This window comes from Mycobacterium interjectum (assembly GCF_900078675.2).
Classification (GTDB): Bacteria; Actinomycetota; Actinomycetes; order Mycobacteriales; family Mycobacteriaceae; genus Mycobacterium; species Mycobacterium interjectum.
Map to the genome: position 1 here is coordinate 3,737,926 of NZ_LT546237.1, position 53,049 is coordinate 3,790,974.

The 53,049-nt window shown below is 68.2% G+C and carries 50 protein-coding genes and 5 pseudogenes; 31 read left to right on the forward strand and 24 right to left on the reverse strand.

Features of this window, described 5'->3' with window-relative positions:
• The 4 genes from BN4348_RS52365 to BN4348_RS52380 all read right to left on the reverse strand — a co-directional run.
• Positions 1-267: PPE domain-containing protein (locus BN4348_RS52365; RefSeq protein ID WP_142308822.1), on the reverse strand; the 267-nt coding region annotated here is incomplete at its 3' end.
• Between the two features lie 139 nt (positions 268-406).
• Positions 407-1,462, reverse strand: a complete 1,056-nt coding sequence (dmpG, locus tag BN4348_RS52370; RefSeq protein WP_066916372.1) for a 4-hydroxy-2-oxovalerate aldolase — start codon at positions 1,460-1,462, stop codon at positions 407-409.
• A complete protein-coding gene (locus tag BN4348_RS52375) occupies positions 1,459-2,379 on the reverse strand; it encodes an acetaldehyde dehydrogenase (acetylating) (RefSeq protein WP_066916374.1) in 921 nt (306 codons plus the stop codon). Before BN4348_RS52375 ends, dmpG begins: the two co-directional genes overlap by 4 nt.
• Before the next feature lie 41 nt (positions 2,380-2,420).
• Positions 2,421-3,206 (reverse strand): 2-keto-4-pentenoate hydratase, encoded by a 786-nt coding sequence (locus tag BN4348_RS52380; protein ID WP_066916376.1) that lies wholly within the window; start codon positions 3,204-3,206, stop codon positions 2,421-2,423.
• A gap of 72 nt (positions 3,207-3,278) precedes the next feature.
• Between BN4348_RS52380 and kstD the strand changes: the two genes are divergently transcribed.
• On the forward strand, positions 3,279-4,961 hold the full coding sequence (gene kstD, locus BN4348_RS52385) for a 3-oxosteroid 1-dehydrogenase (RefSeq protein WP_066916462.1): 1,683 nt from the start codon (positions 3,279-3,281) through the stop codon (positions 4,959-4,961).
• Between the two features lies 1 nt (position 4,962).
• Positions 4,963-5,835: a MaoC/PaaZ C-terminal domain-containing protein gene (locus BN4348_RS52390; protein ID WP_066916378.1), complete on the forward strand. Its 873-nt coding sequence runs from the start codon at positions 4,963-4,965 to the stop codon at positions 5,833-5,835.
• A 57-nt stretch (positions 5,836-5,892) separates the two neighbouring features.
• On the opposite strand, the gene BN4348_RS52395 is transcribed toward BN4348_RS52390, so the two are convergent.
• From BN4348_RS52395 to BN4348_RS52420, 6 genes are read right to left on the reverse strand one after another with little or no spacing between them, the layout of a single operon-like run.
• A complete protein-coding gene (locus tag BN4348_RS52395) occupies positions 5,893-7,086 on the reverse strand; it encodes a lipid-transfer protein (protein WP_066916380.1) in 1,194 nt (397 codons plus the stop codon).
• The gene (locus BN4348_RS52400) at positions 7,086-7,487 is read right to left on the reverse strand and encodes a MaoC family dehydratase (protein WP_066916382.1); all 402 of its coding nucleotides are present in this window, start codon (positions 7,485-7,487) and stop codon (positions 7,086-7,088) included. Before BN4348_RS52400 ends, BN4348_RS52395 begins: the two co-directional genes overlap by 1 nt.
• Positions 7,484-8,431: a bifunctional MaoC family dehydratase N-terminal/OB-fold nucleic acid binding domain-containing protein gene (locus tag BN4348_RS52405; protein ID WP_066916384.1), complete on the reverse strand. Its 948-nt coding sequence runs from the start codon at positions 8,429-8,431 to the stop codon at positions 7,484-7,486. Before BN4348_RS52405 ends, BN4348_RS52400 begins: the two co-directional genes overlap by 4 nt.
• Positions 8,428-9,591, reverse strand: a complete 1,164-nt coding sequence (gene fadE29 / locus BN4348_RS52410) for an acyl-CoA dehydrogenase FadE29 (RefSeq protein ID WP_066916386.1) — start codon at positions 9,589-9,591, stop codon at positions 8,428-8,430. Before fadE29 ends, BN4348_RS52405 begins: the two co-directional genes overlap by 4 nt.
• Positions 9,582-10,595, reverse strand: a complete 1,014-nt coding sequence (locus tag BN4348_RS52415) for an acyl-CoA dehydrogenase family protein (RefSeq protein WP_066916388.1) — start codon at positions 10,593-10,595, stop codon at positions 9,582-9,584. The genes fadE29 and BN4348_RS52415 overlap by 10 nt, the downstream gene beginning before the upstream one ends.
• On the reverse strand, positions 10,595-11,848 hold the full coding sequence (locus tag BN4348_RS52420) for a cytochrome P450 (protein ID WP_066916390.1): 1,254 nt from the start codon (positions 11,846-11,848) through the stop codon (positions 10,595-10,597). Before BN4348_RS52420 ends, BN4348_RS52415 begins: the two co-directional genes overlap by 1 nt.
• Positions 11,849-12,031: 183 nt before the next feature.
• On the opposite strand from BN4348_RS52420, the gene BN4348_RS52425 reads away from it, so the two are divergent.
• The 3 genes from BN4348_RS52425 to BN4348_RS52435 are packed head-to-tail and all read left to right on the forward strand — an operon-like array spanning position 12,032 to position 14,100.
• Complete coding sequence (locus BN4348_RS52425; protein WP_066916392.1) at positions 12,032-13,195, forward strand: steroid 3-ketoacyl-CoA thiolase; 1,164 nt, start codon at positions 12,032-12,034, stop codon at positions 13,193-13,195.
• A 19-nt stretch (positions 13,196-13,214) separates the two neighbouring features.
• Positions 13,215-13,634 (forward strand): nuclear transport factor 2 family protein, encoded by a 420-nt coding sequence (locus tag BN4348_RS52430; protein ID WP_066916464.1) that lies wholly within the window; start codon positions 13,215-13,217, stop codon positions 13,632-13,634.
• A 10-nt stretch (positions 13,635-13,644) separates the two neighbouring features.
• A complete protein-coding gene (locus BN4348_RS52435; protein ID WP_066916394.1) occupies positions 13,645-14,100 on the forward strand; it encodes a nitroreductase family deazaflavin-dependent oxidoreductase in 456 nt (151 codons plus the stop codon).
• A 77-nt stretch (positions 14,101-14,177) separates the two neighbouring features.
• On the opposite strand, the gene BN4348_RS52440 is transcribed toward BN4348_RS52435, so the two are convergent.
• Both BN4348_RS52440 and BN4348_RS52445 read right to left on the reverse strand, forming a co-directional pair.
• The gene (locus BN4348_RS52440) at positions 14,178-15,083 is read right to left on the reverse strand and encodes an SDR family oxidoreductase (protein WP_066916396.1); all 906 of its coding nucleotides are present in this window, start codon (positions 15,081-15,083) and stop codon (positions 14,178-14,180) included.
• A gap of 14 nt (positions 15,084-15,097) precedes the next feature.
• The gene (locus BN4348_RS52445) at positions 15,098-15,856 is read right to left on the reverse strand and encodes an SDR family oxidoreductase (protein WP_066916466.1); all 759 of its coding nucleotides are present in this window, start codon (positions 15,854-15,856) and stop codon (positions 15,098-15,100) included.
• 84 nt (positions 15,857-15,940) lie between these two features.
• Here BN4348_RS52445 and echA20 point away from each other — a divergent pair, with 84 nt between their 5' ends.
• From echA20 to BN4348_RS52490, 9 genes are read left to right on the forward strand one after another with little or no spacing between them, the layout of a single operon-like run.
• A complete protein-coding gene (gene echA20, locus BN4348_RS52450; RefSeq protein WP_066916398.1) occupies positions 15,941-16,699 on the forward strand; it encodes a (7aS)-7a-methyl-1,5-dioxo-2,3,5,6,7,7a-hexahydro-1H-indene-carboxyl-CoA hydrolase in 759 nt (252 codons plus the stop codon).
• Positions 16,696-17,580: a cholesterol ring-cleaving hydrolase subunit IpdA gene (gene ipdA, locus BN4348_RS52455; RefSeq protein ID WP_066916400.1), complete on the forward strand. Its 885-nt coding sequence runs from the start codon at positions 16,696-16,698 to the stop codon at positions 17,578-17,580. The genes echA20 and ipdA overlap by 4 nt, the downstream gene beginning before the upstream one ends.
• Positions 17,577-18,323 carry a cholesterol ring-cleaving hydrolase subunit IpdB gene (gene ipdB, locus BN4348_RS52460; RefSeq protein ID WP_066916402.1) on the forward strand — a complete coding sequence of 249 codons (747 nt, stop codon included), beginning with the start codon at positions 17,577-17,579 and terminating at the stop codon, positions 18,321-18,323. The genes ipdA and ipdB overlap by 4 nt, the downstream gene beginning before the upstream one ends.
• Complete coding sequence (gene ipdC / locus BN4348_RS52465; protein WP_066916404.1) at positions 18,320-19,393, forward strand: (3aS,4S,5R,7aS)-5-hydroxy-7a-methyl-1-oxo-octahydro-1H-indene-4-carboxyl-CoA dehydrogenase; 1,074 nt, start codon at positions 18,320-18,322, stop codon at positions 19,391-19,393. Before ipdB ends, ipdC begins: the two co-directional genes overlap by 4 nt.
• A 53-nt stretch (positions 19,394-19,446) precedes the next feature.
• Entirely contained in the window at positions 19,447-19,869 is a 423-nt protein-coding gene (locus tag BN4348_RS52470) for a nitroreductase/quinone reductase family protein (protein WP_084454505.1), read from the forward strand.
• 42 nt (positions 19,870-19,911) lie between these two features.
• Positions 19,912-20,559 carry a SatD family protein gene (locus BN4348_RS52475; RefSeq protein WP_066916406.1) on the forward strand — a complete coding sequence of 216 codons (648 nt, stop codon included), beginning with the start codon at positions 19,912-19,914 and terminating at the stop codon, positions 20,557-20,559.
• Positions 20,556-21,296: a hypothetical protein gene (locus BN4348_RS52480; RefSeq protein WP_066916408.1), complete on the forward strand. Its 741-nt coding sequence runs from the start codon at positions 20,556-20,558 to the stop codon at positions 21,294-21,296. The genes BN4348_RS52475 and BN4348_RS52480 overlap by 4 nt, the downstream gene beginning before the upstream one ends.
• 19 nt (positions 21,297-21,315) lie before the next feature.
• Positions 21,316-21,792, forward strand: coding sequence for a helix-turn-helix domain-containing protein (locus BN4348_RS52485; RefSeq protein WP_372514004.1), 477 nt, complete (start codon positions 21,316-21,318; stop codon positions 21,790-21,792).
• The gene (locus BN4348_RS52490; protein ID WP_066916412.1) at positions 21,785-22,216 is read left to right on the forward strand and encodes a VOC family protein; all 432 of its coding nucleotides are present in this window, start codon (positions 21,785-21,787) and stop codon (positions 22,214-22,216) included. Before BN4348_RS52485 ends, BN4348_RS52490 begins: the two co-directional genes overlap by 8 nt.
• A gap of 86 nt (positions 22,217-22,302) precedes the next feature.
• On the opposite strand, the gene fadA6 is transcribed toward BN4348_RS52490, so the two are convergent.
• Together fadA6 and kstR2 are read right to left on the reverse strand one after the other, a co-directional pair.
• On the reverse strand, positions 22,303-23,463 hold the full coding sequence (gene fadA6, locus BN4348_RS52495; protein WP_066916414.1) for a steroid 3-ketoacyl-CoA thiolase FadA6: 1,161 nt from the start codon (positions 23,461-23,463) through the stop codon (positions 22,303-22,305).
• Positions 23,464-23,466: 3 nt separating this feature from the next.
• Positions 23,467-24,069, reverse strand: coding sequence for a TetR family transcriptional regulator KstR2 (gene kstR2, locus BN4348_RS52500; protein WP_066916416.1), 603 nt, complete (start codon positions 24,067-24,069; stop codon positions 23,467-23,469).
• 544 nt (positions 24,070-24,613) lie between these two features.
• Here kstR2 and BN4348_RS52505 point away from each other — a divergent pair.
• Positions 24,614-26,452: a PPE family protein gene (locus BN4348_RS52505; protein WP_276002619.1), complete on the forward strand. Its 1,839-nt coding sequence runs from the start codon at positions 24,614-24,616 to the stop codon at positions 26,450-26,452.
• Between the two features lie 211 nt (positions 26,453-26,663).
• On the opposite strand, the gene ipdF is transcribed toward BN4348_RS52505, so the two are convergent.
• Positions 26,664-27,452, reverse strand: coding sequence for a (5R,7aS)-5-hydroxy-7a-methyl-1-oxo-2,3,5,6,7,7a-hexahydro-1H-indene-carboxyl-CoA reductase (ipdF, locus tag BN4348_RS52510; protein WP_066916420.1), 789 nt, complete (start codon positions 27,450-27,452; stop codon positions 26,664-26,666).
• Positions 27,449-28,597 (reverse strand): acyl-CoA dehydrogenase IpdE1, encoded by a 1,149-nt coding sequence (gene ipdE1 / locus BN4348_RS52515; protein WP_066916422.1) that lies wholly within the window; start codon positions 28,595-28,597, stop codon positions 27,449-27,451. The genes ipdF and ipdE1 overlap by 4 nt, the downstream gene beginning before the upstream one ends.
• Positions 28,598-28,647: 50 nt before the next feature.
• Between ipdE1 and fadD3 the strand changes: the two genes are divergently transcribed.
• The 5 genes from fadD3 to BN4348_RS52540 are packed head-to-tail and all read left to right on the forward strand — an operon-like array spanning position 28,648 to position 34,367.
• Positions 28,648-30,183 carry a 3-((3aS,4S,7aS)-7a-methyl-1,5-dioxo-octahydro-1H-inden-4-yl)propanoate--CoA ligase FadD3 gene (gene fadD3, locus BN4348_RS52520; RefSeq protein WP_066916424.1) on the forward strand — a complete coding sequence of 512 codons (1,536 nt, stop codon included), beginning with the start codon at positions 28,648-28,650 and terminating at the stop codon, positions 30,181-30,183.
• Positions 30,183-31,316: an acyl-CoA dehydrogenase family protein gene (locus BN4348_RS52525; RefSeq protein WP_066916426.1), complete on the forward strand. Its 1,134-nt coding sequence runs from the start codon at positions 30,183-30,185 to the stop codon at positions 31,314-31,316. Before fadD3 ends, BN4348_RS52525 begins: the two co-directional genes overlap by 1 nt.
• Entirely contained in the window at positions 31,316-32,251 is a 936-nt protein-coding gene (locus BN4348_RS52530; protein ID WP_066916428.1) for an acyl-CoA dehydrogenase family protein, read from the forward strand. Before BN4348_RS52525 ends, BN4348_RS52530 begins: the two co-directional genes overlap by 1 nt.
• The gene (ipdE2, locus tag BN4348_RS52535) at positions 32,248-33,201 is read left to right on the forward strand and encodes an acyl-CoA dehydrogenase IpdE2 (protein ID WP_096866204.1); all 954 of its coding nucleotides are present in this window, start codon (positions 32,248-32,250) and stop codon (positions 33,199-33,201) included. The genes BN4348_RS52530 and ipdE2 overlap by 4 nt, the downstream gene beginning before the upstream one ends.
• Complete coding sequence (locus BN4348_RS52540) at positions 33,198-34,367, forward strand: pyridoxal phosphate-dependent aminotransferase (protein WP_066916432.1); 1,170 nt, start codon at positions 33,198-33,200, stop codon at positions 34,365-34,367. The genes ipdE2 and BN4348_RS52540 overlap by 4 nt, the downstream gene beginning before the upstream one ends.
• On the opposite strand, the gene BN4348_RS52545 is transcribed toward BN4348_RS52540, so the two are convergent.
• Together BN4348_RS52545 and BN4348_RS52550 are read right to left on the reverse strand one after the other, a co-directional pair.
• The gene (locus BN4348_RS52545; protein WP_066916434.1) at positions 34,357-36,255 is read right to left on the reverse strand and encodes an AMP-binding protein; all 1,899 of its coding nucleotides are present in this window, start codon (positions 36,253-36,255) and stop codon (positions 34,357-34,359) included. The two genes, BN4348_RS52540 and BN4348_RS52545, sit on opposite strands and share 11 nt — an antisense overlap.
• A gap of 81 nt (positions 36,256-36,336) precedes the next feature.
• A complete protein-coding gene (locus tag BN4348_RS52550) occupies positions 36,337-37,167 on the reverse strand; it encodes an arylamine N-acetyltransferase family protein (RefSeq protein WP_066916435.1) in 831 nt (276 codons plus the stop codon).
• A 179-nt stretch (positions 37,168-37,346) separates the two neighbouring features.
• On the opposite strand from BN4348_RS52550, the gene BN4348_RS52555 reads away from it, so the two are divergent.
• Both BN4348_RS52555 and BN4348_RS52560 read left to right on the forward strand, forming a co-directional pair.
• A complete protein-coding gene (locus tag BN4348_RS52555; protein WP_066916437.1) occupies positions 37,347-40,172 on the forward strand; it encodes a serine/threonine-protein kinase in 2,826 nt (941 codons plus the stop codon).
• A gap of 117 nt (positions 40,173-40,289) precedes the next feature.
• Entirely contained in the window at positions 40,290-40,700 is a 411-nt protein-coding gene (locus BN4348_RS52560; RefSeq protein WP_235852807.1) for a hypothetical protein, read from the forward strand.
• 344 nt (positions 40,701-41,044) lie between these two features.
• On the opposite strand, the gene hsaB is transcribed toward BN4348_RS52560, so the two are convergent.
• The 4 genes from hsaB to hsaA are packed head-to-tail and all read right to left on the reverse strand — an operon-like array spanning position 41,045 to position 44,583.
• Positions 41,045-41,608 (reverse strand): 3-hydroxy-9,10-secoandrosta-1,3,5(10)-triene-9,17-dione monooxygenase reductase subunit, encoded by a 564-nt coding sequence (gene hsaB / locus BN4348_RS52565; RefSeq protein WP_066916440.1) that lies wholly within the window; start codon positions 41,606-41,608, stop codon positions 41,045-41,047.
• Between the two features lie 13 nt (positions 41,609-41,621).
• Positions 41,622-42,524, reverse strand: a complete 903-nt coding sequence (hsaC, locus tag BN4348_RS52570) for an iron-dependent extradiol dioxygenase HsaC (protein WP_066916442.1) — start codon at positions 42,522-42,524, stop codon at positions 41,622-41,624.
• Positions 42,521-43,399: a 4,5:9,10-diseco-3-hydroxy-5,9,17-trioxoandrosta-1(10),2-diene-4-oate hydrolase gene (gene hsaD / locus BN4348_RS52575; RefSeq protein ID WP_066916444.1), complete on the reverse strand. Its 879-nt coding sequence runs from the start codon at positions 43,397-43,399 to the stop codon at positions 42,521-42,523. Before hsaD ends, hsaC begins: the two co-directional genes overlap by 4 nt.
• On the reverse strand, positions 43,399-44,583 hold the full coding sequence (gene hsaA, locus BN4348_RS52580; protein ID WP_066916446.1) for a 3-hydroxy-9,10-secoandrosta-1,3,5(10)-triene-9,17-dione monooxygenase oxygenase subunit: 1,185 nt from the start codon (positions 44,581-44,583) through the stop codon (positions 43,399-43,401). The genes hsaD and hsaA overlap by 1 nt, the downstream gene beginning before the upstream one ends.
• A gap of 150 nt (positions 44,584-44,733) precedes the next feature.
• Between hsaA and BN4348_RS52585 the strand changes: the two genes are divergently transcribed.
• Positions 44,734-45,816 carry a ferredoxin--NADP reductase gene (locus tag BN4348_RS52585; protein ID WP_066916448.1) on the forward strand — a complete coding sequence of 361 codons (1,083 nt, stop codon included), beginning with the start codon at positions 44,734-44,736 and terminating at the stop codon, positions 45,814-45,816.
• 28 nt (positions 45,817-45,844) lie between these two features.
• Complete coding sequence (locus BN4348_RS52590) at positions 45,845-46,378, forward strand: hypothetical protein (RefSeq protein ID WP_066916450.1); 534 nt, start codon at positions 45,845-45,847, stop codon at positions 46,376-46,378.
• An 87-nt stretch (positions 46,379-46,465) separates the two neighbouring features.
• On the opposite strand, the gene BN4348_RS52595 is transcribed toward BN4348_RS52590, so the two are convergent.
• Positions 46,466-48,328 (reverse strand): acyl-CoA dehydrogenase, encoded by a 1,863-nt coding sequence (locus BN4348_RS52595; protein WP_066916452.1) that lies wholly within the window; start codon positions 48,326-48,328, stop codon positions 46,466-46,468.
• 269 nt (positions 48,329-48,597) lie between these two features.
• Between BN4348_RS52595 and kstR the strand changes: the two genes are divergently transcribed.
• Positions 48,598-49,197 carry a cholesterol catabolism transcriptional regulator KstR gene (kstR, locus tag BN4348_RS52600; RefSeq protein ID WP_142308823.1) on the forward strand — a complete coding sequence of 200 codons (600 nt, stop codon included), beginning with the start codon at positions 48,598-48,600 and terminating at the stop codon, positions 49,195-49,197.
• Positions 49,198-49,208: 11 nt separating this feature from the next.
• Here kstR and BN4348_RS52605 read toward each other — a convergent pair whose 3' ends face one another.
• Positions 49,209-50,291 (reverse strand): LacI family DNA-binding transcriptional regulator, encoded by a 1,083-nt coding sequence (locus BN4348_RS52605; protein WP_066916456.1) that lies wholly within the window; start codon positions 50,289-50,291, stop codon positions 49,209-49,211.
• 130 nt (positions 50,292-50,421) lie between these two features.
• Between BN4348_RS52605 and BN4348_RS52610 the strand changes: the two are divergent.
• The 6 genes and pseudogenes from BN4348_RS52610 to BN4348_RS52635 form a co-directional block, all read left to right on the forward strand.
• Positions 50,422-50,604, forward strand: a pseudogene (locus BN4348_RS52610) (metal ABC transporter permease); the annotation flags it as partial.
• Between the two features lie 33 nt (positions 50,605-50,637).
• Positions 50,638-51,195, forward strand: a complete 558-nt coding sequence (locus tag BN4348_RS52615; RefSeq protein WP_066916458.1) for a sensor domain-containing protein — start codon at positions 50,638-50,640, stop codon at positions 51,193-51,195.
• 39 nt (positions 51,196-51,234) lie between these two features.
• Positions 51,235-51,537 (forward strand): annotated as a pseudogene (locus tag BN4348_RS52620) (LamB/YcsF family protein); the annotation flags it as partial.
• 5 nt (positions 51,538-51,542) lie between these two features.
• Positions 51,543-52,358 (forward strand): annotated as a pseudogene (locus BN4348_RS52625) (SLC13 family permease); the annotation flags it as partial.
• Positions 52,348-52,749, forward strand: a pseudogene (locus tag BN4348_RS52630) (MBL fold metallo-hydrolase); the annotation flags it as partial. The pseudogenes BN4348_RS52625 and BN4348_RS52630, both read left to right, overlap by 11 nt.
• A gap of 5 nt (positions 52,750-52,754) precedes the next feature.
• Positions 52,755-53,049 (forward strand): annotated as a pseudogene (locus tag BN4348_RS52635) (arsenic transporter); the annotation flags it as partial.

The following is a 53,049-nucleotide window of genomic DNA, read 5'->3' on the forward strand; positions in this document are numbered from 1 at the left end:
TTGGGCCGCCGCCCCGGCCGCCTGCGACGCCGCCGCATTGAGCCACCCGGCATATGGAGCCGCCGCGGCCGCCATCGCCTGCGCGGCGGGGCCCTGCCACGCCTGGCTGGCCAAGTTCGACGTGACCGACGCAAACGACTGGGCGGCGGACGATAGCTCGGACGCCAGCCCGTTCCACGCCGCCGCGGCCTCCAGCATCGGAGCCGAACCGGCGCCCGAGTACATCAGCAGCGAGTTGATCTCCGGTGGCAACGTCAAGAAGCTCACAACATCCCCTAGCAAAGCACGCAGTCGATAGAACAAACGCTAGGCCAAACCGGACGTCGGTTTCCGACCTTCCGCCCGATTCAAAGAATTCTAAGGCTACGGCCGTGGGTGTACACCCCCGCACCCGGTCGGAACACGGCTAATGCGTGACGACCGCGCCGCTGTCCTGCTCGCGCTTGATTTCCAGGGCGATGTCGATCAGCTGGTCTTCCTGGCCGCCGATGAGCTTGCGCTGACCGGCCCGGTGCAGCAGCGCCGCGGCGGGCACGCCGTAGCGTTCGGCCTGGCGCACGGCGTGCTTGAGGAAGCTGGAATAGACGCCCGAGTAGCCCATGATCAGCGCGTTGCGGTCGAGCAGGCATTCCGCCGGCATGGCCGGCCGCACGACGTCCTCTGCGGCGTCGGCGATGTCGAAGAAGTCGATGCCCGTCTTGACGCCGATCTTGTCGAACACCCCGATCAGCGCCTCGACGGGCGCGTTACCCGCACCCGCGCCGAAGCGGCGGCAGGAGCCGTCGATCTGCTTGGCGCCGGCCCGGACGGCCTCCACCGAGTTGGCCACCCCCAATCCCAGGTTCTCGTGGCCGTGGAAACCGACCTGGGCGTCGTCGCCCAGTTCGGCGACCAGCGCCGCCACCCGGTCGCGAACCCCTTCGAGGACCAGCGCCCCCGCGGAGTCGACCACGTAGACGCACTGGCAGCCGGCGTCGGCCATGATCCGCGCCTGCCGCGCGAGCTTCTCCGGCGCAATGGTGTGGGACATCATCAGGAACCCGACGGTCTCCAGCCCCAGCTCACGAGCCAGACCGAAGTGCTGGATCGAGACGTCGGCCTCGGTGCAGTGGGTGGCGATCCGGCAGATCGAGCCGCCGTTGTTCTGGGCCTCCTTGATGTCCTCCTTGGTGCCCACCCCGGGCAGCATCAGGAAGGCGATCTTGGCCTGCGTGGCCGTCTCGGCCGCGAGCTTGATCAGCTCCTGCTCGGGGGTCTTGGAGAAGCCGTAGTTGAAGCTCGAGCCGCCCAGCCCGTCGCCGTGGGTCACCTCGATGACCGGGACACCCGCGGCGTCCAGGGCGGCGACGATGGCGCCCACCTCGTCCTTGGTGAACTGGTGGCGCTTGTGGTGGGACCCGTCGCGCAGGGACGTGTCGGTCATCCGGACGTCCCAGATCGGATTGAAAAAGATGTCACTCATGCCTGCGCTCCTCCCGCCGATGCGGTCAAGGACTCCCGGGCGATCTCCTCGCCGACCTTGGTCGCCGCCGCGGTCATGATGTCGAGGTTGCCCGCGTACGGCGGCAGGTAATCCCCGGCGCCCTCGACCTCGACGAACGTGGTGACCAGGGCCTGGCCACCGGAGTTGAGCGACGGGTCGTCGAACTGCGGCTCGTTGAGCAGCCGGTAGCCCGGCACATAGGTCTGCACCTCGGCCACCACGTCGTGGATGGATTTGGCGATGGCATCGCGGTCGGCGTCCTCGGGAAGGGCGCAGAAGATGGTGTCGCGCATGATCATTGGCGGGTCGGCCGGGTTCAGGATGATGATCGCCTTGCCGCGCTTGGCGCCGCCGATGGTCTCGACGCCCTTGCTGGTGGTCTTGGTGAACTCGTCGATGTTCGCGCGGGTCCCGGGGCCCGCGGAAACTGAAGCCACCGAAGCGACGATTTCCGCGTACGGCACCTCGACGACGCGACTGACGGCGTAGACGATCGGGATCGTCGCCTGTCCCCCGCAGGTGATCATGTTGACGTTGGGCGCGTCCAGATGCTCGCGCAGGTTCGCCGGCGGGATCACCGCGGGCCCCACCGCGGCCGGTGTCAGGTCAATGGCCCGGATTCCCGCGGCCGCGTATTTCGGCGCCGCGTCCCTGTGCACGTAGGCGCTGGTCGCCTCGAACACCAAATCGGGTTTCTCCGGCTGGGCCAGCAGCCAGTCGACCCCTTCGTGGGTGGTCTCCAGGCCCAGCTTGCGGGCCCGGGCCAGGCCCTCGCTTTCCGGGTCGATGCCCACCATCCAGCGCGGCTCCAGCCAGTCCGATCGGAGAAGCTTGTACAGCAAGTCGGTGCTGATGTTTCCCGACCCGACAATGGCCACACTCGCCTTGGACGGCATGATGCTCCTTGTTTTTGGACTAATTCAAAACTAATCCGGCGCTATTCAAAGGACAACCGCACGGAACCCAATCCCGTGAAGTCGGCGACGAATTCGTCTCCGGCGTGTGCATCTATCGCTCGCGTGCACGATCCGGGTAACACGATGTCACCTTTTTTCAGGCGCACACCGAAACTTTCCACCTTGCGGGACAACCACGCCACCGCGGTGACCGGGTTGCCCAACACGGCGTCGCTGCGCCCCTCGGCGATCACCTCGCCGTTGCGGGTCAGCACCGCGTCGATCGCCTTGACGTCGATGTCGGCCGGTGACACCCGCGCCGCACCCAACACGAAGCCCGCCGAGGAGGCGTTGTCGGCGATGGTGTCGCACAGCGCGATCTTCCAGTCGGTGATCCTGGTGTCGATCAGCTCGATCGAAGGGACCAGGGCTTCGGTGGCGGCCAGCACGTCGTCCTCGGTGCAGCCCGCCCCCGGCAGGTCGGCGGACAGGATGAACCCCACCTCGACCTCCACCCGCGGATACAGGTAGCGGCCGGCCTTGACCGGGGTGTCCTCGAACACCTGCATCTCGTCGAGCAGGTGGCCGTAGTCCGGCTCGTCGACGCCCATCATCTGCTGCATCGCCAACGACGACAGGCCCACCTTGTGCCCCAGCACCTGGGCGCCTTCGGCCACCCGCTGGCGGATGTTGATCAGCTGAATTTCGTAGGCGTCGACGACGTCGATGTCCGGGTATCGGGCGGTCAGCGGAGCGATGGGCTCACGGCTGCGTTCGGCCTGCGCCAGGTCGGCGGCCAGCTCGTCGCGGATCGCAACACTGAGCATTTACCGAAGTCCCCTCGTTCTGGTGACCGGGCCGGTAGCGCCCAACCCGGGCAATTCTATAACGTGTTCTACATGACAGCGCAGGAGTACGACGTCGTCGTGGTGGGGAGCGGCGGGGCCGGCATGGTGGCTGCCCTTGCCGCCGCGCACCGCGGCCTCTCGACAGTAGTCATCGAGAAGGCCGCTCATTTTGGCGGCTCCACCGCGCGGTCCGGGGGCGGGGTCTGGATTCCCAACAACGAGGTGCTCGAGCGCGACGGCGTGCGAGACACCCCCGAGGCCGCCCGCACCTATTTGCACGGCATCATCGGCGACATCGTGGCTCCGGAGCGCATCGACGCCTACCTCGACCGCGGCCCCGAGATGCTGTCCTTCGTGTTGAAGCACACCCCGTTGAAGATGTGCTGGGTGCCGCGCTACTCCGACTACTACCCGGAGGCGCCGGGGGGCCGTCCGGGCGGCCGGTCGATCGAGCCCAAGCCGTTCAACGCCCGCAAGCTGGGCGCCGACGAAGCCGGCCTCGAACCGGCCTATGGCAAGGTTCCGCTCAACGTGGTTGTGATGCAGCAGGATTACGTGCGTCTCAACCAGCTCAAGCGACACCCGCGAGGCGTGGCGCGCAGCCTGAAGGTCGGGGTGCGCACGATGTGGGCCAAGGCGACCGGTAAGAACCTGGTCGGCATGGGACGCGCCCTGATCGGGCCGTTGCGGATCGGGTTGCAGCGCGCCGGGGTTCCGGTGCTGCTCAACACCGCGCTCACCGACCTCTACGTCGAGGACGGCGCGGTGCGCGGGGTCTATGTCAGCGACACCGGCGCGTCGGAATCCGTTGAGCCGCGCCTGATCCGGGCCCGCCGCGGCGTGATCCTCGCGTCCGGCGGGTTCGAGCACAACGAGCAGATGCGGGTGAAGTACCAGCGCGCCCCCATCACCACCGAGTGGACGGTCGGCGCCAAGGCCAACACCGGCGACGGAATTCTGGCCGGCGAAAAGCTCGGAGCCGCATTGGAGTTGATGGAAGACGCGTGGTGGGGCCCGACGGTGCCGCTGGTGGGCGCGCCGTGGTTCGCCCTGTCGGAGCGCAATTCGCCGGGCTCGATCATCGTCAACATGTCGGGCAAGCGGTTCATGAACGAGTCGATGCCCTACGTCGAGGCCTGCCACCACATGTACGGCGGCGAATTCGGTCAGGGGCCGGGGCCGGGGGAGAACATCCCGGCATGGCTGGTGTTCGACCAGCAATACCGCGACCGCTACATCTTCGCGGGACTGCAACCGGGGCAACGCATTCCGCGGAAGTGGCTGGATTCGGGCGTGATCGTGCAGGCTGACACACTTTCGCAGCTGGCCGAGAAGGCCGGCCTGCCGGTGTCGGACTTCACCTCGACCGTGCAGCGCTTCAACGGCTTCGCGCGCTCGGGCGTCGACGAGGACTACCACCGCGGGGAAAGCGCCTACGACCGCTACTACGGCGACCCCACCAACAAGCCGAACCCCAACCTCGGCGAGATCAGCCACCCGCCCTACTACGCCGCCAAGATGGTGCCGGGCGACCTGGGCACCAAGGGCGGCATCCGCACCGACGTGCACGGCCGGGCGCTGCGCGACGACGGCAGCATCATCGAGGGCCTGTACGCCGCGGGCAATGTCAGCGCCCCGGTGATGGGCCACACCTACCCCGGCCCGGGCGGCACCATCGGGCCCGCGATGACTTTCGGTTATCTGGCGGCGCTGCACATCGCGGGGAGTAACTGACATGCCGATCGATGTAGACGTCGCGCTGAGCGCCGAGCTCGACCCCATCGAATTCTCTTGGAGCAGCAGCGATATCCAGCTCTACCACCTGGGATTGGGAGCCGGCTCCGACCCCATGGATCCGCGCGAGCTGCGCTATCTGGTGGACGACACCCCGCAGGTGCTGCCGACGTTCGGCAACGTCGCGGCCTCCTTCCACATGACCAAGCCGCCGACGGTGCAGTTTCCCGGCATCGACATCGAGCTGGGCAGGGTGCTGCACGCCAGCGAACGGATCGAGGTGCCCGGCCCGCTGCCGCCGTCGGGGTCCGCCACGGCCGTCACCCGGTTCACCGACATCTGGGACAAGGGCAAGGCCGCGGTGATCTGGAGCGAGACGACCGTCAGCGCCCCGGACGGCGCCCTGCTGTGGACCCAGCGGCGGTCGATCTTCGCCCGCGGCGAGGGCGGCTTCGGCGGCGAGCGCGGACCGTCCTCGTCGGATGCGGCGCCGGACCGCGCGCCCGACCTCGAGGTCGACGTGCCGATCCTGCCGCAGCAGGCGCTGCTGTACCGGCTCNAGATGTGTAGAGGCGACAGCCGCAACCCGCTGCACTCCGACCCCGAATTCGCCGCCGCCGCAGGCTTTCCCCGGCCGATCCTGCACGGCCTGTGCACCTACGGCATGACCTGCAAGGCGATCACCGACGCGCTGCTGGACGGCGACGCGGGCGCGGTCGCGGCCTACGGCGCGCGCTTCGCCGGCGTGGCCTATCCCGGCGAGACGCTCAAGGTCGGCATCTGGAAGGAGAGTGGTCGGTTTCTGGCCAGCGTGCTCGCGCCGTCGCGCGAGAACACCGTCGTGCTGAGCGGCGTCGAACTGGTCCCGGCTTAGCGTTGTTTTCGCCCCGAGCGTGACGCTGCCGTCACGCTGGCGACAAAAGCCGAGGCGCTATCCCAAGATCAAGCCCGACGTGGGCACGCCCGTGCCCGCCGTGACCAACACGTGCTCGACGTCGGGCACCGGGTTCACCGAGGTGCCGCGCAATTGCCGCACGCCCTCCGCGATGCCGTTCATGCCGTGGATGTAGGCCTCGCCGAGTTGACCGCCGTGGGTGTTGATCGGCAGCCGGCCGCCCACCTCGATGGCGCCGCCGGCGATGAAGTCCTTCGCCTCGCCCTTGCCGCAGAAGCCCAACTCCTCCAACTGAATCAGGGTGAACGGCGTGAAGTGGTCATACAGAATCGCGGTCTGAATGTCCGACGGCGAAAGCCCGGACTGACCCCAGAGCTGCCGACCCACGACGCCCATCTCGGGCAGGCCGAGCTCGGGCCGGTAGTAGCTGACCATCGTGTACTGGTCGGGGCTGGAGCCCTGCGAGGCCGCCTCGATGATCGCGGGCCGCTGCTTGAGGTCGCGTGCGCGCTCGACGGACGTCACCACGATCGCGACCGCACCATCGGTTTCCTGGCAGCAGTCCAGCAGCCGCAGCGGCTCGGCGATCCACCGCGAATTCTGGTGGTCCTCAATGGTGATCGGCTTCTCATAGAAGTACGCCTTGGGGTTCTTGGCGGCGTGCTTGCGGTCGGCCACCGAGATCACGCCGAAGTCGCGGCTGGTCGCACCGGACAGGTGCATGTAGCGCTGGGCGATCATCGCGACCTGCGCGGCGGGCGTGGAGAGCCCGTGTGGATACGAGAAGGCGTTGTCGGCCGTCGTCGAATCCGCCCGTGCCCCACCGTCTCCCGCCAACCGGCTCTGCACCTGGCCGAACCGCATGCCGGACCGTTCGTTGAACGCCCGGTATGCGACCACGACATCGGCCACCCCGGTCGCGACGGCCATCGCCGCCTGCTGCACGGTCGCGCACGCGGCCCCGCCGCCGTAACCGATCTGGGAGAAGAACTTCAGGTCCCCGATGCCGACCGCGCGCGCCACCGCGGTCTCGTTGTTGCTGTCCATCGTGAACGTGGTCAGCCCGTCGACGTCGGCCGGGCTCAGGCCCGCGTCGTCCAACGCATCCAGGACGGCCTCGGCCGCCAACCGCAGCTCGCTTCGGCCGGAGTCCTTCGAAAAGTCGGTGGCCCCGATGCCGACGATCGCCGCCTTACCGGACAGGGGGTACCACCCGCTTGCGGGGGACATCACGCGTCTCCCATCGTCAGCGTCGCCGTCGCGATGACGTGATCGCCAAGGCTGTTGCTGCCCACCACCTTTACGGTGATCAGGCCATCTTCCACGGCGGTAACCTCACCGGAGAACGTCACCGTGTCGTACGCGTACCACGGCACCCCCAGCCGCAGCCCGATCGACTTGATCAGCGCCGACGGCCCGGCCCAGTCGGTGACATAGCGCTGCACCAGCCCGGTGTCGGTGAGGATGTTGACGAAGATGTCCTTCGACCCCTTGGCCTGCGCGAGGTCACGGTCGTGGTGCACGTCCTGGAAGTCCCGGGTGGCCAGGGCCGTCGAGATGATGAACGTCGGGTCGCCGTGCAGTTTCAGCTCGGGCAGCTTGGTGCCGACTTCGATCACCGGCGCGCTCATGCGTCAGGCTCCCAGGCGTAGAGGGTCCATTCCGGTCCGCCGTCACCGGCCGGGAAGTCGATATATGTTGCGCGCACCGGCATTCCGATCTTCACCTCGGCGGGGTCAACCCCTCGCAGCTCGCCCAGCATGCGCACGCCCTCGTCGAGCTTCACCAAAGCGATGACGAAGGGCAGCGTGCGACCGGGCACCTTCGGAGCGTGGTGCACCACAAAGCTGAACACGGTTCCGCGACCGCCGGCCACCACGTAGTCGATCGGCGCCGTCTTGTCCTGCCACACCGCCGGCACGGGCGGGTGCTGCAGGCTGCCGTCCGGACGACGCTGGATCCGCAGCTCGTGCGCCTTGACGCCGTCCCAGAAGAACGCGGTGTCCCGCGACGACGAGGGACGCATCATGGCGTCGGGGTCCAGGTCGTCCGGCACGGCCGGGCCGGCGGATTCGCGGGGCTTGAACTTGAGGATGCGCCAGTTCATTTCGGCGACGTCCTCGTCGCCCACCCGCCAGATGATGTGCTGGTTGACGAAGTACCCCTCGCCCAGCGCGGTCTGCTTGGGCCCGACCACGTCACCCATCTCGGAGGTGATGCTGACCTGCTCGCCGGGTCGCAGGTAGCGGTGGTAGGTCTGCTCGCAGTTGGTGGCGACCACGCCGATGTAGCCGGCGTCGTCGAACAGCTTCATCATGGGGCCCATCGGGTCGTCCGTCGGACGCTCCCCGCCGAGGCCGAACATCGTCCACACCTGAATCATGGCCGGCGGCGCGACGATCCCAGGGTGACCGACCGCGCGGGCGGCCGCCTCGTCCACATAGATCGGGTTGCGGTCGCCGATGGCCTCGACCCAGTTGTTGATCATCGGCTGGTTCACCGGATCGCGGCCGGCGCGCGGCTTGGGATCGCCGGCCGCCTTGATCTCCGCGACGGCTTCGGCGATGTCCGTCATCTGGGCACCCTCGGCACCTTGAGGCCGGCGGCCGCGATCATTTCACGCATGACTTCGTTCACGCCTCCACCGAAGGTGATGACCAGGTTCCGCTTGGTTTGCGAGTCCAGCCAGTCGAGCAGCTCCGCGGTGTCCGGGTCGGCGGGGTTGCCGTACTTGCCGACGATCTCTTCCGCGAGCCGGCCGATGTACTGAATGCGCTCGGTGCCAAAGACTTTGGTCGACGCGGCGTCGGCCACGTTGATGTCCTCGCCCGCCGCGGCCACCTGCCAGTTCAGCAGCTCGTTGATCCGCCACATCGCGTGGATCTCGCCGAGGGCCCGCTTGACGTCGTGGTGGTCGATCGGCGTGACGCCGTCGCTGCCCGGCTTGGACGCCCAGGCGTGCACCCGGTCGTAGATGCCGGCGACGCGGCCCGCCGGGCCGAGCATCACCCGCTCGTTGTTGAGCTGGGTGGTGATCAGCCGCCATCCGCCGTTCTCCTCGCCGACCAGCATGTCGGCGGGCACCCGCACGTCGTTGTAGTAGGTCGCGTTGGTGTGGTGGGCGCCGTCGGACAGGATGATCGGCGTCCAGGAGTAGCCCGGGTCCTTGGTGTCGACGATCAGGATCGAAATGCCCTTGTGCTTGACGGCTTCCGGGTCGGTGCGGCAGGCCAGCCAGATGTAGTCCGCGTCGTGCGCGCCGGTGGTGAAGATCTTCTGCCCGTTGACGATGTACTCGTCGCCCTGGCGCACGGCGGTGGTCCGCAGGGAAGCCAGGTCGGTCCCGGCCTCGGGCTCGGTGTAGCCGATCGCGAAGTGCACCTCGCCGGCCAGGATCGCCGGCAGGAACTTCTTCTTCTGCGCCTCGCTGCCGAACTGCTGCAGCACCGGGCCGACCGTCTGCAACGTCACCGCGGGCAGCGGCACGTCGGCCCGATGCGCCTCGTTGACGAAGATCGACTGCTCGATGGGCCCGAAGCCCAGGCCGCCGAATTCTTTTGGCCACCCGACCCCGAGCTTGCGGTCCTGGCCCATTCGGCGGATCACCGCGCGGTAGGCCTCGTTGTGGCGATCCTGCTCCATCGCCTTCATCTCGTCGGACGAGATCAGGTTCGAAAAGTATTCTCGCAGTTCGGCTTGCAGCTGACGCTGCTCCGGAGTCAGTTCTATGAACATTGCGCTCCCACCAGATCGAGGCGATGAGATGGCCCGCCGAGTATTCGGGACAGGTCCTTGATCGTGGAGTAATACCGATGCATGGGATAGGTGATGTCCATGCCCATGCCGCCATGCAGGTGGTGGCAGAGCTGCATCACCGGCGGTGCCTGCGAAGTAATCCAGTAGCCGAGAACGTCCACGTCGTCGTCGGCGTCCCGTCCCTCCGCTAGTCGCCAAACGACCGACTTGGCCGCCAGATCGATGGTGCGCGAGGCGATGTAGACCTCGGAGAGCTGAGCCGCCACGGTCTGGAAGGTCGACAGCGGCTTGCCGAACTGCTTGCGGTTGGCCACGTAGTCGGCGGTCAACCGCAGCGCGCCGGCTACCAGCCCGTCGGCGTAGGCGCCCATCGCGGCCAGCGCCAGCTGGTTGACCCGGTGCGCCGAAGCGCCCGTCAACACGTCCGAATCACCAACCCCCACACCGTCAAACGTGACCGTGTACTCGTCGGAGCCGTTGGACGTCGGGGTGCGCACCAGCCGCACTCCGTCGGCCTTGGGCGACACCACCACCACGGCGCTGTCGGCCGTCACGATCATCCAATCCGCTTGCCCGGCATAGCCGACGCCGACCTTGGTGCCCGACAGGCGGCCGCCCGCGAACGCGACCCCGGGCCGGTCGGGCAAGGCGGCGCCGGGCTCGTTGAGCGCCGCCGTCAGCACGCCGCCCTTGGCGACCCCGGCCAGGAAGCGGTCCTGTTGCTCCTCGGCGGCCAGGTCCAGCAACGGCACCACGGCGAAACCCAGCGTGGCCAGCGCCGGCGTGATCGCGCCGTGGCGACCGGCTTCCGTCAGGACCGTGGCGACCTCGGGCAGGCCGACGCCGTCGCCGCCGAGGCGTTCCGGCACCGGCAGCGCCGTCACGCCGCCGCCGACCAGGGCGTCCCAACCCAAGTCGCGGTCCAGCACCGACGTCGCCACGTCGGCGACCGCCTGCTGTTCGGGGGTGAGGTCGAAGTCCATCAGTGATCCACCGGGCACTTACCGGTGTAGTCGACCTGCCAGCGCTTGATGCCGTTGAGCCATCCCGAGCGCAGCCGCTCCGGCTCCGAGATCGGCTTGAGGTCGGGCATGTGATCGGCCACGGCGTTGAAGATCAGATTGATCGTCATCTTGGCCAGGTTGGCGCCGATGCAGTAGTGCGCGCCCGTGCCGCCGAAACCGACATGCGGGTTGGGGTTTCGCAAGATGTTGAAGGTGTAGGGGTCGTCGAAGATCTCTTCGTCGAAATTGGCCGAGCGGTAGAACATCACCACTCGCTGGCCCTTCTTGATCTGCACGCCGGACAGCTCGTAGTCCTGAAGCGCCGTGCGCTGGAAACTGGTGACCGGGGTGGCCCAGCGGACGATCTCGTCGGCGGCGGTCTCGGGGCGCTCCCTCTTGAACAGCTCCCACTGATCGGGGTAGTCCGCGAACGCCATCATCCCCTGGGTGATGGAGTTCCGGGTGGTCTCGTTGCCGGCCACCGCGAGCATCATCACGAAGAAGCCGAATTCGTCGTCCGAGAGCTTTTCCCCGTCGATGTCGGCGTTGATCAGCGTGGTGACGATGTCCTCGCCGGGTTTCTCGGCCTTGATGGCGGCCATCTGCATCGCGTAGTTGAGCACCTCGAACGACGACGTCTTGGGGTCGACGTCGGCATACTCGGGGTCGTCGTTTCCGGTCATCTCGTTGGACCAGCGGAAGAGCTTTTCGCGGTCCTCCTGCGGCACCCCGAGCAAGCCGGCGATCGCCTGCAGCGGGAGCTCGCAGGACACCTGCTCGACGAAGTCCCCGGAACCGGCGGACGCCGCGTCCCGCGCGATCTTCTGGGCGCGTTCCCTGAGTTCGTCCTCCAGGCGTCCCACGGCCCGCGGGGTGAAGCCGCGGGAGATGATCTTGCGCAGCCGCGTGTGGTGCGGCGCGTCCATGTTGAGCATGACGAACCGCTGCAGCTCGATGTCCTCGCGCGCGATGTCGTCGTTGAACCGCGGGATCACGCAGTTCTCGTAGCTGGAGAAGACATCGCTGCGCCGGGAGATCTCCTTGACGTCGTTGAGCTTCGTGATCGCCCAGAAGCCGCCGTCGTTGAAGCCGCCGCCGTGGCCCGGGGCCTGCTCGTTCCACCAGATCGGCGCCGTCGCGCGCACCTCGGCAAACTCCTCGACGGGGATCCGCTCCGCGTAGATGTCGGGGTCGGTGAAATCGAACCCGGGCGGAAGGTTGGGGCTGGGCACGCTACTTCTCCTTTAACTGCTGGTCCCTATGCTGGTCTGGCGACTGGCCAGTGACTGGCGATCCCAGGACACTAGCTTCCCTAGTGGAGCTCTGTTGCCAGTAAAACATGCCTCCACCGTAGAAAAAAGGCGCCAACGCATCGTCGCTTGTCATAGTAATGAAACGTGTTCTAGCCTGGCCCCATGGGTAACCCGGTAATCGTCGAAGCCACCCGCAGCCCGATCGGCAAGCGCAATGGATGGCTCTCAGGACTGCACGCCACCGAGCTGCTGGGCGCGGTGCAAAAGGCGCTGGTGGAAAAGGCCGGCATCGACGCCAACGATGTAGAACAGGTCATCGGCGGCTGCGTGACGCAGTTCGGCGAACAGTCCAACAACATCACCCGGGTGAGCTGGCTCGTCGCCGGCCTGCCGGAGCACGTCGGCGCCACGACCGTCGACTGCCAGTGCGGCAGCAGCCAGCAGGCCAACGGCCTGGTCGCCGGCCTGATCGCGGCGGGTGCCATCGACATCGGCATCGCGTGCGGAATCGAGGCCATGAGCCGCGTCGGACTCGGCGCCAACGCCGGCCCCGACCGCAGCATCCTGCGGCCCGCGTCGTGGGACATCGACCTGCCCGACCAGTTCACCGCGGCCGAGCGGATCGCCAAGCGCCGCGGCATCACCCGCGAGGACATCGACGCGTGGGGCTTCCAGTCGCAGCTGCGCGCCAAGCGGGCCTGGGAGGAGGGGCGTTTCGACCGGGAAATCTCGCCGATCGAGGCGCCGGTGCTCGACGAGCAGAAGCAGCCCACCAGCGAGCGCCACATGGTGGGCCGCGACCAGGGCTTGCGCGACACCACGATGGAGGGGCTGAGCCAGCTCAAGCCGGTGATCGAGGGCGGCATTCACACGGCGGGCACGTCGTCGCAGATCTCGGACGGCGCCGCGGCCGTGTTGTGGATGGACGAAGACAAGGCCAAGGCGCTCGGGCTGCGGCCGCGGGCCCGGATCGTCAGCCAGGCGCTCATCGGCGCGGAGCCCTACTACCACCTCGACGGCCCGGTGCAGTCGACGGCGAAGGTGCTGGAGAAGGCCGGGATGAAGATGGGCGACATCGACATCACCGAGATCAACGAGGCCTTCGCGTCGGTGGTGCTGTCCTGGGCGCGCGTCCACGAACCCGACATGGCCAAGGTCAACGTCAACGGCGGCGCGATCGCGCTCGGCCACCCGGTGGGCAGCACCGGCAGCCGGCTGATCACCACCGCGCTGCACGAGCTGGAGCGCACCGACCAGAGCACGGCGCTGATCACCATGTGCGCGGGCGGCGCCCTGTCCACCGGCACCATCATCGAGCGCATCTGAGGCTGAATTGCCCGACTCCTTGAAGGGACCTCGGCCCGCATCGTCGTCGGGCGGGGGCGTCTCCGAGGCCGACCGCATCGCGGCGGCGCAGGCGTACATCGACGCGCTGGTCACCCACGACGCCGATGCTGTCCCGTTCGCGCCGGACTGTGTCCGCATCGAGGTGGGCCTCAAATCCGGGTTCTCCGGGAATCACCTGCGGCGCAGCCTAAATCGCGGACCGCAATACCGCATCATCGCGGCCACGACACCGCCGGAGTACACCGTATCCGGCGACGAAGTGCGCGCGGAGTACGACGTGCTGACCAAGGTCGCGTTCGGCGGGCGGCGGGTCGCGTCCCGGGTCGACGAGATCTTCGTGATCCCGCAAGACGACGGGCTGATCCATCACATCAGGGCCAGGCTGCGTCCGTTCATTCAACGGGGAGCACAGCCGTAGGATCGGAGTCATGCCGAAATCACCCCCGCGGTTTCACGACTCGCCATATGCCGACTTCCTGATCAAGTGGATGTCGCGCCTCAACACGTTCATGTACCGCCGCAACGGCGGCGAGGGCCTCGGTGGCACGTTCCAGAAGATCCCGGTCGCGCTGCTGACCACCACCGGCCGCAAGACCGGCGAGCCCCGCGTCAGCCCGCTGTACTTCCTGCGCGACGGCGACCGGGTGGTCGTCGCGGCCTCCAAGGGCGGCGCCGCGAAAAACCCGATGTGGTACCTGAACCTGAAGGCCAATCCCAAGGTGCAGGTGCAGATCAAAAAGGAAGTGCTCGACCTGACCGCGCGCGACGCGACCGATGAGGAGCGCGCCCGGTATTGGCCGCAGTTGGTGGACATGTACCCGTCCTACGACGACTACCAGTCCTGGACCGACCGCACCATCCCGATCGTCATCTGCGACCCCTGAGCTCTTCCGCCGAACGTGCACTGACGGCGAAGAATCCGCGAAAAGCTCGCCGTGAGTGCACGTTCGATGCAGTCTTGCTAGGCCCCGTAGACCGGGACCGGCGGCCGCGCCTTGGCTAGCAGGTCGGCGACGACGGGCCCCAGCTCGGCGGGATCCCACCGGGCACCCTTGTCGATCTGCGGGCCGTGCGCCCAGCCCTCGGCGACGCGGATCTTGCCGCCCTCGACCTCGAACACCTTGCCGGTGACGTCGCGGGCCTCGGCGCTGCCCAGCCAGACCACCAGCGGCGAGACGTTCTCCGGCGCCATCGCGTCGAAATCCTGGTCCTGCGTTGCCATCATCTCGGCGAAGACGGTCTCGGTCATGCGGGTGCGGGCCGACGGCGCAATGGCGTTGACGGTCACGCCGTAGCGCCCCATTTCCGCCGCGCCGACCAGTGTCATCGCCGCGATGCCCGCCTTGGCCGCGCTGTAGTTGCCTTGCCCGACGCTGCCCTGCAGGCCGGCGCCCGAACTGGTGTTGATGATCCGCGCGTCGACCGTTTTGCCCTCTTTGGACAGCCCACGCCAATACGACGCGGCGTGGCGCATCATGGCGAAGTGACCCTTCAGGTGCACGGCGATGACGGCGTCGAACTCCTCCTCGCTGGTGTTGGCCATCATCCGGTCGCGCACGATGCCGGCGTTGTTGACCACGACGTCGAGGCCGCCGAATGTGTCGGCGGCGGTCTGGATCAGGCCGGCCGCCTGGTCCCAGTCGGCGATGTTGGATCCGTCGGCGACGGCTTCCCCACCGGCCGAGGTGATTTCGTCGACCACGCCCTGCGCCGCGCTGCCGCCGCTTGCCGGGGAACCGTCCAGGCCCACCCCGATGTCGTTGACCACCACGCGCGCGCCTTCGCCCGCGAAGGCCAGCGCATGCGCGCGGCCGATACCGCCGCCCGCCCCGGTGACGATGACGACACGGCCGTCAACCAATCCCATAAATCCAATCTCCTCTACTTGATCGCGCTCGCGTTCGTTGCTGCCAGATAGTGCGGCGGCTCGCCACCGCCGTGCACCTCCAGCGCGGCACCGCTGATGTAGGACGCCGCATCCGAGGCCAAAAACGCTGTGGCCCAGCCGACGTCCTCCGGCTTGGCCAGCCGCCCCAGTGGCACGTTCTTCGAGATCGCGGCGATCGACTCGGCGTCACCGTAAAACAGTTCCGACTGTTCGGTCTCCACCATCCCGACCACGCAGGCGTTCACCCGCACCCTCGGTCCCCATTCCACCGCCAGCGTCTGCGTCAGGCTTTCCAGGCCGGCCTTGGCCGCCCCGTACGCCCCGGTACCCGGGGACGGCCGTCGGCCGCTGAGGCTGCAGATGTTGATGATCGACCCGCCGTGCGGTTGGTTCTGCATCTTCTCGTTGGCGTGCTGCGAAACCCACAGCGCCCCAATCAGGTTGAGCTCGATGATCTTGCGGTTGAACTTCGCGCTGGAGTCCGCGGTCAGCACGTACGGCGAACCGCCGGCGTTGTTGACGACGACGTCGAGCCGGCCATGCCGGTCAGCGATCGCGTCGATCATCGCCCTGACGGCGTCATCGTCGCGCACGTCGCACGGATGGAACTCATAGGGAAAGCCCTCGACGGGCCGTCGCGCGCAGGTGATCACGGTCGCGCCCTGCTTGGCGAAGACCGAGCTGATGCCGGCACCTACGCCGCGTACGCCGCCGGTAACAAGGACCACCCGCCCGACCAGCCCCAGGTTGATACCGTCGGCTGCTTCGGCGGGAGTCACTGTGCTAGCGTACCAAGCAAGTGCTTGCTTAGGTAGTCAGCCCACCCAGGAAGTGCAATGACGATCAATTCCACCATCACCGAACCGGGCATCGTCGCGGTCACCGTCGACTACCCGCCCGTCAACGCCATCCCGTCGCGCGGCTGGTTCGAACTCGCCGACGCGATCACGGCGGCCGGCGCCAATCCGGAGACCCACGCGGTGATCCTGCGGGCCGAGGGCCGCGGCTTCAACGCCGGTGTGGACATCAAGGAGATGCAGCGCACCGAGGGCTTCACCGCCCTGATCGACGCCAACCGCGGCTGCTTCGCCGCGTTCCGCGCGGTCTACGAATGCGCCGTGCCGGTGATCGCGGCGGTCAAGGGGTTCTGCGTCGGCGGCGGCATCGGCCTGGTGGGCAACTCCGACGTCATCGTGGCCTCCGACGACGCCACCTTCGGCCTGCCCGAGGTCGAACGCGGCGCGCTCGGCGCGGCGACCCACCTGTCGCGCCTGGTGCCCCAGCACATGATGCGGCGGCTGTTCTTCACCGCCGCCACCGTGGACGCGGCCACCCTGCACCACTTCGGCTCGGTGCACGAGGTGGTGCCTCGGGATCAGTTGGACGAGGCCGCGTTGCGGGTGGCCCGCGACATCGCCGCCAAGGACACGCGCGTCATCCGCGCCGCCAAGGAGGCGCTCAACCTCATCGACGTGCAACGGGTCAACTCGAGTTACCGCATGGAGCAAGGCTTTACGTTCGAGCTCAACCTCGCCGGGGTCTCCGACGAGCACCGCGACGCCTTTGCCGGCACCACGAAGGGCGAAAAGTCGTGAGCGACAAGCGCACCACCCTCGACGAGGCCGTCGCGCAACTGCGCAGCGGCATGACGATCGGCATCGGTGGCTGGGGATCGCGGCGCAAGCCCATGGCGTTCGTGCGCGCCATGCTGCGCACCGACGTCAGGGACTTGACCGTGGTCACCTACGGCGGGCCCGACCTGGGATTGCTCTGCTCGGCGGGCAAGGTCAAGCGGGTCTACTACGGATTCGTGTCGCTGGACTCCGCCCCCTTCTACGATCCGTGGTTCGCGAAGGCGCGCACCGGCGGAGCCATCGAGGCACGGGAGATGGACGAGGGCATGCTGCGCTGCGGGTTGCAGGCGGCGGCGCAGCGGCTGCCGTTCCTGCCGATCCGCGCCGGGCTGGGCAGTTCGGTCCCGGACTTCTGGGAGGGCGAACTGCGGACGGTGGCCAGCCCCTATCCGGCGCCCGGCGGCGGGCACGAGACGCTGCTCGCCATGCCGGCCCTGGGCCTGGACGCCGCCTTCGTGCACCTCAATCTCGGTGACAGCCAAGGCAATGCCGCCTACACCGGCATCGACCCCTACTTCGACGACCTGTTCTTGATGGCCGCAAAGCGGCGCTACCTGTCGGTGGAACGCATCGTCTCCACCGAGGAGCTCATCAAGGCGGTGCCCCCGCAGGCCCTGCTGGTGAACCGAATGATGGCCGATGCGGTGGTGGAAGCCCCGGGCGGTGCCCACTTCACCACCGCCGCACCGGATTACGGCCGCGACGAGAAGTTCCAGCGGCACTACGCCGAGGCGGCCTCCACCGACGTGGGCTGGCGGCAGTTCGTCGCGACCTACCTGTCCGGCGGCGAGGACGACTACCAGGCCGCGGTTCGCGCATTCGCAGAGGAGGCCTCCAAGTGAGCAGCACCCGAGCCGAGATCTGCGCGGTCGCCTGCGCCGAGTTGTTCAGGGACGCCGGCGAAATCATGATCAGCCCGATGACGAACATGGCCGCCGTCGGCGCGCGGCTGGCGCGCTTGACCTTCTCGCCGGACATCCTGCTGACCGACGGCGAGGCGCAGCTGCTGGCGGACACCCCCGCCTTGGGCAAGACCGGGGCGATCGAAGGCTGGATGCCGTTCGGGCGGGTGTTCGAGACCCTGGCCTGGGGGCGCCGCCACGTGGTGATGGGCGCCAATCAGGTTGACCGCTTTGGCAATCAGAACATCTCGGCGTTCGGCCCGCTGCAGCACCCGACCAGGCAGATGTTCGGGCTGCGCGGCGCGCCCGGCAACGCGATCAACCACTCGACCAGTTACTGGGTCGGCAACCACTCCAAGCGGGTGTTCTGCGAGACCGTCGACGTGGTGTGCGGCATCGGCTGGGACAAGATCGACGCCGACAACCCGGCGTTCCGATTCGCCAACCCGTATCGGGTGGTGTCCAACCTGGGAGTGTTCGACTTCAACGGCCCCGACCACACCATGCGCGCGGTCTCGCTGCACCCCGGCGTGAGCCCCGACGATGTCCGCGAGAACACGTCTTTCGGGGTGGACGGCCTCGACGAGGCCGAGGAGACCAGGCTTCCGACCGACGACGAGCTGCGCCTGATCCGCGAGGTGATCGACCCGAAGGCATTGCGCGACAGAGAGATACGTTCATGAGGCTGCGCACGCCGCTGACCGAGCTGGTCGGTGTCGAGCACCCGGTGGTGCAAACCGGGATGGGCTGGGTGGCCGGCGCACGGCTGGTGTCGGGCACCGCGAACGCGGGCGGCCTTGGCATCCTGGCCTCGGCGACGATGACGCTGGACGAGTTGGCGACGGCCATCGGCAAGGTCAAGGCCGCAACCGACAAGCCGTTCGGGGTGAACATCCGCGCCGACGCCGCAGACGCCGGCGACCGCGTCGAGCTGATGATCCGCGAGGGCGTGAAGGTGGCCTCCTTCGCCTTGGCGCCCAAGCAGGAGCTGATCGCCCGGCTGAAAGAGGCCGGGGCGGTGGTCATCCCGTCGATCGGCGCGGCCAAACACGCGCGCAAGGTCGCGGGCTGGGGCGCCGACGCGATGATCGTGCAGGGCGGCGAGGGCGGCGGGCACACCGGACCCGTCGCGACCACGCTGCTGCTGCCGTCGGTGCTGGACGCCGTGCAGGGCACCGGGATCCCGGTGATCGCGGCGGGCGGATTCTTCGACGGCCGCGGGCTCGCCGCCGCGTTGTCCTACGGCGCCGCCGGCGTGGCGATGGGCACCCGCTTTCTGCTCACCTCGGATTCCACCGTGCCCGAGGCGGTCAAGCGGCGCTACCTCGAGGCGGCGCTGGACGGCACCGTGGTCACCACCCGCGTTGACGGCATGCCGCACCGGGTACTGCGCACCGGGCTGGTCGAAAAGCTGGAAAGCGGCTCGCCGGTAAGGGGTTTCGCCGCGGCGGTGGGCAATGCGGCGAAGTTCAAGAAGATGTCGCAGATGACCTGGGCGTCGATGATCCGCGACGGTCTCGCGATGCGCCACGGCAAGGAGCTGACCTGGTCGCAGGTGGTGATGGCGGCCAATACACCGATGCTGCTCAAGGCCGGGCTGGTCGAAGGCAACACCGAGGCCGGGGTGCTGGCCTCCGGGCAGGTGGCCGGCATCCTCGACGACCTGCCGTCGTGCGCCGAGCTGATCGAGTCGATCGTGCAGGACGCGATCACCCACTTGAGGGCCGCCGCCGCGCGGATCGACGAGCCCTGAGCCGAGGACCAACGGCCCTGGCCCGCCCGACGGCGCGGCATCATCCTGGATGGATGATGACGCTGGCCCCGGCCTCCTGGCCCACCCCGCTGCGCAACGCGATTCGCGCCTCCAATAGACACCTGCTCAACCCGGTGATGCTGCGGCTGGCCGGCCACAAGCATTGGTACGCGGCCGCGATCCGGCACACCGGACGGCGCTCGGGGAAGCAGTACGCGACACCCGTCGTCGCCGAGCGCGTGCCCGACGGCTTCATCATCCCGCTGCCCTACGGCACCCGAGTCGACTGGTTGCAAAACGTGCTCGCCACGGGGCGGGCGACGATTTGTGTTCGGGGCGAGAGCCACGACGTGGTGCAGCCGACGATCATCGATGCCGCGACGGCCCTCCCCCAGTTGCCGGACCAACGGCGCCGCACCTTCCAGCGGGTCGGCATCGAGCAGTACCTCAGGGTCGAGGACCGGCCAGCGGATTAAGCTATTCCCTAACTTCGGTATTAATAAAGCTATAATCTTCATATGTCCACGGTGAAGGCCGTCCCTCTACTGCGCGCGACGGTGATCGGCGACGTGGTGGGGTCCAGGCGGGCCGGTGACCGGCCCGCCCTGCATCGGCGCGTGGCCGACGCCCTGCACCACGTCGCGGCCGGTGCGATCGACCCGCCCGCCTTCACGGTCGGCGATGAGTTTCAGGGCAGCTACGCCACGCTCGGTGCCGCCATCGACGCGGCTTTGACCATCCGCCTGCTGCTCGCCCCGGAGATCGACGTCCGTTTCGGCATCGGCTGGGGCACGGTCACCGTCCTCGACGCCGAGGCCGGAATCCAGGACGGTCCGGGCTGGTGGACGGCGCGCGAGGCCATCCAGCAGACGGCACAGACCCAGCGGCAGCCCGGCTTCACGCTGGTGCGCACGACGTTCCGGGCGGACGCCGACACGCGCGCCGATGTCGCCGCCGTCAACGCGGCCCTGATTTGTCGGGACCATCTGCTTGGATCACTCGATGAAAGATCGTTGCGAATTGTGAGGGGCTTGATGACCGGCCGGACCAAAAAGGAACTCGCCGCGGCCGAGGGGATCAGCCCGTCCGCGGTGTCCCAACGGGCGGCCCGCGACGGTTTGGACCTGATTGTCGTTGCCTCGCAAGATCTTCGAGGCCTGCCGTGAGCGCCGTGGCGGTCCTGTTGCTCGCGGTCGGAATCGCCGACCTGTGCCGGCGGGCGGTCCGCCGGTCGTGGCCTGCGCTGGCGACCGCACCGGCCGTGGTGGTGGTGTGCGCGGCGCTGGGTGCGCTGTGGCATCGCGGCGATATCCCGCTGCTGCTGGTGGCGGCCGCCGCGGCAGTCGTCTGGGAGTGGCTATGCCTGCGCAGCGAGCGCAGTGGCGGGCAGCAGGCGGCCCCGTTGGCCGTGTTCGTCGCGGCGCTGGCGCTGCTGATCGTCCTGTCCGGCTGGTCCTCGGGGGTCGGCGGCGTCGTCGGGCGGTGGTCGGCGTGGGCGCAGCTGCCGCTGGGCCACGTGACACCAACCCGGCTGCTGATGATCCTCGGTGTGGTGCTGATGCAGTTCGCCACCGGAAATCAGTTGGTGCGCCTGGTCCTTGGCTCGGGGGGGGCGGTGCGCCCGGCCGGCCGGCCGCAGCCGTCGGACCGCCTCAAGGGTGGCCGGCTGCTGGGCCCGATGGAACGGCTGCTGATCCTCAGCCTCGGCGCCGGCGGGCAGGTGGCCGCGGCCAGTGCCGTCGTCGCCGCCAAGGGCATCATCCGTTTTCCCGAGCTGAGCGCCCAGAAGAACCGCGACGGGGATATCGGCATCGACGAGGTGACCGAGTACTTTCTGGTGGGCAGCTTCACAAGTTGGCTGCTGGCGCTCGGCGGGATCGCGCTGGTGCTGGCCGCGCGGTGACGGCGGGCAGACTATGGGGGTGGCATCCGCACCGGTGGCCCGGCACCTGCTTCGGGCCAAAGACCTTGTTGACGCGCGCTACCACGAACCGCTTTTCGTCGCCGACCTGGCGGCGGCCGCAGGCCTTTCTCCGGCGCACTTCAGCCGACGCTTCAAGCAGGCGTTCGGCGAGTCGCCGCACCAGTACCTGCTGACGCGGCGGCTGGAACGAGCCGCCGCGTTGCTACGCACCACCGACTGGACGGTGGCCGCCGTTTGCATCGCCGTGGGTTGGGAAAGCGTCGGCTCGTTCACCACGAGCTTTCGCCGCATGTTCGGCGTGACGCCACAGGGCTATCGGGCCACCTTCCCACCCGCCGAGCGTCACGTGAGAATTCCGCGCTGCGTCGCGCTTGCCTACGGGCGGCCGCAAAACCGCACGTTTCGAGAAGACGACAAACGCGCGTCGTCCGTAGCGTCGATGCAACGCGACGAAGTCAGGAGATCCGATGCTTAAGATTGCCAACGCTCAGTTCTGGGTGCACGACCAAGAGGCGGCGCTGGAGTTCTACACCAAGACGCTCGGCTGGGAGGTGCGGGCTGACGTCACGATGCAGGCGTGGAACTTCCGGTGGCTCTGCATCGGGCCCGTCGAGCAGGACGACGTCGGGCTGGTGCTGATGCCCGTTCCGGGGCCGCCGATGCTCGACGCCGCCGCCAGCGCGCAACTGGCCGAGCTGGTGGCCAAGGGCGCCGGTGGCACCCTGTTCCTGGAGACCGACGATTGCCAGGCCGCCTACGACGAATTGTCCGCTCGCGGCGTCACATTCAACGATCCCCCCACGCCGCAGGCCTACGGTATCGACACTTCCTTCCGCGACCCGTCCGGCAACAACATTCGGCTCACCGAAGTGCTCGAGTTCGATCCGGCTCGCGGCTGATCAGTCACCCGCCGCGTCGAGCGTGCGCAGTTGTACGCAATCTGCGGCGTGTCGGTGTACAAACACGCACGCTCGGCGGAGGGGGGTCAGAGCCGCTCGATGATCGTGACGTTGGCCGTGCCGCCGCCCTCGCACATCGTCTGCAGCCCGTAGCGGCCGCCGATGCGCTCCAGCTCGTTGAGCATCGTGGTGAACAGCTTGGCCCCGGTGGCGCCCAGGGGATGGCCGAGCGCGATCGCGCCGCCGTTGGGGTTGACCTTCTCCGGGTCCGCCTTGACCTCCTTGAGCCAGGCCAGCACGACCGGGGCGAACGCCTCGTTGATCTCGACGGTGTCGATGTCTTCGATTGAGAGCCCGGTCTTTTCCAGCGCGTAGCGGGTGGCCGGGATCGGCCCGGTCAGCATGAACACGGGGTCGGCGGCGCGGGCGCTGATGTGGTGGATGCGCGCCCGCGGGGTCAGCTTGTGGTCCTTGACGGCCTGCTCCGAAGCCAACAGCACCGCGCTGGCGCCGTCTGAAATTTGACTGGCCATCGCCGCCGTCAGCCGGCCACCCTCGACCAGTGTCTTGAGGCCGGCCATCTTCTCCAACGACGACTCGCGGGGGCCCTCGTCGACCCGGAACGGCCCGGATTCGGTTTCCACAGCGATGATTTCGTTGTCGAAGTGCCCGCCGCGGATCGCCGCGAACGCACGCTCATGGCTGGCGAGCGCGTACTGCTCCATCTCTTCGCGCGACAGGTTCCACTTCTCGGCGATCATCTCCGAGCCGCGGAATTGCGAGATTTCCTGGTCGCCATACCGGTGCAGCCACTGCTTGGACTCGTTGGTCGGCGAGGTGAACCCGAACTGCTCGCCGACGGTCATCGCCGACGAGATCGGGATCTGGCTCATGTTCTGCATGCCGCCGGCCACGATGAGGTCGGCCGTGCCGGACATGATCGCTTGCGCGCCAAAGGAAATGGCCTGCTGACTGGAACCGCACTGCCGATCCACGGTGACACCGGGAACCTCTTCGGGATAACCGGCGGCCAGCCACGAGAGCCTGGCGATGTTGCCCGCCTGCGCCCCGATGGCGTCGACGCAACCGGCGATCACGTCGTCCACGGCGGCGGGGTCGACGTCGACGCGGTCCAGCAGTCCGCGCCAGCCGTAGGCACCGAGGTCGACGGGATGCACCCCGGCCAGCGCGCCGTTGCGCTTGCCAACCGCGGTACGAACAGCGTCAATGACGTATGCCTCGGGCATCTTTCAGACTCCTTCTTTGGTAATGCCGCCAAGCACGATGGCGAGATATTGCCGCCCCACCTGCTGTGCGGTGAGCGGTCCGCCGGGCTGATACCAGCGCACCGACACCCAGGTGGTGTCACGGATGAAGCGGTAGACCAGGTCGACGTCGAGGTCGGGCTGGAAATAGCCCTCGTCGACGCCCTGATTGAGCACCTCGACCCACATCTTCCGCTGCTGCCGGTTCATGTCCTCGATGTAGGAGAACCGCGGTTGCGACAGCAGCCGTTTGGCCTCGTCCTGGTAGATGACGACTTGGGCGTGGCGATCCTCGATCGCCTCGAACGAGGCCATGAACAGCCCCTTGAGCCGCTCCAGCGGATTGGGCTCGCTGTCGACGATCTCCCGGTAGCGCGCGAACAGCCAATCCAGGAAGCCGCGCAGCAACTCGTCGACCATCTCCTCCTTGGAGGAGAAATGGTGATACAGGCTGCCGGAGAGGATGCCGGCACCGTCGGCGATGTCGCGTACCGTGGTGGCGCGCAAACCGCGCTCGGCGAACATGCTCGCGGCGAGCTCTAACAACTCGTCTCGGCGACTGTTTGCCTGACCGGCGACTCGGTCCACTCGATCAGGGTATCAACCAAGCGCTTGCTCGGCCAATGCGGCCGTCGCGAAGACGCGCTCACCCACCGCGGCGTCCTGGTGTGGCGACAACCTGTCCGGCGCAAAACCGCAGCGCTCCGCACCGCCGCCCTTCGGCATTGTCATCGATGGCGGCAGCGAGACGTCCGGAACAACGGCGACCCGCCAGCTTCTTGGCCCGCATTAGCGGCTCGAACTTGGGGCTCTTCAAATGCGAACGGCTGTAGCGGGCTCGTTTTGACTTAAGTCAGTTGCGGCGATTGCTCGGTGGTTTACGTCGGCGATCGAGGTTCGCCTATCCGAGAGTCGCCACCACGCAAAATGCTTGAGCCGCTTCGCAAGCGCGTACCGCTGTCGTCCACGGGGGGTGACGCTAATTTTATTAGATCCAGTTTGGTAAAAGCTAGCGCATCCAATTTAGCAAACGTTATTAGATCCAGTTTAGTAAACCGCGAGACTATTCGCCGCGATCGGCTTAGCGTTATTTCTCATACCCCCTCCTGTCGGGCTGAAAGGACGGTGTGTGATGAGCTTCATGATGTTGCCGCCGGAGATCAATTCCCTGCGGATGTTCGCTGGCGCAGGTTCGGCTCCGATGCTGCAGGCCGCCGCGGCCTGGGACGGCTTGGCTTCCGAACTCGGGTCTGCGGCGTCCTCGTTCAACTCGGTGACGTCCGGGTTGGCGGGGCAGGCCTGGCAGGGTCCAGCCGCTCAGGCGATGTCGGCCGCTGCCACCCCGTATACCGGATGGCTCAGTGCGGCGGCGGCGCAAGCGTCGGGGGCGGCCGGGCAGGCCCGGGCGATCGTGAGTGCGTTCGAGGCGGCACAGACGGCCACGATCCAGCCGGTCATGGTCGAGCTGAACCGCAACTCGTTCGTGCAGATGGTGATGTCGAACTGGTTCGGCCTCAACGCGCCGGCGATTGCCCAACTGGAGGGCGACTACGAGGCGATGTGGGCCCAGGACGTGGAGGCCATGGTGGGCTACCACGCCGGCGCCGCCGCGGCGGCGGCTCAGTTGACGCCCGCGCAGGCCCTGCAAGACCTGTTGGCGGGCCTGCCCAACTTGGGCGTCGGGAACCTCGGCAATGCCAACCTTGGCAATGGCAACAAAGGCAGCGGCAACGTCGGCAGCGGCAACCTCGGCAACTCCAACTTCGGCCTCGGGAACCTCGGCAACTCCAACTTCGGCCTCGGGAATAACGGCACCAAAAACATCGGCTTCGGAAACCTCGGCAACCCCCTCACCAGCTCTAATCCGGGCGCTAACTTTGGTCTGGGCAACTTCGGTAACGGCAACTTCGGTCTCGGAAACACGGGCAACTCAAACGTCGGCGGCGGCAACAGCGGCAACAACAACATCGGTTTCGGCCTCACCGGCAATAATCTGGTCGGTCTCGGAAATGCTTTCTACGACACCAATACTGGTCAGTTCCATTTCAACGGCCTGAACTCGGGCAGCGGCAACATCGGCTTCGGAAACTCGGGCAACGGCAACATCGGCTTCTTCAACTCCGGCGACGGCAACCTCGGTATCTTCAGTTCGGGTGCCAATATCAATCCCGCCGACCTGGGCAAGCTGCAGGGCCTCGGCATCGGGAACTCCGGGTTCGGCAACATCGGCTTGGGGAACACGGGCAGCGGAAACTTCGGCTTCGGTGACTCGGGCAACCTAAATACCGGCTGGGGAAACTCCGGCGACATGAACACTGGCGGTGGGAACTCGGGCGGCAGCATCGCCAACAGCTTGGCCAACCCGTTAGTTCCACAACCAGGCAACACGGGCTTCGGGAACTCCGGCTACGGCAACACGGGCATAGGGAATGCGGGCAACCTGAACACGGGCTTCTGGAATTCAGGCGACGTGAACACGGGCTTCGTCAATTCGGGCAACGTGAACACGGGCTTCGGGATCAGCACCGATTCCGGCCTCACTCACTCGGGCTTCAATAACGTGGGTACCAACGTCTCGGGCTTCAACAACTCGGCCACCGGCGCTGTCGGCACCGGGGCGATACCACCTCTCTCTGAGAGTTACAACGGCTCTATCTCGGGCTTCAACAACACGGCCCAGGGCGCTGTCGTGAATAATCCCGCTGGTCTCGCCATCTCCGTCGCCGGTGGCATGTCGGGCTTCAACAACGTCGCCAGCGGCGCTGTTGGCGGTCTTCTAGCTCCCACCTTTGCGTTCGGTTATAACGGTCTGATTTCAGGCTTCTTCAACAACGGCGTCACGGCTGCAATCGAAAGCCTTGGCCTGCCAGCCGGCATCATTAGCGGCCTCGGGTCGGGCTTGTTGAACAGCAACACCGGTTTTTCGGGCGTGTTTAACATCGAAAAGTTGCTTGCGGGGTTAACTGGTTAGCTCACAGATGCTGGCTTGATACCGACATCACCCGGCCGATGACGTAACTCGAGTAGGCACGAGGGAAGTGCGATGGTCACCCGCGACTTCCCAGCCTTTCGCCGACTGTTCATTTGACGCCCAGCCTCGGCACCGAGTGTGAAAGCCACGACGCGACACGCCGATAAGCCGTCGCGGCTTTCACAAACTCGTCTGCTGCGCAACAACCCGGTCACGGGTGCTGGCTGGAGACCGAGATCACCTCTCCGGTCAGGTAACTCGAGTAGTCGCTGGCCAAAAACGCGATGGTGGAAGCAATTTCCCACGGCTCGGCGGCGCGCCCGAACGCCTCGCCCGCCGACAGCCGGTCCAGCAGGTCGGCCGAGGTCGTCTTGTCGAGAAACTTGTGCCGTGCGATGCTCGGGGACACCGCGTTGATCCGTACCCCGTACTCCACGGCTTCGATTGCGCTGCAACGGGTTAACGCCATCACGCCGGCCTTGGCGGCGGCGTAATGCGACTGCGAGTGCTGCGCGCGCCAGCCCAGCACGCTGGCGTTGTTGACGATGACGCCGCCGTGCTTGGCCTCGCGGAAATAGCGCAGCGCCGCGCGGGTGGCCCGGAACACCGACGTCAGCGTCACGTCCAGCACGCGGTCCCATTCGTCGTCGCTCATGTCGACCACCGGCGTCTGACCGCCCAGCCCGGCGTTGTTCACCAGCACGTCCAACCGGCCCATGCGCGCCGTGGTCGAGTCGATCAGGGCGTCGACCTGCGCGGTGGACGTCACGTCGCACACCACCTTTTCGACCCGGCCCAATCCCAGTGCGCTCAGTTCGTCAGCGGTCTCCCCCAGCCGTCGTTCGTGGTGGTCGGACACCACGACGTCGGCCCCCTCGGCCAGGGCGCGGCGCGCGGTCGCCGAACCGATCCCGGTGCCCGCGGCCGCGGTCACGACGACCACCTTGCCTTCCAGAAGGCCGTGTCCGGCAATCTCTTTCGGCGCTTCGGACAGAGTCATCCCTTAACCTCTCGGGGCAGGCCGAGCACCCGCTCGGCGATGATGTTGCGCTGGATCTCGTTGGACCCGCCATAGATGGTGTCCGCGCGGGTGAACAGGAACAACCGCTGCCATTCGTCGAATTCGCCGTCGCTCAGCGTCATGCCGGCCTTGCCGATCACGTCCATCGCCAGCTCACCCAGGTCGCGATGCCAGTTGGCCCACAACAACTTCGACACGTTGTCCTGCCCGGGCTGCTCGACATCCATGGTGGCCAGGGCGTACGAACGCATCGCCCGCAGGCCGGTCCACGCCCGCGTCAGCCGCTCCCGGACGAACGGGTCGTCGGCGGCGCCGTTGCGCTGCGCGAGCTCGGCAAGGTTGGAAAGCTCACGGGCGTAGCGGATTTGCTGTCCCAGTGTGGAGACGCCGCGCTCGAAGGTCAGCGTCCCCATCGCGACCCGCCAGCCGTCGCCGGGCTGGCCGACCACCATCGATGCGTCGGTGCGGGCGTCGTCGAAGAACACCTCGTTGAACTCGGCCGTGCCGGTGATCTGCACGATCGGCCGGACCTGCACGCCGGGCTGGTCCAGCGGCACCAGCAGGTACGACAGGCCGGCGTGCCGCTTGGAGCCCTTCTCGGTGCGCGCCACCACGAAGCACCACTGCGACAGGTGCGCAAGCGACGTCCACACCTTCTGGCCGTTGATCACCCATTGGTCGCCGTCGAGTTCGGCGGTCGTCGCGACGTTGGCCAGGTCGCTGCCGGCGCCGGGCTCGGAATAGCCCTGGCACCACAGCTCGGTGACGTCGAGGATGCGCGGCAGGAAGCGCTGCTGCTGCTCGGGCGTCCCGAACGCGATGAGCGTCGGGCCCAGCAGCTCCTCGCCGAAGTGGTTGACCTTGTCCGGCGCGTCGGCCTTCGCATACTCCTCGTAGAAAGCCACCCGATGCGCGGTGGACAACCCGCGGCCACCGTGCTCGACGGGCCACCCGAGGCAGGTCAGTCCGGCCTTGGCGAGGTGCTGGTTCCAGGCCCGGCGTTCCTCGAACGCCTCGTGCTCGCGTCCCGGGCCGCCGAGCCCCTTGAGCGCCGCGAATTCGCCGACCAGATTGTCGGCGAGCCAACCGCGGACCTCGGCCCGGAACTCCTCGACGTCCTGCATGCCCTGTAGGCTAACCTACCAAGCACTTGCTTTGTTAAGGAGCGTCATCAATGCCGAGCGCGCCCCGCACCGTGCCCGCGGCGCTGGATCGTTTCGTCGACCAATTCCCCGACCAGGCCGCGCTGATCACCGACGAGCGATCCTTCACGGCAACCGAACTGCGCGACGCGGTACACCGGGCGGCGGCCGCACTCATCGCGCTCGGTGTCCGGGCGGGAGACCGGGTGGCCATCTGGTCGCCCAACACCTGGCACTGGGTGGTCGCCTGCCTGGCGATCCACCACGCCGGGGCCGCGATGGTGCCGCTGAACACCCGCTACACCGCAGAAGAAGCGAGCGACATCCTGGCGCGCACCGGCGCGCCGGTGCTGTTCGGGATGGGGCGATTCCTCGGCCAGGATCGCGTCGCCGACCTCGATCGCGGCGCCCTGCCCGAGCTGCGGCACGTCGTTCGAATCCCGATCGAGGCCGGCGACGGGACATGGGAAGACTTCCTCGCCTGCGGTGCGGACCTCGACACGGTCGCCGCCCGCGCCGCCGCCGTCACCCCCGACGACGTCAGCGACATCCTGTTCACCTCCGGCACCACCGGGCGCAGCAAAGGCGTGTTGTGTGCGCACCGGCAGTCGCTGTCGGCCTCGGCGTCGTGGGCGGCCAACGGCAAAATCACCAGCGACGACCGGTACCTCTGCATCAACCCGTTCTTCCACAACTTCGGCTACAAGGCGGGCATCCTGGCCTGCCTGCAGACCGGCGCGACACTGATCCCCCACCTGATTTTCGACCCGCTGCGCGCGCTGCAGGCGATCGAGCAACATCGCATCACCGTGCTGCCGGGGCCGCCCACCATCTACCAGACCCTGCTGGATCATCCGGCGCGGCGCGACTACGACCTGAGCTCGCTGCGGTTCGCGGTGACGGGCGCGGCCACCGTGCCGGTCGTGCTGGTCGAGCGCATGCAGTCCGAGCTCGACATCGACATCGTGCTGACGGCGTACGGGCTCACCGAGGCCAACGGCATGGGCACCATGTGCCGCGCCGACGACGACGCGGTCACCGTCGCCACCACCTGCGGGCGTCCCTTCGCCGACTTCGAATTGCGCATCGACTCACGCGCTCCCGGGGAAGCGGGTGAGGTGCTGCTGCGCGGGCCGAACGTGATGCTGGGCTACCTCGACGACCCGGCGGCGACCGCTGCCGCCATCGACCCCGACGGGTGGCTGCACACCGGTGACATCGGCGCCGTCGACAACGCGGGCAACCTGCGCATCACCGACCGGCTCAAGGACATGTACATCTGCGGCGGATTCAACGTCTACCCCGCCGAGGTCGAGCAGGTCCTGGCCCGGATGGAGGGCGTGGCCGACGCCGCGGTGATCGGGGTCCCCGACGAGCGCCTGGGCGAGGTCGGCCGCGCGTTCGTGGTGGCCCGGCCGGGCGCCAACCTCGACGAGGAATCCGTGATCGCTTACACCCGTGAGCATTTGGCGAACTTCAAGGCACCGCGGTCGGTGCGGTTCGTCGACACGTTGCCGCGCAACCCGGGCGGCAAGGTGGTCAAACCACAACTGCGGGAGCTGGCCTGATGGACCTGCAATTAGACGACGACACGCTGGCGTTTGCGGCCGAGGTCCGCGAATTCCTGTCGGCAAACGCCGGGGAGATCCCGACGAAGTCCTATGACAACGCCGAAGGCTTTGCCCAGCACCGACATTGGGACAAGGTCCTGTTCGACGCCGGCCTGTCGGTGATCACCTGGCCGCACAAGTACGGTGGCCGCGACGCACCGCTGCTGCACTGGGTGGTGTTCGAGGAGGAGTACTTTCGCGCCGGGGCGCCGGGCCGGGCCAGCGCCAACGGCACCTCCATGCTTGCCCCGACGCTGTTCGCGCACGGCACCTCCGAGCAGCTCGACCGGATCCTGCCGAAAATGGCCAGCGGCGAACAGATCTGGGCGCAGGCCTGGTCGGAGCCCGAATCCGGCAGCGATCTGGCGTCGCTGCGATCGACCGCGACCCGAACCGAGGGCGGCTGGCTGCTCAACGGGCAGAAGATCTGGAGCTCGCGGGCGCCGTTCGCCGAGCGGGGATTCGGGCTGTTCCGCTCCGACCCGTCGGCCGAGCGGCACAACGGCCTGACCTACCTGATGTTCGACCTCAAGGCCAACGGGGTCACCGTGCGGCCCATCGTGCAGCTCGGCGGTGACACCGGCTTCGGGGAGATCTTCCTCGACGACGTCTTCGTCCCCGACGAGGACGTGATCGGCACCCCGAACGAGGGGTGGCGGGCGGCCATGAGCACATCGAGCAACGAGCGCGGCATGTCGCTGCGCAGCCCCGCCCGCTTCCTCGCGGCGGCGGAACGATTGGTGGGCCTGTGGAAGGACCGCGGCAGCCCCCCGGAATTCGCCGACCGGGTCGCCGACGCGTGGATCAAGGCGCAGGCCTATCGGCTGCAGACGTTCGGCACGGTGACCAGGCTGGCCGCCGGCGGCGAGCTCGGGGCCGAATCGTCGGTGACCAAGGTGTTCTGGTCGGACCTCGACGTGGCGATACATCAGACGGCGCTCGACGTCCTCGACGCCGATGGCGAGCTGGCCGGCCCGTGGACCGACGGGCTGCTGTTCGCCCTGGGCGGCCCGATCTACGCCGGCACCAACGAAATCCAGCGCAACATCGTCTCGGAACGTCTGCTGGGTCTGCCCCGGGAGAAAAGGTAATGGACTTCGCACTAGACGAACAGCAGCGCGACTTCGCGGCCAGCATCGACGCGGCGCTGGGCGCGGCGGACCTGCCGGGCACCATTCGTGCCTGGTCCGCGGGGGATACCGCGCCCGGCCGCAAGGTGTGGGAACAGCTGGCGAACCTGGGGGTCACCGCGCTGGCCGTGCCGGAGAAATTCGACGGGATCGGCGCCGAGCCCGTCGACCTGGTGGTCGCCCTCGAACGCCTCGGCCGCTGGTGCGTGCCGGGCCCGGTGGCCGAATCCATTGCCGTGGCACCGATTTTGCTGGCGGACGATGAGCGCTGCGCGGGCCTGGCTTCCGGCGAGCTCATCGCCACCGTCGCGATGCCGCCGCACGCCCCGCGCGCCGTCGACGCCGAAACGGCCGGGCTGGTGCTGCTGGCCGACGAGAGCGGTGTGACAGAGGCGGCCCAGGGCGAGGAGCACGAGTCCGTCGACCCCAGCCGCCGCCTCTACGACGTCACCGCGTCGGGTGAGCCCTGGCAAGCGGACGTCAGGCGCGCCTACGAGTTCGGGGCGTTGGCCACCGCGGCGCAACTGGTCGGCGCCGCCGAGGCGCTGCTGGGCGGCGCCGTCGACTACGCCAAGCAACGCAGCCAGTTCGGCCGGGTAATCGGTTCCTATCAGGCGATCAAGCACAAGCTGGCCGACGTGCACATCGCGATCGAGCTGGCCCGCCCCCTGGTGTACGGCGCGGCGCTCTCGCTGGAATCACGCGACGTCGGCGCGGCGAAAGCCGCGGCGTCCGAGGCGGCCCTGCTGGCGGCGCGCGCCTCGCTGCAAACCCACGGCGCGATCGGGTTCACCCAGGAACACGACCTGTCGCTGTGGCTGCTGCGGGTGCAGGCATTACGCTCGGCGTGGGGCACGCCGCAGGCGCATCGGCGCCGAGTGCTGGAGGCGCTATGAGTATGACCGAAGAGCGCGAGCTGCTGCGCGAGACCGTCGCGGCCCTGGTGGCCAAGCACGCGGAGCCGGCGGCGGTGCGCGCCGCGATGGAGTCCGAGCGTGGCTACGACGAGTCGCTGTGGCGGCTGTTATGTGAGCAGGTCGGCGCGGCGGCGCTGGTGGTTCCCGAGGAGCTGGGCGGCGCGGGCGGCGAATTGGCCGACGCCGCAACGGTTCTGCAGGAGCTGGGCCGCGCCCTGGTGCCCTCCCCGCTGCTGGGTACCACGCTGGCGCAGCTGGCGTTGCTCGCCGCGGCCGAGCCGGACGGCGAAACCCTGACCGGGCTCGCCGAGGGCGGTTCGATCGGCGCGCTGGTGCTCGCCCCCGACTACGTGGTCAACGGGGACGTCGCCGACGTCGTCGTCGCCGTCGACGGCGACCGGCTGAGCAGGTGGACCCGCTTCACCGCGCAGCCCGTCGCCACCATGGACCCCACCCGTCGCCTGGCCCGGGTGCGGCCCGAAGAGACCGAGACGATCGGCGCCGACCCCGGCATCGCGGACACCGCGGCCATCCTGCTGGCGGCCGAGCAGATCGGTGCCGCCGAACGTTGCCTGGAACTGACCGTCGAATACACCAAGAGCCGCGTCCAATTCGGCCGCCCGATCGGCAGCTTTCAGGCGCTCAAGCATCGGATGGCCGATCTGTATGTCACCGTCGCCGCGGCGAAGGCCGTGGTGGCTGACGCCTGCGACGACCCCACGCCCACCAATGCCGCCACCGCGCGCCTCGCCGCCACCGAGGCGTTGAAAGACGTCGCCGCCGAGGGGATTCAGTTGCACGGCGGGATCGCGATCACGTGGGAACACGACATGCACCTGTACTTCAAACGCGCGCACGGCAGCGCCCAACTGCTCGGCTCGCCGCGTGAGCTGCTGCGCCAACTGGAATCCGAAGTGCTGCCGACGTGACCGATCGGGTCGCACTGCGCGCCGGCATCCCGCCGTTCTATGTGATGGATGTCTGGCTGGCCGCCGCGGAGCGCCAGCACAGCCATGGCGACCTGGTGAACTTGTCGGCGGGCCAGCCCAGCGTCGGCGCGCCCGAGCCGGTGCGCGCGGCGGCGGCCGCCGCGCTGCAAGCCAACCAGTTGGGTTACACCGTCGCGCTGGGCATTCCGGAGCTGCGCGCCGCGATCGCGGCCGATTACCAAACCAAACACGGCATCGACGTGGAGCCCGACGCGGTCGTCGTGACCACGGGCTCCTCGGGCGGATTCCTGCTCGCCTTCCTGGCGTGCTTCGATGTCGGCGACCGGGTGGCGCTGGCCAGTCCCGGCTACCCCTGCTACCGAAACATCTTGTCGGCGTTGGGATGTGAGGTCGTGGATATCGCGTGCGGGCCGGAAACCCGGTTCCAGCCCACGGCGCGAATGCTCGCCGAACTGGACCCACCGATTAAGGGCGTGATCGTCGCCAGCCCCGCCAATCCCACCGGGACGGTCATACCGCCGGCCGAGTTGTCCGCGATCGCGTCGTGGTGCGAGGCATCCGGTGTGCGGCTGATCAGCGATGAGGTCTACCACGGCCTGGTCTACGACGGGGCACCGGAGACCAGCTGCGCCTGGCAGACGTCGCGAGACGCGTTGGTGGTCAACAGCTTTTCGAAGTACTACGCGATGACGGGCTGGCGGCTTGGCTGGCTGCTGGTGCCGCCCGAGCTGCGCCGGGCGGTGGACTGCCTGACCGGCAACTTCACCATCTGCCCGCCGGCGCTGTCGCAGATCGCCGCGGTGGCGGCGTTCACCGCCGAGGCCACCGCCGAGGCCGACGGCAATCTGCGGCATTACGCGGTCAACCGTTCGCTGCTGCTTGACGGGCTGCGCGCGATCGGCGTCGACCGGCTGGCGCCCACCGACGGCGCGTTCTACGTGTATGCCGACGTGTCGGACTTCACCGGCGACTCGCTGGGATTCTGCTCAAAGCTGCTGGCCGACACCGGCGTTGCGATCGCACCGGGCATCGACTTCGACACCGCGCGCGGCAATTCGTTCGTCCGGCTCTCGTTCGCCGGACCCACCGGCGACATCGAGGAGGCCCTGCGACGGATCGGGCCCTGGCTGGCGGTCAGCGGTTGAAACGCCCTTCGAGGTACTCGGCGCGGCAGGCGTTGCGGGCAAGTTTGCCGCTGGTCGTGCGGGGGATGGCCCCGGCCGCCACCAGCCGCACATCGGCGACGCGAATCTGGTGATGCCGCGAAATCGCGGCGCGCACGGTATCGGCGATCGGCCCCAGCTCGCGGCCCGCCCCGGCGGCGCGCTCGGCGACCACGACCACCTGCTCGCCGGAGCCGCCGCTGGGGATGGATGAAACCGCCTCGGCGGGAACGGAAAACGCGGCGACATAGCCGGTGCGGATGGCCGTCGAGGCTTCGCTCACCGTCGTTTCGATGTCGTGCGGGTAGTGGTTGCGGCCGTCGATGATGATGAGGTCTTTGATCCGCCCCGGCAGATACAGCTCGCCGTCGACGTAGACGCCGAGATCGCCGGTGGCCAGCCAGGACCCGTTGTCCGGGGCCCCCTCGGCGTGGCTCCCGACCTCGAGCCGGGACTGCAGCTTGTTGCCGAACACCCGTCGTGTTTCGTCCTCGCGCCCGAAGTATCCGCGGCCGACGTTGTTGCCGTGCAACCAGATTTCCCCCACGGTGCCGTCGGGCACCTCCGCGCCGTCCGGGTCGGCGATCACCGCCCACTGCTCGAGGATCGGCTGCCCGCACGAGACAAGGGAGACCGCATCGGCGGCGGTCGGCTCGACGACGACCGCGCGGCCGGCGCCGAGCCGCTGCCGGTCGAGGAAGATCGCGCTGGCCGCGGCGTCCGAGGCGATGCTGGCGACCGACAGTGTCGCTTCCGCCATCCCGTAGGACGGCTTGACCACCGTGGCGGGCAGACCGTACGGGGCGAACGCTTTGGTGAACTGCTCGATGGCCGACATGCTCACGGGCTCCGACCCGTTGAGCAGGCACACCACGTTGCTGAGGTCGAGATCCTCACCCTGGGGAGGAAGGCCCCGCTGGGCCGTCAACTCGAAGGCGAAGTTCGGCGCCGCGGCCATTGTTCGGCCTCGGGTCGCCGCAATGCCGAGCTGCTTGATCCATCGGTAGGGCCGGCGAAGGAACGCCATGGGGTCCATCAGCGTGACGTGCGCCCCGAAATACGCCGTGAACACGATCATCATCAGTCCCATGTCGTGATACAGCGGCAGCCAGCTCACGCATTGGACGTCGGTGTTCAGCCCGCCGTGCAGGATCATCTGCATCGCGTTGGTGTAGACGGCGCGATGGGTGATCTCCACCCCGGCCGGCGTGCGGGTCGACCCGGACGTGTACTGCAGATAGGCGAGGTCGTCGGTGTCCCGGACGGGGTCGGTAAAGGTAGCGCCCAGCGTTGCGGGTACCGCGTCCACCGCGATCATCCGCGGCCGCTCGTGCGGGGGCAGAGNGTCCACCGCGATAACCCGCGGCCGCTCGTGCGGGGGCAGAGTCCGGATAAACGTCCGAACCGATTCGGCGGCCGCGGTAGTCGTCAAGACCGCCGCCGGCCGGCCGTCGGCCAGCACCGCCGCCAGCCGCTCGCCGTGCCCGGCCAAAGTCGGCGCAAAGAGTGGGATCGCGACATTGCCCGCATGGATGGCGCCGAAGAAGCCCGCGACATAGTCGAGGCCCTGCGGCGCCAGGATGGCCACCCGATCCCCGGGCTGGGTGACCTGCTGCAAACGGGCGCCGATCGCGCAGACCCGCGACCACAGCTCGTTCCAGCTGAGCTCGACAACCCGCCCGTCCTGCTCCTGCGAGTAGTCGAGGAAGCGGTACGCCGGGCTGTCACCGAGCTGGGCCCTGTTCCGGTCGAAATTCGAGGTCAACGTCACGCCCTCGGGCACCACGATCGTGCCGGCTGCGGCGGCGTCAGCGTCGACGCCGCCCGAGGCGACGCCGACAGTATTGGTTGACCCGTGATCCCGACTCACGTCGGGTCAGATTAATAGACGTTCTTATAATTTGCCGCATTTACCTCGGTATGGCGGTCGTCACGTCCAACGACGTGCGGATTAGGCGTCGAGGACTTTGTCGAGGCGGGCTTCCAGCGCGCCGCGCTCCCCGACGTCGGCCACGTTGACCCCGAACCGTTCGGCGAGGGTGTCGACGACGGCGGCCGCGTCCCGCAGACGGATTTTCTCGCTGCCGTCGGCACGGTGGACGGTCAACTCGCGGCCGGCCAGGTTCAGTCGGGCGTCGTCGGTGACCTTCGCCGCCATCAGGCCGGTCACGAAGTGCGACGAGCGGTGGGTGGAGACGAACCAGCTGGCCACCTTCAGGTCGATGTCCGGCCGGGTCCGCGTGGTGAATTCGTAGAGCGGCACCCACCGGTCTTGGATGAGCGCCTGCAGGACCAGCCCGTCGCGACGGTCCTCGAGCCGGTAAGGTTCGCGGGTCGTCTGTTGGACGCTGCCGGTTTCGATGCGCAGCGGCGAGGTCGGTGTCTGGCCGCCAAACCCGACGTCGACGAGATACGGCCCCCGGGAGCCGGGGAAGGTCACCGCCAACACCGTATGGGTCTGCGCCGGGAGCGGCGCGTCGGGCGGCAGCATCCAAACCACGCGGCCGGCCAATCGCCGCACCCGGAAGCCGATTTCGCAAAGCGCGTAACCCATCAGCCCGTTCTGCTCGTAGCAATAGCCGCCCCGGCCTCGGTGAACGAGCTTGTCGGTCAGGGCCTCTGGGCTCAGGTCATCCACCGGCACTCCGGTCAGCGGATCGAGGTTCTCGAACGGGATCGTTCGCGTGTGGGCGGTCACCAGGGCCTGTAATACGTCCAGGTTCGGCTCGGCGGCGCCGCGGAAGCCGATGCGATCGAAATACCCGTTGAGATCCAGCGTCATAGGGCCATTCTGGCCCGAGTCAGCCGCGATCGCCCGTGCCAAACCCGTTGCACCCACAAGCGGTTGGCCGAACTGATCTTGGCTTGATAACGAAGCGCGCCGAGGGATATACCGGCGAGGTCGCGGGCGCTACTCTTGAGCTCTCTGAGCTCCATGAACCGGAGGTTAAGCGCCGAGGAATGCCCGAAGAACCCAGGTCCGACGGCGTGGCGTCGGTATCCGGCGGAATCGCCGCGGAGCTGGCGGCCGCCGGTTTCGAGGATGCACGCCAGGTGGCCAGGGGTGGCGCCGGCGTCATCTACTGCTGTTACGAAACGGCACTGGGTCGAAACGTCGCGGTAAAGGTGCTGCCGTCGCACATGGACGAGGAGAGCCGGGAACGGTTCCTGCGCGAGGGCTACGCGATGGGCGGGCTGTCCGGGCATCCGAACATCGTCAACATCCTGCGGGTCGGCGTGAGCACCAGCAACCGGCCATTCATCGTGATGCCCTATCACGCGGCGGATTCCCTGGCGGTGCGGCTGCGCCGGGAGGGCCCGGTCCCGTGGCCCGAAGCCTTGCGGATCGGTGTAAAGCTTTGCGGCGCACTGGAAACCGCACACAGGGCCGGAACGCTGCATCGCGATATCAAGCCGGCGAACATACTCACCAACGACTACGGCGAACCGCAGTTGAGCGATTTCGGCATCGCCCATATCGAAGGCGGCTACGAGACGGCGACCGGGTTCTTCTCCGGCACGATCGATTACACCGCGCCGGAGGTGATGACGGGCAACCCGGCGACGGTTGCCGCCGACATGTACTCGCTGGGTGCCACCATTTATGCCCTCATCGCCGGCAACGCCGCCCACGAGCGCAGGAAGGGCGAAGACCTGATCGCGCAGTATCTGCGGATCAGCACCACCGGGGTTCCGAACATGCGCCCAGACGGAATCCCGGACGCGGTGTGCGCGGCGATCGAGAGGGCGATGGCGCTCGATCCGGCCGAGCGCCCCGCCTCGGCCGAGGAGTTCGGCCGCGAATTGCAGGCCGCGCAGCGCCTCAACGGCCTGAAACCCGATGCGATGGCGATCACCGGAGGCAGTCCCGGAGTCTCGCCCGACACCAACGGCGGCGAAGGGCGACCGCCCGCTCACGACGGAGCGACCTCGGCGATCGGTGACAAGGACGCGNCCGTGGTCGCCGTGTTGGTAGCCGGCGCCGTCTTTCTCGGCCTGCGGCCCAACGACAACCACAACACCGCCACGAGCGCGCCGACCGGCCCCGCGCCGGCGGCGTGGAAACCGATTACCAACGCGCGCGTCGCGCGCGACGCGGTCGCGACCACCCAGGCCGACGGCACGATCTGGGTCTTCGGCGGCATTCGCAGCGACGGCCTCGCCACCACCAGGCACGAGGGGTACGACCCCGCCATCGACGAATGGAAGGGCGGCGACGATTTGCCGGTGGCGCTGGCGCACGCGACGGCGGTCACGTGGCAGGGAAACCCCGTCGTGCTCGGCGGCTGGAGGACGGACAATGGCAAAAACGTTGCCAGCGACCAGGTTTGGCGCGTCGTCAACAGCCGCTGGGTGGAGTTGCCACACCTGTTGCAGCCCAGGGCGGCAGCGGCGGCCGCGGTGGCCGGAGACCGCCTCGTCGTCACCGGCGGCGTGGACGCCAATGGCGTCTTGCTGAACACCACCGAGGTCTTCGACGGCGCCTCGTGGAGCCTGGGTGCACCGCTACCGACTCCGCGGCAGCTCTTGGCCGCCGCGTCGGACGGAAAGCTGGTGTACGCGGTGGGCGGCAGCAGCGCGGGCTCGGACCTGGCCTCGGTCGAGGCGTATGACCCCGCCGCGAAGACGTGGAAGGCGCTGGCCGCGCTTCCGCAACCGCGCAGCGACCTGGGGGTGGCGATCGCCGATGGACGCCTGGTCGCGGTCGGGGGCGTGTCGTCGGGGCGCGTGCTGAAGAGCGTCTCGGTGTTCGACCTGATGATGAAGACCTGGGACACACTGCCGGACATGGCGACGGCGCGACACGGGATGGCCGTCGCCGCGGTCGAGAAGTCCGTGTATGCGATCGGCGGCTCGACGGCCGTCGGGGATAGCCAGCTGGTTGCGACGGCGGAAGCGTTGAAGCTGCCGGCCCGCCAGATTCAGCCAGCACCGCAATGGCGTTCCCTGCCCGATGCGCCGACGCCCCGGTTGATGATGGCGTGGGCCGTGCAGGGCGACAAGATCTGGCTCATGGGTGGGCTGCGCAACGGCGCCGCGCTGCAGGCGGTCGAGAGCTATGACCCGCGCACCGGGACCTGGGAGACCGGACCGCCGCTGCCCATCCCGCTGCACCACGCGGCGGCGGCAACCTTCCGCGGCGAGGTCGTCGTGCTCGGCGGCGCCAGCGACAACATCGCGGACGCCTCCAGCAAGGTGTTCGCGCTGCGCGGCGGCAACTGGGTGGAGCTACCCGGCCTCGCGCACGCGCGGGCGGCGCCGGCGGCGGCGGTGGCCGGTGACAAGCTCGTCGTCGTCGGCGGGCAGAACGACAAGCAGATCGTCCCCCAGACCGAGGTCTTCGACGGCAGCTCGTGGCGGGACGCGGCCGACATGCCCACCCCGCGCGAACACCTGGCCGCGGTGTCGGACGGCACCTATGTGTACGCGATCGGCGGCAGGTTCCTGTCCTCCGACAAGAACTCGGCGGCGCTGGAACGGTTCGATCCGGCGGCGGGGACATGGACCAAGTTGGTGGGCATGCCGACGCCGCGCGGCAGCTATGGCGCCACCTACCTCGACGGCCGCATCGTCGTGGTCGGTGGCGAGGAACCGACGATGGTGCTGAACGTGGTCGAGATGTACGACATCGCGGCCGGCAAATGGAGCACCATCACCCCCATGCCGACGCCGCGCCACGCCGCGGCGGTGGCGGCGGTGGGCAACACGGTCTACTGCATCGGCGGCGCGAACCGGCCGACGCACGAAGGCCCCATCGCGACCGTCGAGGCGCTCGACTTCAGATAGCGGCGCCACCCGCCTTGTTTTATATCTGTCAAATATGGGGACCCCGATACCGACGGGCGCTGCAGCACACCACCCACCAAACGTACGGAGCCCCTGATGAGCACCACTATTTGGATCGTGATCGCCGTGGTCGTGGCGGTCCTGGTGATCGCCGCCGTGATCTTCGCGGCCAACAGAGCAACGCGTCGCCGCCGGCAGCGGCAGGCCGAGGAAATTCGCGAACAGGCCAAGATCGCGTCGTCGCGGGTAGAACGGCGGCAAGCGCTCGCCGACGAAACGGCCGCCAAGGCGCGTGCAGCGCAGGCCGAGGCCGAAGCCAAGGCCGCCGAAGCCGCTAGGTTGCAGGAACGAGCCGCCAGGCACCAGAGCGACGCGGCGACATCGCGCGAGCAACTCGAGGACCAGTTCAGGCGCGCCGACAGCCTCGACCCCAACGTCAGGGAACCGGGTGATCAGACCGGGGAGACATCGCACGAGCCAGTGGCCGACCCCGAATCCGTCCGCCCTCACCGGCCCGCATCAGGCTAAAGACCCGGGCACACCCGATGGCCCGCCCCCCTCAAGCGGGCCATCGGGTGTGCCTCTCACACGAGCTGTAATGTGCCTTCCCCGCATCGGCGGGTGATCTGTTGCTCGCGCGTATGCCGTAGCTGAAACCGTTCCCGCCCACCGTCGTTCCGGCCGTCAGCGCCGTCTGCCGAAGCGCCTCGGTGCCGACGACGTTGTCGTGGTGGTCACCGAGCAGGCCTTGTCCGGGTTTTCAGGTACTTTCTCAACGCCCGTGTCGCCGGTGAGCGCATGACACAACGCATTCCCGAAAGCCTGCGGCCGCCAAACATGGGCTCGCGGCCGGCGCGTCGCCGCGCGAGGTGCTAGAGCCAGGTGTCCTGGGTGGTCGTCGTGAGGAAAGCTTCCAGGTCGTCGCGCCACTGGGCCGGCGTGGTCTTGTCGGGCTCGATGCCGGTGTAGTCACCGCGATAGAACAGCAGTGGCCGGGGCTTGATCTTGGGGGCCTCGGAAAGCGATTGGACCGCGCCGAATACCACGAAGTGGTCCCCGCCGTCGTGCACGGACGCCACCTTGCAATCGATGTAGGCGAGCGAGCGGTCGATGATCGGCGAACCCAATTCCGATGGGTGCCAGTCTATTCCGGCGAATTTATCGGGCTCCTTGGACCCGAACCGGGCCGACACGTCCTTCTGCTGTTCGGTCAGCACGTTGACGCAGAACCGGCCGGTTGCCTCGATGGCCTTCCAGGATCGCGAGACCTTGGTGGGACAGAACAGCACCAGCGGCGGGTCCAGCGATAGCGCCGCAAAAGACTGGCAGGCAAAGCCGATCGGGACGTCGTCGTGCACGGTGGTGATGATGGTGATCCCGGTGCAGAACTGACCCAGCACCTGCCGGAAGGCTCGCGGATCGATCTGTGCCGACATGGTTGGCCTCGGGTTAGGCGCGGAAGCCGACCGTGAAGTCGTGACCCCAGAGGCTCACCGCGGTGCTCTCCCGGGCGATCCAGTCGTGGTCGTCGACTTTCCTGCCCTCACAACCGAACTCGATGTCGAACCCACCGGGTGTCTTCATGTAGAAGGACAGCATCAGGTCGTTGACGTGGCGGCCCAGCGTGGCCGACATCGGCACCTTACGGCGCAGCGCCCGGTCCAGGCACAGACCGACGTCGTCGGCCTCCTCCACCTCGACCATCAGGTGCACGATGCCGCTCGGGGTCTGTCCGGGCATGAAAGCGAGGCTGTGGTGACGCGGGTTGCAGCCCAAGAACCGCAGCCAGACCGGCGCCCCGTCGGCGGGCCGCCCCACCAGCTGCGGCGGCAGGCGCATCGAGTCGCGCAGCTTGAAGCCCAGCACATCCCGGTAGAAGTGCAGCGTCTCGTCGTCGTCGCGGGTGGTCAGCACCACGTGCCCCAGGCCCTGTTCGCCGGTGACAAACCTGTGTCCGTACGGGCTGACCACCCGGCGGTGTTCCAGGGCGGCGCCGTGGAAGACCTCCAGGCAATTGCCCGACGGATCGGAGAACCGGATCATCTCGTCCACCCGGCGATCCGCCAGCTCGGCCGCGGTGGCCTCCTTGTACGGCGTGCCCTCCACGTCGAGCCGGTTTCGGATCTCTTGCAGGCCTTCGGCGTTCGCGCATTCCCAACCGGCCTCGCTCAGCTGGTCGCGCTCGCCGGGCACGATGACCAGCCGGGCCGGGAAGTCGTCCATCCGCAAATAGAGCGCACCCTCGGTGCCGCCCTTGCCTTCGACCATGCCGAGCACCTTCAGGCCGTACTCGCGCCAGGCCGCCATATCGGTGGCCTCGATGCGCAGATAACCCAGGGACCGGATACTCATCGCGCGCCTCCCAGGAAATCAACGGTGAGCTTGTTGAACTCGTCGAACTTCTCCACCTGCGCCCAATGCCCACATTGCCCGAAAACGTGCAGCTGCGCACGCGGAATGGTCTTCAGCGCCACCAGCGCCCCGTCCAGCGGGTTGACCCGGTCCTCACGCCCCCAGATCAGCAGCACCGGTTGGCGCAGCCGGTACACCTCGCGCCACATCATGCCCAGCTCAAAGTCGGCCCCCGCAAACGACATTCCCATCGCCCGGGTCGCCGCCAGCGATTCCGGCGTGCTGGCCAACGCGAAGCGCTGATCCACCAGCTCGGGGGTGATCAGGTTCTTGTCGTAGACCATCACCCGCAGGAAGGCTTCGAGGTTCTCGCGGGTGGGGGCGACGGAGAAGGCCGACAGCCGCTTGACGCCCTCGGTCGGATCCGGCGAGAACAGGTTGACGCTCAACCCGCCGGGGCCCATCAAGACCAGGCGCCCGGTCCGCTCCGGATAGTCGAGGGCGAACCGGACAGCGGTGCCCCCGCCCAGCGAATTGCCCACCAGCGGAACGCGTCCCAGGCCCAGTTGGTCGAAGAGGCCGCCCAGCGCCCGCGCGGCGTAGCGGTTGAATTGCCCGTGCTCGGCCCGCTTGTCGGAATGTCCGTACCCGGGCTGATCGACGGCCAGCACGTGGAACCGCTCGGCCAGCACCGCGATGTTCCGCGAGAAGTTGGTCCAGCTCGACGCGCCGGGACCGCCGCCGTGCAGCAGCACCACGGTCTGATCGTTACCGGCCCCCGCCTCGTGATAGTGCAGCTGCAGCGGCCCGTCCACGTCCACTTCGGCGAAGCGCGACGTGGATTCGAACGTCAACTCCCCCGTCGTCGTGGTCATCAGACCATCGTGTCGCCAGGCGGCAACCCGAATTCGTTGTTCCCGAAGATCACGTAGGCGCGCTCGGGATCGTTGGCCGCGTGCACCCGCCCGGCGTGCGCGTCGCGCCAGAACCGTTGCACCGGCTGGTCGTTGGCCAGCGCGGTGGCGCCGGACGCCTCGAACAAGCGGTCGATCGCGGAGATCGACCGGCCGGTGGCGCGCACCTGGTCACGGCGGGCGCGGGCGCGCAACTCGAACGGGATCTCCTTGCCGGCGGACAGCAGCGCGTACTCGTCGGCGACATTGCCGCTCAGCTGCCGCCACGCGGCGTCGATGTCGCTGGCCGCCTCGGCGATGCGGACCTTGGCGAACGGATCGTCCTTGGCCTTCTCACCGGCGAACGCCGCCCGCACCCGCTTGCCCTGGTGCTCCACGTGCGCGTCGTACGCGCCGTAGGCCATGCCGACGATCGGCGCCGAGATGGTGGTGGGATGCATGGTGCCCCACGGCATCTTGTACACCGCAGCGGTGTTGGTCGCATAGCCGCCCGCGGTGCCGTCGTTCATCGCCTTGTAGGACAGGAACCGGTGCCGCGGCACGAAGACGTCCTTGACGACCAGCGTGTTGCTGCCGGTCCCGCGCAGGCCCACGACGTGCCACACGTCGTCGATGCGGTACTCGCTGCGGGGGATGAGGAAGCTGCCGAAGTCAACCGGCCGGCCATCCTTGATGACCGGGCCGCCCACGAACGTCCACGAGGCGTGGTCGCAGCCCGACGACCAGTTCCACGAGCCGTTCACCAGGTAGCCGCCGTCGGTCACGACGCCGGCGCCCATCGGGGCGTACGACGACGAGATGCGGGTCTTGGGGTCGTCGCTCCAGACGTCCTCCTGGGCCTGCTGGTCGAACAGCGCCAGGTGCCAGTTGTGCACGCCGATGATCGAGCTCACCCACCCGGTGGAGCCGCACGCGCTGGCCAGTCGGCGGACGGCCTCGTAGAACAGCGTGGGGTCGCATTGCAGGCCGCCCCACTGCTCGGGCTGCAAAAGCGTGAAGAACCCGATGTCCTCGAGGTCCTGGACGGTCTGGTCGGGCAGCCTGCGCAGATCCTCTGTGGCCTGGGCGCGCTCCCGGATCTTCGGAAGTAGGTCGTCGATCCCAGCCAACACCGACTGCGCATCGCGCTGTTGAATGGACGTCACGTAAGTTTGCCTCCCCGGGAGTGCGGACTTACCCAGAAGACTAGAACACGTTCCGATTTGTGTCGAGCAGGGTATTCCTGCGGCTGGTAGCGATACGAATCCGGTTTTCTATAACATGTTCTAGTTGCCAGGAAAGGAAGGGACGAGGTCTTGACGGAAGCGATTCCCGACGAGCCGCTCGGCGACCACGTCCTGGAACTGCAGATCGCCGAGGTCGTCGCCGAAACCGACGAGGCGCGGTCGCTGGTGTTCGCGGTGCCGGACGCGCCCGGCGATCCGGCGATCCCACCGGAGCGGCTCCGGTACGCCCCCGGGCAGTTCCTGACGTTGCGCGTGCCCAGCGAGCGCACCGGCTCGGTGGCGCGGTGCTACTCGCTGTGCAGCTCGCCGTTCACCGATGACGCGCTGACCGTCACGGTGAAACGGACCGCGGACGGCTACGCGTCGAACTGGCTGTGCGACCACGCACACGCCGGCATGCGCATCCACGTGCTGGCGCCATCGGGCAACTTCGTGCCCAAGACGCTCGACGACGACTTTTTGCTGATGGCGGCCGGCAGCGGGATCACGCCGATCATGTCGATCTGCAAGTCCGCCCTCGCCGAGGGCAGCGGGCAGGTGACGTTGCTCTACGCCAACCGCGACGACCGCTCGGTGATCTTCGCCGACGCGCTGCGCGAGCTGTCCGCGAAGTATCCCGACCGGCTCACGGTGCTGCACTGGCTGGAATCGCTGCAGGGATTGCCCAGCGCGACCGCCCTGGCGAAGCTCGCCTCACCCTTCACCGATCGGCCCGTGTTCATCTGCGGCCCGGGCCCGTTCATGGAAGCGGCGCGGGTCGCGCTGAACGGGCTGGAAGTGCCCGCGGCACAGGTGCATATCGAGGTGTTCAAGTCGCTGGAGTCGGACCCGTTCGCGGCGGTGAAGGTCGAGGACACCGCCGAAGGCGACCAGCCGCCGGCCACGGCCGTGGTGGAGCTGGACGGCGAAACGCACACCGTGTCGTGGCCGCGCAACGCCAAGCTGCTCGACGTGTTGCTGGCGAAGGGTTTGGAGGCGCCGTTCTCGTGCCGGGAGGGACACTGCGGGGCGTGCGCCTGCACCCTGCGCAGCGGCAAGGTCAGCATGGAGGTCAACGACGTCCTGGAGCAGCAGGACCTCGACGACGGCCTGATCTTGGCCTGTCAATCTCGCCCGGAATCTGATTCGGTAGAAGTCACCTACGACGAGTAGTCGCGTAGCGAACCGGAAGGGGGCGCCGATGAAGCGGCTATTGCCGGGATTCGCGGCCGTCGGCGCCATGCTGGCGCTGGCGCCGGGTCCGGTCGCCTCGGCGGCGAGCAACACCGCCACCACCCGGTTCCCGCTGGACGGCCCCAACCAGCTGGAGACGCACGCTTTCCTCAATTGCTTCAAGGCCGACGGCCACTGCGACTTCACCGTCGGGGCCGACATGCTCACTCCCGACGGCGTGACCGGGTTCCCGCCGGGCCTGTGGGCGCGCCAAACGACCGAGGTTCGGTCGCCTAACCGGCTGGCCTACCTGGACACGCACGCCAACGGCCAGTTCGAGCGGGTCCACAAGGCGATGGGATCCGACGAGATAACCACCGTGTACTTCGGCGAGGGACCGCCGGACAAGTACCAGACGAGCGGGCGCATCGACTCGACCGACTGGCAGACGGGCCAGCCCAAGACCGACATCAGCGTGATCGCGTGCACCCACATCCAGGTGGTCTACGGCGGCGTCAACATCACCTCGCCCAGCACCTGCGCGCAGACCAATTTTTCGTAGCAGGCGGTAAATCTGCAGACAAAGTGCGACTTAGGTTCAAGGGAGTGCAGGCGTGCAAAATTACCGGCTCGGCGAAATGGTTGCCCGCTAGCGCGGCAGCCCGAGAAGCCGCTCGGCGGCGACGGTGAGCAGGATCTGCTCGGTGCCGCCGGCGATGGTGAGGCAGCGGGTGTTGAGGAAGTCATACACCGCTTGGTTGTGGACGAGCCCGCCGCCCTCGGAGACGTCCATCGTGTACTCCGCCAGCGCCTGCCGATAGCGGACGCCGATCAGCTTGCGCACGCTGGACTGCGCGCCGGGGTCCTGCCCGCCCACGGCGAGCTGGGCGATGCGCTGGTCCAGCAGCGAGCCGGTCTGGGCGGTGGCGATCAGCCGTCCCAGCCGGTCTTGTTGCGCGGCGTCGAGGTCCATGGCCGCCAGCATCCGGAGCAGCTCCTCCATCGGGTTGCCCAGCGCGGTGCCGGTGGCCATCGCGACCCGCTCGTTGGCCAGCGTGGTCCGCGCCAGCCGCCAGCCGTCGTTCACCGCGCCGACCACCATCTCGTCGGGGACGAACACGTTGTCCAGGAAGACCTCGTTGAACAGCGAGTCACCGGTGATCTCGCGCAGCGGCCGGATCTCGATGCCCGGTGAGCGCATGTCCACCAGGAAGTAGGTGATGCCTTTGTGTTTCGGGGCGTCGGGATCGGTGCGCGCGAGGCACACCCCCCACCGCGCCTTGTGCGCGGCGGACGTCCACACCTTCTGCCCCGTGAGCAACCAGCCGCCGCCCGGATCTTGGGACCGCACCGCTTTTGTCCGCAGCGACGCCAGGTCGGACCCGGCGCCGGGCTCGGAAAACAGCTGGCACCATAGGAATTCGCCGCGTAGCGTGGCCGGCACGAACTGTTCGATCTGTTCGGGCGTGCCGTGCCCGAGAATGGTCGGCGCCGCCCACCAGCCGATCACCAGGTCCGGCCGCACCACACCGGCCGCCGCCAGCTCCTGATCGATCAGCAACTGCTCGGCCGGTGACGCGCTGCGCCCGTACGGCGGCCGCCAATGCGGGGCCTGCAGCCCGGCCTCGGCCATGGCTGCTTGGCGTCGGGCTTCGGGCAGCGCGGCAACCTCGGCGACCGCCGCCGCGATCTCCGGGCGCAGGCCCTCCACCTCCGAGAGGNGCGCGGCGTCGGCGGCGGCCACCTCGGCCTGCTCGGCGCGGCACAGCATCTCTGCGCACAGGTGCTTGACGGCCTGGAAGCTGCCGATCGGCTTGCCGAACTGTTCGCGCACCTTGGCGTAGGCGACCGCGGTGTCCAGCGACCACCGGGTGATGCCGGCCGCCTCGGCCGCCAGCACCGTCGCGGCCAATTCCTCGACCCGCTGCCCCGGCGCCTCGACCACGGTGGCCGGCGCCGACGTCAGCACCACCCGGGCCAACGGCCGGGAGAAGTCGGCGGCCCGCAGCGGCTCGACCTGCACGCCCTCGCCGTCGGCGTCGACGAGCAGCCACTTCCCGTCCGCGGGCAGGAGGACGACGGCACCTTCCGCGCCGCCCAGCACCCACGGCAGGGTGCCCGACGCGCGTGCCGCCTCGCCGTCGAACCGAACGTCACCTTCCAGCGCCACGCCGGCGAAGCGTTGCCCGGACGCCAGGCCGGCCAACAATTCGGGATCATCGACGACCAGCGTCGCCAGGGCGGTCGTCGCAACCGGCCCGGCGATCAGCGCCTTGGCGGCTTCCTCGACCATCGCGCACAGATCCTCGATGCTGCCGCCCGCCCCGCCGCGGTCCTCCGGTATCGCCACCCCGAACAACCCCAGGTCGGCGAGGCCGGCGAAGACGGGCCGCCACGCGTCGGGTTTGCCCTGCTCGACGTCGCGAACGGCCTCGCTCGAACACGCGCCCCGCGCCCAGTCGCGCACCAACGCACGCGCGGCGAACTGTTCGTCGGTGACGGTCGCTACCACCCTCTGGTCCTCCGCGTGCCTGGTTGGGGATGAAGGGGCACTAAAGCCCACTAGAACGTGTTCTAATAGTGCCAGCGATCGAGCGTCAAGTCGAACGCCATTACAGCAGCACACGTGGTTGTCCCTGGCGCGGGGAGGTGGGAAATTTACGCACAGCATGCGTATCGTTTGCGAACGAACCACCTGAACAAGGAGCCTTTCCTCAGATGTCGTCAGCCAACCCGAGTTCGGCCCGCGTTCCTGACTCGCAGCCGCGCGAGGTCATGAACGTGGCGGTCCTGGCTGAGTCCGAACTCGGTTCGGAGGCGCAGCGGGAGCGGCGCAAGCGCATCCTGGACGCCACCATGGCCATCGCGTCCAAGGGCGGCTACGAGGCGGTGCAGATGCGGGCCGTCGCCGACCGCGCCGACGTGGCGGTGGGGACGCTGTACCGGTATTTCCCCTCCAAGGTGCATCTTCTGGTGTCGGCGCTCGGCCGGGAGTTCAGCCGCATCGACGCCAAGACCGACCGCTCCTCGGTCGCCGGTGGCACGCCGTTTCAGCGGCTGAACTTCATGGTGGGCAAGCTCAACCGGGCGATGCAACGCAATCCGCTGCTCACCGAGGCGATGACGCGCGCTTACGTCTTCGCCGACGCATCGGCGGCCAGCGAGGTCGACCAGGTCGAGAAGCTCATCGACAGCATGTTCGCGCGGGCGATGGCCGACGGCGAACCGACCGAGGACCAGTACCACATCGCCCGGGTGATCTCGGACGTGTGGCTGTCGAACCTGCTCGCCTGGCTCACCCGGCGGGCCTCGGCGACCGACGTCAGCAAGCGGCTGGACCTGGCCGTGCGGTTGTTGATCGGCGACACCGAAAGCGCATAGCGCCCCAAGACCTAGGCGGGCGGTCCGGCGGTGCGGCCCCGAATGAGCTCCGTCTCAAGGAGTTCGACGACCGGGAGGCCCGATCGCGGGGGCTTCAGCAGTAGCTCACCCGCCCGGCGTCCCTTCTGCAGGCTCGGCTGCGCCAGCGTAGTCAACCCCCGACCGATAGCGTCGGGCACGCCGTCGAACCCCGTGACGCTCATCTGGCCCGGCACGTAAATGCCGTGTGCGCGAAGGTAATCCATGGCGGACAGGGCCAAGATGTCCGCGGTGCACATCAGCGCGGTGATCCGCGGATTGGCCTCCAGCGCCGCCTTGGCCGCGGTGCCGCCCGATTCGGGGAGGTGCTCGTAGCTCTCCACCACGGTCAGCGAATCCGGATCGACACCGGCGGCCGCCATCGCCTCCCACACGCCGATGATGCGCTCGCGCTGGACGTCGAAGGCCGGCGACCGCAGGCGGTCGGCGTCCACCAGCCCCTGCCGGCGATCCCGGCCCAGCCGCATGGTCAGCAAACCGATCTCGCGGTGCCCCAGCCCGAGCACATAGTCGGCGAGCGCACGCATCGCGGCCCGGTCGTCGATGCCGACCCGGGACACGCCGGCCAGGCCCTTGGGCTGGTCGACCACCACGACCGGCAGCCGGCGCTGGAGCACCACCTGCAGGTAGGGATCGTCGTCACAGACCGAATACACCACGAACCCGTCCACGCCGGCGCCGAGCACGGCGGCCGTGCCGTCGTCGAGGCTGCGGCTGGCCCCCACGGCGACCAGGAGCAGCCCCTGCCCGAGTTCCTCGCAGGATTGCGCCACCCCCGCGACGAAATCCCGCGCCGCCGGATCGTTGAAGAAGTAGGTCAGCGGTTCGGCCATCACCAAACCCACCGCGCCCGCCTTGCGGGTCCGCAGCGACCGTGCCACCGGGTCGGGTCCCGGATAACCGAGCCGCTTCGCCGTCGCCAGCACCCGTTCGCGTAGGTCGGCGGAGAGCTGGTCCGGCCGGTTGAAGGCATTGGAGATTGTGGTGCGCGAAACCTTCAATTCGTCCGCCAATGACGCCAGAGTCGCACGCCGACGCGGGGTGGGACTCCTCACGTTCGGTGACGCTACAGCGGCCCGCCGTTGCCGCCCACCAGGGGTTCGAGGTGGGCGCGGGGGCACTGATCGGCAGCGCGCCGACGGCGGCGCGCGGAGTCCCGGTGCGCGTCCCGGGCTTCGTGTTCGCGCGGCGGCTCGGGTGGTGGCCTCGCCGGCGGCCTCGGTGGCCTTCGCGGAAGTCGCCGCCGTCGGGGGCATCCTGCTGTCGCCGGCGCCCGGCGTTCCGGTGTCGGCGTACGTCGCGACCATCTCGTTTGTCGGCTACCTGCGTTGCTGGCTCGTCGGGCGACGCCGCGAGGTTGCCACTTAAGCTGGTCGCACAAAGTGGGGATGGGGGACAGCAGTGCGCCAGCGACTCACCGTGGTCGTGCTCGCCGGGGTGTCCGCGCTCGCCGTCGGCTGCACCACCGTCGCGGGCGGCAGGGCCGTCCCCTCCGACCATTCCGGCCCCCTGCCGCTCGACGGGCCCGGCCAGGACAAGGTGTATGCCGGCACCGGATGGACCGCCATCCGCGGCCAGCGGCTCGACGACAGAGTCGACGACTCCAAGAGCCGCGACCACTACGCCATCCAGGCCGTGATCGCGTACCCGTCGGCGCGCGACGCCGACGCGTTCTACGCCTCCTCGGCGCAAAGCTGGTCCGCCTGCGCCAACCGGCGGTTTTCGGATTTGCCCAAGGGCAAGCCCCCGGTGGTGTGGACGGTGGCCGGCATCGATAAAGCCGGCGGCACGCTCAGCACGTCAGAGGTTCAGGAGGGCGGCGACGGGTGGACCTGCCAACGGGGCCTGACCGTGCGCAACAACGTCGCCATCGACGTCCTGGCGTGCGCCTCGCCCTTGGCCGCCGGCTCGGCGGTGGGCATAGCCGAGCAGATCGCGGCCAAGGTGGCCCGGCAATAGGCGGTGCGGCGGCTTTCGCGCGGCCCATAAGCTAGGCGGGTGCCCGCTATCGACCTCAACGCCGACCTGGGTGAGGGCTTCGGCGTTTGGCGCCTCGGCGACGACGACGCGATGCTCGGCATCGTCACGAGCGCCAACGTGGCATGCGGGTTCCACGCCGGGGATCCGGCGGGCCTGCTGCGGGTGTGCCGGTCGGCCGCCGAGCGCGGCGTGCGGATCGGGGCGCAGGTGAGCTACCGCGATTTGGCCGGATTCGGCAGGCGCTACATCGACGTCGCCCATGACGACCTCGTTGCCGATGTCGTCTACCAGATCGGCGCGCTGCAGGCGATCGCGGCAGCGTCCNCGCGGCGATCGCTCGGGGGCGGGTGGGGTCGGCCGGCCTGCTGGGGCGGGTGTTCGTCGTCGCCTCCCTGATCACCGCCGTGCTGAGCCTGGACGCCGCGGTGGTGTTGCTGACCCCGGTGGTGCTGGTCGCCGTGCGGCGGCTGCGGACCCCGGTGCGGCCATACGCCTACGCCACGGCACATTTGGCCAACGGAGCCTCGCTCCTACTGCCGGTGTCGAACCTGACCAACCTGCTGGCGTTTCACACCGCCGACATCTCGTTCACCAGGTTCACGGTGCTGATGGCGTTGCCGTGGCTGGGCGCGGTCGCCACGCTGTACGTGATCTTCCGGTGGTTCTTCGCCGGTGACCTGCGCGTGCAGCCCAACCCGGAGGAAGTGGGACCGGCGCCGCGGCCGCCGGTGTTCGTGTTGGTGGTGGTCGGGCTGACGCTGACCGGGTTCGTGGTCGGCCAGTCCGTCGGGGTCGCCCCGGCCTGGGTGGCGCTCATCGGCGCGTCGGTGCTGGCGGTGCGCAGCCTGAGCCGTCGGCACACCTCGGTGGCCGACATCGTGCGCTCGGCGCACGTGTCGTTCCTGGTGTTCGTGTTGGCGCTGGGCGTGGTGGTGCGCGCGGTCATGGTCAACGGGATGGACAGGGCGATGTCGTCCGTGTTGCCGTCCGGTTCGGGACTGCCCGCGCTGCTCGCGATCGCCGCGATCGCCGCGCTGCTGGCGAACGTCGTGAACAATCTGCCCGCCACGCTGGTGCTGCTGCCGCTGGTCGCGCCCGGCGGCGCCGGGGTCATCCTGGCGGTCNCTGGTGCGGGCGTCGGCGTTCCGCTGCGGCGAGGCGTGGTCGACGCTGGTGCACCACCGACCGTCGGGCCGGCGGTTGCTGATCCAGGGCAGCGCCGGCTTCGTGAAAGGCGCGCTGGCCGGCCGGCGCGCGGATGCCGCCTATCTCAGCGTCGGCCAGCTCGGCCTGCAGCCGCGTTCCTATCTGCTCGACTACTGGGCCGAGACCGTGCGCGCGGTGGGTGCGCGCCGGGTGATCCTCATCCACTGGGACGACTTCTTCAGCCCGTTGTCAAAGCCCTTGCGGGCCTTGCCTTATGCGGGCGACGACCTGGACGCGTCCATCCGTGTCCTCGGCGAGCTGGCCGCCGACGACGGGGTGGCGCTGCACATGCCGACGGTGTTTCGACGCGAAGACCCCTGGACGTAGGACGTATGCCCTTAGCCATTGCGCTGGCGTTGCTTGCTGCCGTGCTCGTGTTCGCCGTCGTCCGCCCGCGGGGTTGGCCCGAGGCGGTGGCCGCGGTCCCCGCGGCGCTGATCGTGGTCGCGGTCGGCGCGGTCTCGGTGCATCAGGCGACCGAGGAAGTGGCCGGATTATCGGGCGTGGTCGGGTTTTTGGGTGCGGTGCTGGTCCTGGCCAAGCTGTGCGACGACGAGGGCCTGTTCGAGGCGGCGGGCGCGGCGATCGCTCGGGGGCGGGTGGGGTCGGCCGGCCTGCTGGGGCGGG

Bases quoted from the DNA above. Each gene is read 5' to 3' on its own strand.
- dmpG (WP_066916372.1), bottom strand. From the start codon at position 1,462: ATGAGTGACATCTTTTTCAATCCGATCTGGGACGTCCGGATGACCGAC.
- BN4348_RS52375 (WP_066916374.1), bottom strand. From the start codon at position 2,379: ATGCCGTCCAAGGCGAGTGTGGCCATTGTCGGGTCGGGAAACATCAGC.
- BN4348_RS52380 (WP_066916376.1), bottom strand. From the start codon at position 3,206: ATGCTCAGTGTTGCGATCCGCGACGAGCTGGCCGCCGACCTGGCGCAG.
- kstD (WP_066916462.1), top strand. From the start codon at position 3,279: ATGACAGCGCAGGAGTACGACGTCGTCGTGGTGGGGAGCGGCGGGGCC.
- BN4348_RS52395 (WP_066916380.1), bottom strand. From the start codon at position 7,086: ATGTCCCCCGCAAGCGGGTGGTACCCCCTGTCCGGTAAGGCGGCGATC.
- BN4348_RS52400 (WP_066916382.1), bottom strand. From the start codon at position 7,487: ATGAGCGCGCCGGTGATCGAAGTCGGCACCAAGCTGCCCGAGCTGAAA.
- BN4348_RS52405 (WP_066916384.1), bottom strand. From the start codon at position 8,431: ATGACGGACATCGCCGAAGCCGTCGCGGAGATCAAGGCGGCCGGCGAT.
- fadE29 (WP_066916386.1), bottom strand. From the start codon at position 9,591: ATGTTCATAGAACTGACTCCGGAGCAGCGTCAGCTGCAAGCCGAACTG.
- BN4348_RS52415 (WP_066916388.1), bottom strand. From the start codon at position 10,595: ATGGACTTCGACCTCACCCCCGAACAGCAGGCGGTCGCCGACGTGGCG.
- BN4348_RS52425 (WP_066916392.1), top strand. From the start codon at position 12,032: ATGGGTAACCCGGTAATCGTCGAAGCCACCCGCAGCCCGATCGGCAAG.
- BN4348_RS52435 (WP_066916394.1), top strand. From the start codon at position 13,645: ATGCCGAAATCACCCCCGCGGTTTCACGACTCGCCATATGCCGACTTC.
- BN4348_RS52440 (WP_066916396.1), bottom strand. From the start codon at position 15,083: ATGGGATTGGTTGACGGCCGTGTCGTCATCGTCACCGGGGCGGGCGGC.
- echA20 (WP_066916398.1), top strand. From the start codon at position 15,941: ATGACGATCAATTCCACCATCACCGAACCGGGCATCGTCGCGGTCACC.
- ipdC (WP_066916404.1), top strand. From the start codon at position 18,320: ATGAGGCTGCGCACGCCGCTGACCGAGCTGGTCGGTGTCGAGCACCCG.
- BN4348_RS52470 (WP_084454505.1), top strand. From the start codon at position 19,447: ATGATGACGCTGGCCCCGGCCTCCTGGCCCACCCCGCTGCGCAACGCG.
- BN4348_RS52475 (WP_066916406.1), top strand. From the start codon at position 19,912: ATGTCCACGGTGAAGGCCGTCCCTCTACTGCGCGCGACGGTGATCGGC.
- BN4348_RS52490 (WP_066916412.1), top strand. From the start codon at position 21,785: ATGCTTAAGATTGCCAACGCTCAGTTCTGGGTGCACGACCAAGAGGCG.
- fadA6 (WP_066916414.1), bottom strand. From the start codon at position 23,463: ATGCCCGAGGCATACGTCATTGACGCTGTTCGTACCGCGGTTGGCAAG.
- BN4348_RS52505 (WP_276002619.1), top strand. From the start codon at position 24,614: ATGAGCTTCATGATGTTGCCGCCGGAGATCAATTCCCTGCGGATGTTC.
- ipdF (WP_066916420.1), bottom strand. From the start codon at position 27,452: ATGACTCTGTCCGAAGCGCCGAAAGAGATTGCCGGACACGGCCTTCTG.
- ipdE1 (WP_066916422.1), bottom strand. From the start codon at position 28,597: ATGCAGGACGTCGAGGAGTTCCGGGCCGAGGTCCGCGGTTGGCTCGCC.
- fadD3 (WP_066916424.1), top strand. From the start codon at position 28,648: ATGCCGAGCGCGCCCCGCACCGTGCCCGCGGCGCTGGATCGTTTCGTC.
- BN4348_RS52525 (WP_066916426.1), top strand. From the start codon at position 30,183: ATGGACCTGCAATTAGACGACGACACGCTGGCGTTTGCGGCCGAGGTC.
- BN4348_RS52530 (WP_066916428.1), top strand. From the start codon at position 31,316: ATGGACTTCGCACTAGACGAACAGCAGCGCGACTTCGCGGCCAGCATC.
- ipdE2 (WP_096866204.1), top strand. From the start codon at position 32,248: ATGAGTATGACCGAAGAGCGCGAGCTGCTGCGCGAGACCGTCGCGGCC.
- BN4348_RS52550 (WP_066916435.1), bottom strand. From the start codon at position 37,167: ATGACGCTGGATCTCAACGGGTATTTCGATCGCATCGGCTTCCGCGGC.
- hsaB (WP_066916440.1), bottom strand. From the start codon at position 41,608: ATGTCGGCACAGATCGATCCGCGAGCCTTCCGGCAGGTGCTGGGTCAG.
- hsaC (WP_066916442.1), bottom strand. From the start codon at position 42,524: ATGAGTATCCGGTCCCTGGGTTATCTGCGCATCGAGGCCACCGATATG.
- hsaD (WP_066916444.1), bottom strand. From the start codon at position 43,399: ATGACCACGACGACGGGGGAGTTGACGTTCGAATCCACGTCGCGCTTC.
- BN4348_RS52590 (WP_066916450.1), top strand. From the start codon at position 45,845: ATGAAGCGGCTATTGCCGGGATTCGCGGCCGTCGGCGCCATGCTGGCG.